The organism is Thetidibacter halocola, assembly GCF_018224955.1.
In the GTDB taxonomy this organism is placed as follows: Bacteria; Pseudomonadota; Alphaproteobacteria; order Rhodobacterales; family Rhodobacteraceae; genus Thetidibacter; species Thetidibacter halocola.
This window is the reverse complement of the sequence record NZ_JAGTUU010000004.1, coordinates 1-57,671: the sequence shown is the minus strand read 5'-3', so window position 1 is coordinate 57,671 and position 57,671 is coordinate 1. Positions and strand designations below refer to the sequence as shown.

44 protein-coding genes (1 of these 44 running past the window's edge) are annotated in these 57,671 nt (G+C 67.1%); 28 read left to right on the top strand and 16 right to left on the bottom strand.

Annotation, left to right across the window (positions count from 1 at the left end):
- On the top strand, window positions 1-762 hold the 3' portion of the coding sequence (locus KB874_RS10145; RefSeq protein ID WP_212536470.1) for an ATP-binding protein. 585 nt of this gene lie to the left of the window's left edge; only the last 762 of its 1,347 coding nucleotides appear in the window; its start codon lies beyond the left edge, outside the window; its stop codon occupies window positions 760-762.
- A gap of 92 nt (window positions 763-854) precedes the next feature.
- On the opposite strand, the gene KB874_RS10140 is transcribed toward KB874_RS10145, so the two are convergent.
- Window positions 855-1,520, bottom strand: coding sequence for a HEPN domain-containing protein (locus tag KB874_RS10140; protein ID WP_212536469.1), 666 nt, complete (start codon window positions 1,518-1,520; stop codon window positions 855-857).
- Window positions 1,521-1,812: 292 nt separating this feature from the next.
- Here KB874_RS10140 and KB874_RS10135 point away from each other — a divergent pair, with 292 nt between their 5' ends.
- Entirely contained in the window at window positions 1,813-5,094 is a 3,282-nt protein-coding gene (locus tag KB874_RS10135) for a TM0106 family RecB-like putative nuclease (protein WP_212536468.1), read from the top strand.
- A 10-nt stretch (window positions 5,095-5,104) separates the two neighbouring features.
- Here KB874_RS10135 and KB874_RS10130 read toward each other — a convergent pair whose 3' ends face one another.
- Window positions 5,105-5,575 (bottom strand): hypothetical protein, encoded by a 471-nt coding sequence (locus KB874_RS10130; RefSeq protein ID WP_212536467.1) that lies wholly within the window; start codon window positions 5,573-5,575, stop codon window positions 5,105-5,107.
- Window positions 5,576-5,781: 206 nt separating this feature from the next.
- On the opposite strand from KB874_RS10130, the gene KB874_RS10125 reads away from it, so the two are divergent.
- From KB874_RS10125 to KB874_RS10090, 8 genes are all read left to right on the top strand, one after another.
- The gene (locus KB874_RS10125) at window positions 5,782-7,179 is read left to right on the top strand and encodes an alginate export family protein (RefSeq protein ID WP_249200404.1); all 1,398 of its coding nucleotides are present in this window, start codon (window positions 5,782-5,784) and stop codon (window positions 7,177-7,179) included.
- Window positions 7,160-8,503: a serine hydrolase domain-containing protein gene (locus KB874_RS10120; RefSeq protein ID WP_212536466.1), complete on the top strand. Its 1,344-nt coding sequence runs from the start codon at window positions 7,160-7,162 to the stop codon at window positions 8,501-8,503. Before KB874_RS10125 ends, KB874_RS10120 begins: the two co-directional genes overlap by 20 nt.
- Window positions 8,504-8,663: 160 nt before the next feature.
- Window positions 8,664-9,194, top strand: a complete 531-nt coding sequence (locus KB874_RS10115; RefSeq protein WP_212536465.1) for a hypothetical protein — start codon at window positions 8,664-8,666, stop codon at window positions 9,192-9,194.
- Complete coding sequence (locus KB874_RS10110; protein ID WP_212536464.1) at window positions 9,191-9,688, top strand: hypothetical protein; 498 nt, start codon at window positions 9,191-9,193, stop codon at window positions 9,686-9,688. The genes KB874_RS10115 and KB874_RS10110 overlap by 4 nt, the downstream gene beginning before the upstream one ends.
- A gap of 175 nt (window positions 9,689-9,863) precedes the next feature.
- The gene (locus KB874_RS10105; RefSeq protein ID WP_212536463.1) at window positions 9,864-15,830 is read left to right on the top strand and encodes a Hint domain-containing protein; all 5,967 of its coding nucleotides are present in this window, start codon (window positions 9,864-9,866) and stop codon (window positions 15,828-15,830) included.
- 132 nt (window positions 15,831-15,962) lie between these two features.
- Window positions 15,963-16,769 (top strand): type II CAAX endopeptidase family protein, encoded by an 807-nt coding sequence (locus KB874_RS10100; protein WP_249200402.1) that lies wholly within the window; start codon window positions 15,963-15,965, stop codon window positions 16,767-16,769.
- An 83-nt stretch (window positions 16,770-16,852) separates the two neighbouring features.
- Window positions 16,853-17,857: an Acg family FMN-binding oxidoreductase gene (locus tag KB874_RS10095; RefSeq protein WP_249200401.1), complete on the top strand. Its 1,005-nt coding sequence runs from the start codon at window positions 16,853-16,855 to the stop codon at window positions 17,855-17,857.
- A gap of 10 nt (window positions 17,858-17,867) precedes the next feature.
- A complete protein-coding gene (locus KB874_RS10090) occupies window positions 17,868-18,824 on the top strand; it encodes an alpha/beta fold hydrolase (protein WP_212536460.1) in 957 nt (318 codons plus the stop codon).
- A gap of 8 nt (window positions 18,825-18,832) precedes the next feature.
- On the opposite strand, the gene KB874_RS10085 is transcribed toward KB874_RS10090, so the two are convergent.
- Window positions 18,833-19,678 (bottom strand): DUF6544 family protein, encoded by an 846-nt coding sequence (locus tag KB874_RS10085; RefSeq protein ID WP_212536459.1) that lies wholly within the window; start codon window positions 19,676-19,678, stop codon window positions 18,833-18,835.
- A gap of 121 nt (window positions 19,679-19,799) precedes the next feature.
- Here KB874_RS10085 and KB874_RS10080 point away from each other — a divergent pair, with 121 nt between their 5' ends.
- Both KB874_RS10080 and KB874_RS10075 read left to right on the top strand, forming a co-directional pair.
- Window positions 19,800-20,579 (top strand): CPBP family glutamic-type intramembrane protease, encoded by a 780-nt coding sequence (locus KB874_RS10080; protein ID WP_212536458.1) that lies wholly within the window; start codon window positions 19,800-19,802, stop codon window positions 20,577-20,579.
- The gene (locus tag KB874_RS10075) at window positions 20,576-21,814 is read left to right on the top strand and encodes a serine hydrolase domain-containing protein (RefSeq protein ID WP_212536457.1); all 1,239 of its coding nucleotides are present in this window, start codon (window positions 20,576-20,578) and stop codon (window positions 21,812-21,814) included. Before KB874_RS10080 ends, KB874_RS10075 begins: the two co-directional genes overlap by 4 nt.
- Before the next feature lie 56 nt (window positions 21,815-21,870).
- Here the strand turns inward: KB874_RS10075 and KB874_RS10070 are convergent, their stop codons facing one another.
- The 5 genes from KB874_RS10070 to KB874_RS10050 form a co-directional block, all read right to left on the bottom strand.
- Window positions 21,871-22,605: an META domain-containing protein gene (locus KB874_RS10070; protein WP_212536456.1), complete on the bottom strand. Its 735-nt coding sequence runs from the start codon at window positions 22,603-22,605 to the stop codon at window positions 21,871-21,873.
- 133 nt (window positions 22,606-22,738) lie between these two features.
- Window positions 22,739-23,764, bottom strand: coding sequence for an alpha/beta hydrolase (locus KB874_RS10065; protein ID WP_212536455.1), 1,026 nt, complete (start codon window positions 23,762-23,764; stop codon window positions 22,739-22,741).
- A 68-nt stretch (window positions 23,765-23,832) separates the two neighbouring features.
- The gene (locus KB874_RS10060) at window positions 23,833-25,473 is read right to left on the bottom strand and encodes an alpha/beta hydrolase (protein ID WP_212536454.1); all 1,641 of its coding nucleotides are present in this window, start codon (window positions 25,471-25,473) and stop codon (window positions 23,833-23,835) included.
- A gap of 201 nt (window positions 25,474-25,674) precedes the next feature.
- Window positions 25,675-27,069 (bottom strand): glutamine synthetase family protein, encoded by a 1,395-nt coding sequence (locus KB874_RS10055; protein WP_212536453.1) that lies wholly within the window; start codon window positions 27,067-27,069, stop codon window positions 25,675-25,677.
- Window positions 27,062-28,462 (bottom strand): aspartate aminotransferase family protein, encoded by a 1,401-nt coding sequence (locus KB874_RS10050; protein WP_212536452.1) that lies wholly within the window; start codon window positions 28,460-28,462, stop codon window positions 27,062-27,064. Before KB874_RS10050 ends, KB874_RS10055 begins: the two co-directional genes overlap by 8 nt.
- 142 nt (window positions 28,463-28,604) lie before the next feature.
- Between KB874_RS10050 and KB874_RS10045 the strand changes: the two genes are divergently transcribed.
- The gene (locus KB874_RS10045; RefSeq protein WP_212536451.1) at window positions 28,605-29,066 is read left to right on the top strand and encodes a RidA family protein; all 462 of its coding nucleotides are present in this window, start codon (window positions 28,605-28,607) and stop codon (window positions 29,064-29,066) included.
- Window positions 29,067-29,117: 51 nt separating this feature from the next.
- Here the strand turns inward: KB874_RS10045 and KB874_RS10040 are convergent, their stop codons facing one another.
- From KB874_RS10040 to KB874_RS10025, 4 genes are all read right to left on the bottom strand, one after another.
- Window positions 29,118-30,143: a uroporphyrinogen decarboxylase family protein gene (locus KB874_RS10040; protein WP_212536450.1), complete on the bottom strand. Its 1,026-nt coding sequence runs from the start codon at window positions 30,141-30,143 to the stop codon at window positions 29,118-29,120.
- Between the two features lie 75 nt (window positions 30,144-30,218).
- The gene (locus KB874_RS10035; RefSeq protein WP_249200400.1) at window positions 30,219-31,721 is read right to left on the bottom strand and encodes an amidohydrolase family protein; all 1,503 of its coding nucleotides are present in this window, start codon (window positions 31,719-31,721) and stop codon (window positions 30,219-30,221) included.
- A gap of 31 nt (window positions 31,722-31,752) precedes the next feature.
- Entirely contained in the window at window positions 31,753-32,556 is an 804-nt protein-coding gene (locus KB874_RS10030) for an IclR family transcriptional regulator domain-containing protein (protein WP_249200399.1), read from the bottom strand.
- Window positions 32,557-32,562: 6 nt separating this feature from the next.
- Window positions 32,563-33,426, bottom strand: a complete 864-nt coding sequence (locus KB874_RS10025; RefSeq protein WP_212536449.1) for a dioxygenase family protein — start codon at window positions 33,424-33,426, stop codon at window positions 32,563-32,565.
- A 112-nt stretch (window positions 33,427-33,538) separates the two neighbouring features.
- Here KB874_RS10025 and KB874_RS10020 point away from each other — a divergent pair, with 112 nt between their 5' ends.
- From KB874_RS10020 to KB874_RS09995, 6 genes are read left to right on the top strand one after another with little or no spacing between them, the layout of a single operon-like run.
- A complete protein-coding gene (locus tag KB874_RS10020) occupies window positions 33,539-34,339 on the top strand; it encodes a citryl-CoA lyase (RefSeq protein WP_212536448.1) in 801 nt (266 codons plus the stop codon).
- A gap of 4 nt (window positions 34,340-34,343) precedes the next feature.
- The gene (locus KB874_RS10015) at window positions 34,344-35,489 is read left to right on the top strand and encodes a CaiB/BaiF CoA transferase family protein (RefSeq protein WP_212536447.1); all 1,146 of its coding nucleotides are present in this window, start codon (window positions 34,344-34,346) and stop codon (window positions 35,487-35,489) included.
- Window positions 35,490-35,542: 53 nt separating this feature from the next.
- Window positions 35,543-36,610 (top strand): C4-dicarboxylate TRAP transporter substrate-binding protein, encoded by a 1,068-nt coding sequence (locus KB874_RS10010; protein WP_212536446.1) that lies wholly within the window; start codon window positions 35,543-35,545, stop codon window positions 36,608-36,610.
- 9 nt (window positions 36,611-36,619) lie between these two features.
- Window positions 36,620-37,159, top strand: coding sequence for a TRAP transporter small permease subunit (locus KB874_RS10005; protein WP_212536445.1), 540 nt, complete (start codon window positions 36,620-36,622; stop codon window positions 37,157-37,159).
- Entirely contained in the window at window positions 37,156-38,469 is a 1,314-nt protein-coding gene (locus KB874_RS10000; RefSeq protein WP_212536444.1) for a TRAP transporter large permease, read from the top strand. Before KB874_RS10005 ends, KB874_RS10000 begins: the two co-directional genes overlap by 4 nt.
- An 18-nt stretch (window positions 38,470-38,487) precedes the next feature.
- A complete protein-coding gene (locus KB874_RS09995; RefSeq protein WP_212536443.1) occupies window positions 38,488-39,015 on the top strand; it encodes an NADPH-dependent FMN reductase in 528 nt (175 codons plus the stop codon).
- Between the two features lie 11 nt (window positions 39,016-39,026).
- Here the strand turns inward: KB874_RS09995 and KB874_RS09990 are convergent, their stop codons facing one another.
- Window positions 39,027-39,944, bottom strand: coding sequence for a LysR family transcriptional regulator (locus KB874_RS09990; RefSeq protein ID WP_212536442.1), 918 nt, complete (start codon window positions 39,942-39,944; stop codon window positions 39,027-39,029).
- Between the two features lie 94 nt (window positions 39,945-40,038).
- Here KB874_RS09990 and KB874_RS09985 point away from each other — a divergent pair, with 94 nt between their 5' ends.
- Genes KB874_RS09985 through KB874_RS09945 form a run of 8 tightly spaced genes read left to right on the top strand, consistent with a single transcriptional unit; the run spans window position 40,039 to window position 51,280 of the window.
- Window positions 40,039-41,109 (top strand): maleylacetate reductase, encoded by a 1,071-nt coding sequence (locus tag KB874_RS09985; protein WP_346346537.1) that lies wholly within the window; start codon window positions 40,039-40,041, stop codon window positions 41,107-41,109.
- A 43-nt stretch (window positions 41,110-41,152) separates the two neighbouring features.
- The gene (locus tag KB874_RS09980) at window positions 41,153-42,457 is read left to right on the top strand and encodes an ABC transporter substrate-binding protein (RefSeq protein WP_212536441.1); all 1,305 of its coding nucleotides are present in this window, start codon (window positions 41,153-41,155) and stop codon (window positions 42,455-42,457) included.
- A 54-nt stretch (window positions 42,458-42,511) separates the two neighbouring features.
- The gene (locus tag KB874_RS09975) at window positions 42,512-43,228 is read left to right on the top strand and encodes an ABC transporter ATP-binding protein (protein ID WP_346346536.1); all 717 of its coding nucleotides are present in this window, start codon (window positions 42,512-42,514) and stop codon (window positions 43,226-43,228) included.
- On the top strand, window positions 43,225-43,932 hold the full coding sequence (locus KB874_RS09970) for an ABC transporter ATP-binding protein (RefSeq protein WP_212536440.1): 708 nt from the start codon (window positions 43,225-43,227) through the stop codon (window positions 43,930-43,932). Before KB874_RS09975 ends, KB874_RS09970 begins: the two co-directional genes overlap by 4 nt.
- On the top strand, window positions 43,929-44,795 hold the full coding sequence (locus KB874_RS09965) for a branched-chain amino acid ABC transporter permease (RefSeq protein ID WP_212536439.1): 867 nt from the start codon (window positions 43,929-43,931) through the stop codon (window positions 44,793-44,795). Before KB874_RS09970 ends, KB874_RS09965 begins: the two co-directional genes overlap by 4 nt.
- Window positions 44,795-47,680, top strand: a complete 2,886-nt coding sequence (locus KB874_RS22865; protein WP_249200398.1) for an FAD-dependent monooxygenase — start codon at window positions 44,795-44,797, stop codon at window positions 47,678-47,680. Before KB874_RS09965 ends, KB874_RS22865 begins: the two co-directional genes overlap by 1 nt.
- Complete coding sequence (locus tag KB874_RS09950) at window positions 47,680-49,596, top strand: dioxygenase family protein (protein WP_212536438.1); 1,917 nt, start codon at window positions 47,680-47,682, stop codon at window positions 49,594-49,596. The genes KB874_RS22865 and KB874_RS09950 overlap by 1 nt, the downstream gene beginning before the upstream one ends.
- 37 nt (window positions 49,597-49,633) lie before the next feature.
- Window positions 49,634-51,280: a flotillin family protein gene (locus KB874_RS09945; RefSeq protein WP_212536437.1), complete on the top strand. Its 1,647-nt coding sequence runs from the start codon at window positions 49,634-49,636 to the stop codon at window positions 51,278-51,280.
- A gap of 533 nt (window positions 51,281-51,813) precedes the next feature.
- Here the strand turns inward: KB874_RS09945 and KB874_RS09940 are convergent.
- The 3 genes from KB874_RS09940 to KB874_RS09930 are packed head-to-tail and all read right to left on the bottom strand — an operon-like array spanning window position 51,814 to window position 55,954.
- Window positions 51,814-52,896, bottom strand: a complete 1,083-nt coding sequence (locus tag KB874_RS09940; RefSeq protein ID WP_212536436.1) for a peroxidase, FMP-type — start codon at window positions 52,894-52,896, stop codon at window positions 51,814-51,816.
- Window positions 52,897-52,911: 15 nt separating this feature from the next.
- Window positions 52,912-54,741, bottom strand: coding sequence for a flavin monoamine oxidase family protein (locus KB874_RS09935; protein WP_212536435.1), 1,830 nt, complete (start codon window positions 54,739-54,741; stop codon window positions 52,912-52,914).
- Window positions 54,742-54,757: 16 nt separating this feature from the next.
- Window positions 54,758-55,954, bottom strand: coding sequence for an FAD-dependent oxidoreductase (locus KB874_RS09930; RefSeq protein WP_212536434.1), 1,197 nt, complete (start codon window positions 55,952-55,954; stop codon window positions 54,758-54,760).
- A gap of 1,160 nt (window positions 55,955-57,114) precedes the next feature.
- Here KB874_RS09930 and KB874_RS09925 point away from each other — a divergent pair.
- A complete protein-coding gene (locus KB874_RS09925; RefSeq protein ID WP_212536433.1) occupies window positions 57,115-57,459 on the top strand; it encodes a hypothetical protein in 345 nt (114 codons plus the stop codon).
- Window positions 57,460-57,671 lie beyond the last annotated feature (212 nt).

Here is a 57,671-nt window from a genome sequence, read left to right as displayed (position 1 = left end):
TCGCCGGTGTCGGTGGCGGGCCTGCCGTCGGAAATCGCGCCGGTGGCCGAGACGCTGAACGGGCTGCTGGCCCGGCTGAACGCCGCCTTCGAGGCCGAGCGCAGCTTTGCCGCCAATGCCGCGCATGAATTGCGCACGCCACTGGCCGGCGCTATCGCGCAGGCGCAGCGGCTGAAGGCCGAGACGGGGGATGCGGCGGCGCGGGCGCGGGCGGCAGAGATCGAGACCACGCTTAAACGCCTCACCCGGCTGTCGGAACGGCTGCTGCAACTGGCACGGGTCGAGGGCGGTCGGCTGCGCCTCGACCGGGCCTCGGACCTGCGCATTCCCGCGCGGCTGGTGATCGACGACCTTGCCCGGGCCGCCGATGCCGACCGCATCGCCCTGACGCTGCCGGAAACGCCGGTCCTGTCCGATCTAGACCCGGACGCCTTCGGCATCCTTTGCCGCAACCTCGTCGAGAACGCCCTGCGACACGGCGCCGGGGACCTGCCCGTTACGGTGTCCCTGGCGGCGGATGGCGCGCTGGTCGTTGCCAATGACGGGCCGGTGGTGCCGCCCGAGGCATTGGCGCGGCTGACCGGGCGGTTCGAGCGTGCCGGTAGCGGGGCCGAGGGCAGCGGCCTGGGTCTGGCCATCGCTGCCGCCATCGCCGAACGGATCGGCAGCAAGCTGGTGCTGGCCTCGCCCCGCCCGGGACACCAGACTGGCTTCGAGGCGCGGGTGGTCCTGCCGGTCGCCGCGCCCAAGCCTCAGGGCTGACGCCGATCTCTCGATGTCGAACGGGTGATCCGCGAATTTCGTGTCGGGGCGCGGCCTCGACATCCTGTTCTTCGGCGCGCCGCGACGAGCGGTCAGGACACCACCGGGTAAAAGGGCTGGCCCCAATCCTCCTGCGGGTGGTCCATCATCAGGTCGACGAAGATCGGCATCAGGAAACCCAGGATCGCCGCCCCGTCGCGCACCTGGGCACGGTTGACGGCGCTGTTCCAGGTGGCACCGCCATGCACCAGCTGGTTGCGCAGCACGTAAAGCCGGTCAAAGACCAGGCTGAGCACGCGCACGCTGTCGCCGTCCTGGAAGGCGCGGGCAAAGGTCCGCGCCGATAGGCGAAAGCGGTCCTCCCAATCCTCGCAGCCGGCGATTCCGTTGTGATGCTGCCAGAACGGGTTGAAGACATATCGGTTCTCCAGCAGCAGCCGCACCGGGCCGGAAAAGCGCTGCCAGACCGCCTTGTAGATGCGCCGCTCGGCGTCCAGCGCCGTCAGCCGCCCGAAGAAGTCGCGGAACGCGTCGCGTTCCGGCACCGGGGCGGAGAGGAACTCGCGCTCGTCGGCATAGGCGGCGTTGAAGGCGATCCAGAGGAAGATGAACCGCGCGTCATGGTCCTCGCCGCAGGCCTCGGCCCTGCCGATCCAGCTGATGGCGCGGTGCACGCGCAGGCCCATTGTCTGGGGAAAGCCGGCGCGGATGGCGCGCTGCTTTTCCTTGAGGGTGACGAAGGTCGTCTGCCCAGTCATGGCCTTGTCCTGTCCCGTGTCCTTGCCGCCTGTCCCGCACCCTGTCAGGGTTTGTCACCCAGAGAGGCTAGGTATGGTCCTGCGTCCTGTCGAGCCGATTCCTTGTGAGTTCTGATGGTCATCAGTTGCTGGGCCCGGCAGGGCGCACCGCCTTGGTTCCGCCTGGCAGGAAACCCTGCCAAGGGCCCGCAGGGCAAGCGAAATCTTGACACCGTCGTGGTGTCGAACCAGGCTGCGATCCGGCCGGGCACAAGGGCGTCCGGCATCGTGGCGTGACGAGTGTGAGGAACCCATGAGGACGCTTGGCGACAGGATCCTGTTCTCTGCGACCGACCTGATGCGCTTCATGGGTTGCGTCCATGCGACAGGGCTCGACTTGCTGCGCCTGCGGGGCGAGGGGCCGGAGCCGGGCGAGGACAGCGAGGATGCGGCGCTGTTGCAGAAACAGGGCGACGCCCACGAGGCGGCGCATCTTTCGCGGCTCAAGGACGCGGGCAAGGCGGTGGTCGAGATCCGGCGCGGCGATCTCGCAAGAGACGCCGCCGCGACCCGCACCGCGCTGGCGCAGGGCGCCGAGGTGGTGTTCCAGGGCGCCTTCCTGTCCGGGAACTGGGGCGGCTGGTCTGACTTCCTCGAACGGGTCGAGCGGCCCTCGGCGCTTGGGGAATTCAGCTATGAGGTCGCCGACACCAAGTTGAAGCGCAAGCCGCATCCCAAGCACGTCCTGCAACTGGTGCTCTACTCCGACCTGCTGGCCGAGGTGCAGGGCACGGCGCCCGAATTCGCCCATGTCGAACTGGGCACCGGCGAACGCGGCACGCTGCGCTTGGCCGAGTATGCCCATTACGCGCGCGGCGCGCGGACGCGGCTGGAGGCCTTCGTGGCCGATCCGCCGGAAACCCGCCCGATCCCCTGCGCCGATTGCGCGCTGTGCCGCTGGTCGGCGCATTGCGACAGTGTCTGGCTGGCCGAGGACAGCCTGTTCACCGTGGCCAACATCACCCGCGTCCAGGTCAAGAAGTTGGAGGCGGCGGGTATCACGACAATGCAGGCGCTGGTCGGTCTGGAACACCCGGTCAGCGGCATGGCAGAGGCCACGCGCCTGCGCCTGTCCACCCAGGCCCGCCTCCAACATGCGCGCAAGACCGGCGACCCGGCGTTCGAGTTGCGTCCGCCCGAGCCCGGCAAGGGCTTTGACCTCCTGCCGCAGCCGCGCCCCGGCGACCTGTTCTACGACATCGAGGGCGATCCGCATTTCGAGGGTGGGCTGGAATACCTGCACGGGGTCTGGTTCGACGGTCAATTCCGTGCCTTCTGGGCGCATGACCACGTGGCCGAGGCGCGGGCGCTGGACGACCTGCTGCACTTCTTCCGTGCCCGGTTGGAGGCCTATCCCGACGCCCGTATCTATCACTATGCCCCGTACGAGATCACCGCGCTGCGGCGGTTGACCACGAAATACGGGATCGGCGAGGCTTTCCTTGACCGTCTCATGCGCGAACGGCGGTTCGTCGACCTTTTCGCCGTCGTCCGGGGCGGGCTGATCGGGTCAGAGGCGAATTACTCGATCAAGTCGATGGAGGCGTTCTATGGCCGCACGCGCGAAGGTGAGGTCAAGACGGCGGGCGGCTCTGTCGTGGCCTACGAGGCATGGCGCGAGACGGGTCAGCAGCAGATCCTCGACGACATCGAGGATTACAACCGCATCGACTGCATCTCGACCGAGGAATTGCGCGACTGGCTGGTGTCGATCCGCCCCGAGGGGCCCTGGCCCGTGCTGGAGATCGATGCCAGCGACAAGGAGGAAACGGAGGACCAGGAGGCGCAGGCGCTGCGCGCGATGCTCGCGGCCTCCGACCTGCCCGAGGACAGGCAGGCGATGCTGTTCGACCTAGGGCTGTTCCACCGGCGCGAGGCCAAGCCCGCGCAATGGGCGGTGTTCGACAGTGTGGGCAAGGACGAACAGGACCTGATCGACGATCTCGACGCGCTGGCGGGGCTCGAGGCGAAAGGCCCGCTGGAGCCGGTCAAGCAATCCGTTGCACGCCGCTATCGCTTTCCCCAGCAGGATACCAAGCTGCGCGAAGGAAAGCGCGCCACGGTGCCGGTGTTGGACGGCATCCCGACCAGTGTCGGCATCGAGGCGCTCGACCTGCGCGCCCGCGAAATCATGGTCAAGGTCGGCAAGGCGCGGGCGGATTTGCTGGCCGAGCGGCTGACCCTGCACCCGGACTGGCCGATCAAAACGGGCGTGATCGCCGAGGCGATGCGCGGCGTGATCGCCGACCAGTGCGGGCCGCGCGCTTTCATGGCAGTTGACGACCTGCTGTCACGCCGCGCCCCACGCCTGGCGGGTGGCCCGCATGCGGATATCCTGGGTGGTGCCGACCCGGTCGCGGGCACCATCGCCGCGGTGCAGGCGATGCAGGGCACCGTGTTGCCGATCCAGGGGCCGCCCGGCACCGGCAAGACCCATGTCACGGCGCGGGCGATCCTGTCTCTCGTCCGCTCGGGTGCGCGCGTCGGCGTCAGTTCGAACAGCCACGAGGCGATCCGCAATGTGCTGATGGGCTGCGTCGCCGCGCTGCGCGAGGACGATCCCGACATGAGCTTCGAGATGATGCACAAGGTCTCGGGCGAGGCGGATTTCTATCCGGGCGATTGCCCCGTCGCCGCAACGGACGACAATGCCGAGGCGGCTGCCTGCCGCCACGTGGTGGGCGGCACCGCATGGTTCTTTGCCCGACCCGAGAACGTGCAGGCCTTTGACTGGCTGTTCGTGGACGAGGCCGGGCAGGTGGGCCTTGCCAACATGGCCGCGATGGGGCTGGCGGCGCGCAACATCGTGCTGGTCGGCGATCCGCGCCAGCTGCCGCAGGTGATCCAGGGCGCGCATCCCGCGCCTGCCAACCTGTCCTGCCTCGACTGGATGCTGGACGATCACGCCACGGTGCCCCCCGACCGGGGCATCTTTCTGCCGCTCTCGCGCCGGATGCATCCCGAGGTCTGCCGCTTTGTCTCGGACCAAGTATACGAGGGGCGGCTCTCCAGCCATCCCGACACCGCGCGGCAATCCGTGGCCGGCACGCGCTTTCCGCGGGCCGGGGCCTTCTGGGTGCCGGTCGCGCATGAGGGCAACGCGCAGATCAGCGCCGAGGAGGTGGCCGCCATCAAGGCCGCCGCGACCGACCTGCTGGCAGGCAGCTGGACCGACAGGGACGGAACGACCCGCCCGATGCGGCAGACCGACATCATCGTGGTCGCGCCTTACAACGCGCAGGTGAACGCGCTGCGCGCCGCCCTGCCCGACGACATCCGTGTCGGGACCGTGGACAAGTTCCAGGGGCAGGAGGCGCCGGTCTGCCTTGTCTCGATGACCGCCAGTTCGGCCGAGGAAACGCCGCGCGGGATGGATTTCCTGTTCTCGCTCAACCGGATCAACGTCGCGGTGTCGCGCGCCAAGGGGCTGGCGCTGGTCTTTGGCAGCCCGCGCCTGCGCGAGGCGAAATGCGACACGATCGAGCAGATGCGGCTGGTCAACACGCTGTGCTCGCTGCCCCTTGCGGACGGGTGACACACCGGGTTCAGTCGCCCGGTTTCCGGGCTTCCTCAAAGGCGATCAGAATGCGGGCGAGATAGGCGATGCTGTCGCCCGTCGCTTCGGCCAGGTCGGGCGCGGCGCTGGCCGATATGGCGAGATGCCCCTGGGCATCCCGCGTGATCCAGCCCTTTTCCTCCAGCACGCGGATCTTGCGCCGCACGGTCTCGCGTGGGATGCCCGAGTAATCGGCCACAGACTGGATGTTGATCGGGTGCTGGTGGTGCGGTTCGTCGCTGTCCCGCGTCAACTGTCGATAGGTGGACAGTTCGGGGCTCCAGCGATCGGGCCTGGTCCGATCACCGATCACCGCCATGATCAGCAGCATGTCGAGGTCACCGTCCAGGTGGCGCCGCAACTGGGCCAGCAGGCGCGTGAACCCCGCCAGATGCACCGGCCAGATCGAGGCGAAGTTCGCCTTGATGAAGTCACCCTCTTTCGTGTTGCGTGTCGGCATCCGTGCCCCCTTCGCGATGGTCCGCCCATTTTGGGCGCAGGCTGTCTTGCGGATCAAGCCATATGGGCTAGTCTGAAAAAACTCAATTAGACAGGGGTTTTGACGTGACGCGCAAAAAGACTGCCAGGCAGGACGGCTCTGCCACGGGGGCATCTTCCGCAAGCCACAGGCCTCCGTCCCGAAAGCGCAAGACCCGGGCAATCGCGATGTTCGGCGGGATGCTGGCGGCTTCCGCCGCCTTGGCGCAGGAACGCGACCCGATGCTGTTCCACGACGCCAACGGCACGAAGATCCGCGGTCACCTGCAATTCGGCCTGAACGCTGTCGCCGAGCGCAACCTGTTCTGGGACCTGGCAGGAACGACAAACCCGGGCAGCGGCTTTGACCCCGACACGAACTGGCTGGAAGGCTATATAAAGCCCGGGGTCAGCTTTGAACATCAGCTCGACACGGGCGCAGTGGTCTACGGCAAGCTTTCGGCGGTGTCGTCCTACACCTGGGGAACTGATGCCTTCGACACCGGCGATACCGGCGCGAACACGCTCGAGGAGGCCTATCTTGCCATCCGCGGAGAGCTTGGCTCCGACCTGTCCTATGATCTGTCACTGGGTCCGCGCGAGCTGACGCTTGGGACCGGTATGCTGATCGCCAACGGCGCGACCAGCGGGTTCGAACGCGGGGCGCTGAAGCTTGGCCCTCGCAAGGCCTGGGAAATGGCGGCGATCGGGTGGCTCTCCTACGGGAATGTCACGGGAACGGCCTTTTACCTCGATCCGAACGAACTGCCGTCAACGGATGGGCACAACGAACTGGCGGGCTTCGATCTGCGCTACGACGACCCGCGGGGCGGCTATCTGGGTGGGACGTTCGTCAACGTGCTCAATTCCGACTCGCCCTATCCGCAAGCCGCCCCTGGCGGGGTCGGCGCCCCGACCGTGACACCGGGCGCGCGCGAGGGGACCCGCACGCTTGGTCTTTATGCCAAGACGAACCCGTTCGAGGGTGCCCTTGCGAATTGGACCTTCACGGGCGACTTCGCCTATCAGTGGAACGACCGGATCGACCTGGAGGCCTGGGCCGGGCGGGTGACGGCCGGATACACGTTTGCGAATGTGCCATGGTCGCCGAACGTGACGTTGGGCTACCAGACTTTTTCCGGTGACGATCCGAACACTGGCAAACTCGAACGGTTCGATCCGCTTTACTATCAGGGCAGCCCAAGCGCCTGGGCGACCGGATCGAAATCCGCCTCGACCTTCATCAATTCGAACGTGAACGCGTTGACGCTGGCGGTGCGGGTTCAGCCGACGCCGCAGGACACCTGGACGCTTCGCTATGCGCATATCCGGGCGAACGAGTTGAACAGCCCCGTCCAGTTCGGTCAGGCAACCCGTGTCGATGTGAACGGCAACGTGGTTTCCGGCGTCACCAAAGCCCATCTCGCCGACGACCTGTTCCTCGAATACAGCCGCATCATCAATCGCAACACGTTCCTGACAGCCGGTGTCTCGATCTCTTTCCCGGGTGCCGCGATCGACAATGTCGTCGGCGGGAGCGCAGCCCCCTGGACCGGAGGATTCATCAATGTCGTCGTCAACTTCTGATCTCGTGACCCTTGCCGCGGGCGTGGCCCTTGCGCTGGGGGCCGCCAGTGGCGTCGCGGCCCAGCAGGCACCGCTGTCGGCGCAAGATTCGGACCCCCGCGTCATGGGCTGGATGCAGGGCTTTCCACCGCCCGCGGACAAGATGATCACGCAACCCGACAGTGTCTATTTCAGCTTCCCTCGGCTGCGCTGGTCGGTCTGCCATCTGCGTGAATTCCTGCCCACGGAGGAAATCAGCCGCGGCGTCGGCGCGCCGGTGCCACTGGACTACCCGTCGCCAGCCAAGTTTGCCGAGCTTCGGGCGCAGATCGACGCGGTCACCTTTCTGCCGCAGAACAGCGACCAGCCGATGACATGGGAAGAGTCGCTTTTCGCCAACTATACCGACGGCATGCTGATCCTGCACAAGGGGCAGGTGGTCTACGAGCGCTATTTCGGCTGCCTCGAAGAGGATGGCAAGCACGCCATCATGTCGATGACCAAGTCCTTCACCGGCCTTCTGGCCGAGATCATGGTGGTCGAAGGCACGCTCGACGACACGCTTCTGGTCCGCGACGTGATCCCGGAAATCGGCGACAGCGCCTTTGCCAGCGCCACTGTCCGCCAGGTCATGGACATGACCACGGGGGTGAAATACTCCGAGAACTACTCTGATCCCAACGCCGATATCTGGCTTTATTCCGCTGCCGCCAGCCCCCTGCCCAAGCCCGAAGGATATGACGGGCCGGATGGCTACTGGGAATACCTCCAGCAGGTCCAGCCGGAGGGAAATCACGGCGACGAGTTCCACTACAAGACGATCAACTCGGACATGCTGGGCTGGATCATCAGCCGGGTCTCCGGCAAGCCGGTGACCGATCTCGCCTCCGAGCGGCTCTGGCGCCGGATGGGCGTGGAACAGGACGCCTATCAGACCGTCGACGGCAAGGGCGTGCCATTTGCAGGCGGCGGCATCACCGCCGGCCTTCGCGACCTTGGACGGTTGGGTCAACTGATGCTGGACCGAGGTGAGCTGAATGGTGAACGGCTGTTCCCGGCGGAAGTCGTCGAGAAGATCAGCGCAGGCGGCGACCGGTCCAAGTTCGGCGATGGCTTTCCGACCTTCGGTGCGGGCAGCTATACCAGCCAGTGGTGGGTCCTGCACAACGACCACGGTGCCTTTGCGGCGCGCGGGGTCCACGGCCAGACGATCTATGTCGATCCCACGGCGGAGATGGTCCTGGTGCGCCTGGCCTCTTTCCCGCAGGCGCAGAACGGGTTCATCGACCCGACCTCGTTGCCCGCCTACCAGGCCGTCGCGGAATTCCTGATGGCGAACAACTGAGGGCGAAAGGCGGCCTGGTTCCGCCGGGTAGGGCGTGCCTCGGAGTCGTGGACAGAAACCGCGTTGCATATCGGCCCGGCGCGTAGCTGACCGCCTCGCCCGCGCCCAGGATCAAGACGATCCGCCCGATGTCCTGGCGGGTCTTTCCGGGAGGAGAAGCGTGAAGCTGGTCAAGGCACTGTGTGCGGGTTTCCTTTTCTCGCTGTCGCTCGCGGTTTCGGCCGCAGACGCGCAGGATGCGCGCGTGGTGGTCCCGGACGCACCCAAGGGCGCCCTGATTTCCGGCTGCTACCGTGCGGACCGTCCGCTCTACGGTCCCTACCAGCTGACCTTCTGTGTCAACCGCGGTCGCCGAGGCACCTATTCGGTGCGGGGACCGCAACTGGCCTGCGAAGGGCGGCTGGGCTGGGCCCTTGCGAATGGCATGATCGTTCTCGAGCTGCGCCGCCAGTCCTGCAACAACAACCGCGCCTGGGCGGCGGCCGAAATCCGGTGCAAACCGCGCGGGCTTCTGAGCGTGATCCTCGACGATCTGATCCGGGACCTGACGCGCGGAGGCGGTGACAGGGGGCGGGTCGTGGTGCCGGACCGCCCGACCATTGGCCGCCTGACCTGCACCTACTACCCAACGGTGCCGGGCATCGGCAACCGCCAGTTCCTCGCCAACCGGTCCCTGGTGGAACCGAGATGAGCGCGCAGGGAGTCAGCGGCTGGCAAAGGATCGACAAGGCCGCCTTCGGCCTGATCTACGGCGCGATCATGGTGCTCAGCATCCTGATGGCGGCGGGCGACCATCCCGATGCACCGTTCAAGACCGCCGTCGTCCTGTTCGGCTCGGTCCTCGCGATCACGCTGGCCAAGGCCTTTGCCGAGTTCTTGGCCCATGCGCTGGACCATGGCACACGGCTGAGTGGCGGCGGATGGAGCGATGCATGGCACCACAGCTATCCGACGCTGGCCGTCGCCAACCTGCCGACGCTGTTCTTCGTGGCGGCGGCGATGGGCTGGATCACGGTGGAACTGGCGGTTCTGCTGTCGCAGGGGCTTTGCATCGCGCTGCTGATGGTTCTGGGCGCGCGCGTGGGCTGGGTCGCCGATGGCGGGATGGTCCGCGCCATCCTCGGCTCGCTCATTGCCGGCGGCATCGGCGTCGCGCTGGCGGCCCTCAAGGTGCTCATCCACTAGCTAGCGCTTGGCGATCCGGTTCCGGGCCGGACTTGAGCCGTCGCACGCATTCGCGGCCGCGCCGTGGCCTCGCGGGCCGTGCATATTGCTGCAAATTATTGATAGTCCTGCAATCTTAACGTTTTTCACGGAAAGTCACCCGCACTGATCGCTGGCTGCGCAAGAGGTGTCTTCCGTGACTGTCCATGTCGTCACCGTCTCGAACTGGTCCGATCCGGCCTTCTGGTCGGCGATATCCGAGTCGACGGCAGGCCATGAACTCGACCTGTCCGCCCTGCCTGCCGGGTTCTCCGTCTCGTTCAACGGTTCGGCGCGTACGCTGACGATATCGAACGGCTCGACCAGCGTCGTCGTCGGCGAGGCGGGGGATGCCGGGCCGATGGATGCCACGCTGGGTGCGGGCACGGCGTTTTCCTTCTTCACCACGCTTGCGTCCGGGCAGGGCGGCGATGCCTTGCTTGCCGGTTCCGGGGGCGGCGAGCTTCTGGCAGGGGGCGGCAACGACACGATCACGGGCGGCATGGGACAGGACTGGCTGTTCGGCGAGGACGGCAACGACACCCTTTCGGGCGGCGCCGGGGCGGATACGCTGGACGGCGGTGCCGGGGCGGACACGCTGTTCGGGGGCGACGGCGCCGATGTGCTGCGCGGCGGGGCGGGCAACGACCGGATGGAGGGCGGCTCTGATGCCGATACCTTCGTGCTGGCGGCCGGGTTCGGCAGCGACACCATCCTCGGGGGCGAGACGGCGGTTGCGGGCAGCGATCTGGACACGATCGACCTGTCCGGCATCGCGGGCACGGTGCGGGTCACCTTCAACGGCACCGGATCGGGCACGATCACGTCGGGCACCGACTCGGCCAGCTTCACCGGGATCGAGCGGATCGTGCTGGGTGACGGCGCCGACATCGTCTCGCTGTCGGCAGATACCGGCGGGGTCGAGATCATCGCGGGCGGCGGCAAGGACTCGGTGGTCGGGGGCAGCGGCGCGGACACGCTGCGCGGCGATGACGGTGCGGATACGCTGCTGGGCGGCTCGGGTTCGGACCTGGTCCTGGGCGGGGCCGGCAACGACAGCCTGGACGGCCAGGCCGGCGACGATACGGTCGACGGTGGCGATGGCGACGACACCCTTTACGGCAACAGCGGCAATGACACGCTGATCGGCGGTGCGGGCGACGACGTCTTCCTGGTCTACGGCTCTGGCGGTGGGCTGGACCAGGTCGATGGCGGGGATGGCCACGACATGCTGCTGGGCAGCTGGACCAACGATTACTTCTTTGTCTCCAGCGGGCTGTCGAACCTGACCGGGATCGAGGAAATTCATGGCGGCAGCGGCGGCTACGATTACATCTACGGCACCTCGGGCGATGACGTCCTCGACCTGTCCGGCCTGACCCTCACCAGTATCGAGGAGATCGATGGCGGCGCGGGCAATGACCGGATCATCGGCACCGATTTCGCCGACACGATCGATGGCAACAGCGGCAATGACACGCTGATCGGCGGTGCGGGCGACGATGCTTTCCTGGTGTACGGCTCTGGCGGTGGACTGGACCAGGTCGATGGCGGGGATGGTCACGACATGCTGCTGGGCAGCTGGACCAATGATTACTTCTTTGTTTCCAGCGGGCTGTCGAACCTGACCGGGATCGAGGAAATTCATGGCGGCAGCGGTGGCTACGATTACATCTACGGCACCTCGGGCGATGACGTCCTCGACCTGTCCGGCCTGACCCTCACCAGTATCGAGGAGATCGATGGCGGCGCGGGCAATGACCAGATCATCGGCACCGATTTCGCCGACACGATCGATGGCAACAGCGGCAATGACACGCTGATCGGCGGTGCGGGCGACGATGCTTTCCTGGTGTACGGCTCTGGCGGTGGACTGGACCAGGTCGATGGCGGGGACGGTCACGACATGCTGCTGGGCAGCTGGACCAATGATTACTTCTTTGTTTCCAGCGGGCTGTCGAACCTGACCGGGATCGAGGAGATCCACGGCGGCAGCGGCGGCTACGACATGATCTACGGGACCTCCGGCAACGATACGCTGGATTTCTCGCACTATACCCTGACGCAGATCGACGAGGTCGATGGCGGCCTGGGCAACGACCTGATCATCGGGTCCACCGGCGCGGATACCCTGCATGGACATCTCGGCGACGACACGCTGCAAGGCGGGGGTGGCGCTGACAGTCTGCGCGGCGAGGACGGTGCCGACCTCTTGTCGGGGGGCGCGGGGGCGGACACGCTGCATGGGGTCACGGGAAACGACACGCTGATCGGCGGCGATGGCGACGACCTCGCGGTGTTTTCGGGTGCCGTCTGGAGCTACGGCTATGGCCGCCTTGCGGATGACAGCCTTGAGGTGCGCGATCTCACGGCCTCGCGCGACGGGGCCGACACGCTGGACACGGTCGAATACGGCTCGTTCCAGGGCGTCACGTACCGCATCGTGCAGGGCACCGGCGGAGACGACACGCTGCAGCATGCCGACATGGGCGAGCGCGCCCTGATCGTCGGGCACGAGGGCAACGATTCCGGTATCGGTCACGGCACCGACGATGCGATGTTCGGCGGGTCTGGGGACGACACGTTCGACGGTGGCAGCGGTGCCGACCATCTCGACGGCGAGCAAGGTGACGACACCCTGCTGGGGGGTGCCGGGGCCGACACGCTCGTCATGGGCGCGGGCGATGACCGGCTTGACGGTGGCGACGACGGCGACACGTTCCTCGCCCGCGATGGGTTCGGCGCGGACACGATCCTCGGGGGCGAGGGCGGGGCCGACGTCGACTGGATCGACGCCAGCGCTCTGGGGTCGCAGGTTGCGGTCAGCTACTCCGGGGACGGGGCCGGCACGATGGCGGGAGTGGGCGGTTCCGCAGCCTTCTCGCAACTTGAGGCGTGGCGGCTGTCGAACCACGGCGACACGCTCGACGCCTCGGCTGATGGCCTGGGCGTCCGGATCGAGGCGCTCGGCGGGGCGGATACGCTCATTGGCGGCAGCGGTGGCGACACCGTGGATGCCGGCAGCGGCAACGATTCGGTTGTGGGCGCGGCCGGCGGCGACCTGCTGGACGGGCGCAGCGGCAACGACACCCTGTTCGGCGATGCCGATGCAGACACGATCCGTTTTTCCAGCGACGAGGGAGGCGATGTCCTTTACGGCGGCGAGTCGGGGCTCGACTCCGACCTGCTGGAACTGGGCAACGCGGGCGCCGCCAGCGGCGCGCAGGTGGTGTTCACCGGCGACGAGGCAGGCACCGTCACCTTCACCGCCGCCTCGGGCTCTGCCCTTTTTGCCGAGATCGAAATCGTGCAGGGCACCGTTCATGCCGACCTGATGGACGGATCGGCCAGCAATGCCGCGATGACCCTCAGCGGCGGTTCCGGCGACGACACGCTTCGGGGCGGGGGCGGCGCCGACCGGCTGGATGGCGGCGCGGGGGCCGACCGGATCGAGATCCGCGACGGGTTCGACGGCGACACCGTTCTGGGGGGCGAGGGGCAGGACACACTCGACTTCACCACCCTGTCGGCCCCGGTCACGCTCGCCTTCACTGGCGATGCGGCCGGAACCGCCACCGACGGCGTCTCTACCCTCGACCTGTCGGGGATCGAGACCTTCTTCCTGTCCCGGCATGCCGACCTGGCTGACGCCTCGGCCGATACGCTTGGCACGCGGATCCATGCGCAGGGCGGCGACGACACGGTGACCGGCGGCAGCGGCGCCGACACGCTCGACGGTGGCGACGGGGCTGACATCCTGCGCGGCGGCGATGGCGCCGACCTCATCGAACTGGGCGAGGAGGGCGCGACGGGCAAGGCCGACCTCGCCGAGGGCGGTGCCGGAAACGACACGATCACCAGCCTCGAAACCGACGCCCTCTCGCAGGACACCGTGCAGGGAGGCGACGGCGACGACGTGATCGTGATGGCGGGCGGCACCAACCTGCTGTCCGGCGATGCCGGTGCCGATACCCTTGTCGGAGGCATCGGGAGCGATACGATCTCGGGCGGCACGGGCAATGACGTCCTCGCGGGGCGCGACGGCGCCGACAGCCTGCTGGGCAATGCCGGGGCCGACATGCTGTTGGGTGGCACTGGCGACGACACGCTGTCCGGTGGCGCCGATGCCGATACCCTTTATGGCGAGGATGGTGCCGACAGCCTGATGGGCGATGCGGGGGCCGACACGCTGGATGGCGGTGGCGGCGCGGATACGCTCGATGGCGGCGACGGGGCCGACCGCGTTCTCGGGGGGGCGGGCGACGACCTGATGCGGGGCGGCGCCGATGCGGATGTCTTCGTGCTGACCGACGGCTTCGGGGCGGACACGATCCTCGGGGGCGAGAGCGTGACGACGGGCTCCGATCTCGACACGATCGATCTGTCGGCGGTCACGCGTCCCGTCACCGTGACCTTCTCCGGCGATGGCGCGGGCACGATCACCGACGGGACGCATGTCATCGTCTTTTCCCAGGTCGAGCGGATCGTCCTTGGTGACAGTGCCGACCTGGCCGATCTGACAGCGGACGGGTCGGGGATCGAGGTGATCGCAGCCGGGGGCGCCGACAGCCTGGCCGGCGGCTCCGGGAATGACACGCTGCATGGCGGTGCCGGCGACGATACGCTTTCCGGCGGCGCCGGGTCCGACCTGATCGACGGGGGCGATGGCGACGACAGCCTGCTGTCAGGCAGCGGTGACGACACTCTGCTGGGCGGTGCGGGCAACGACACGCTGCGCAATTCCGAGGGTGACGACAGCCTGATGGGCGGCACCGGCGACGACAGCATCGTGGCGACGCTGGGCAAAGACACGCTCGAGGGCGGCGAGGGCGACGACACGCTGATCGGCGGCGAGGACAATGACAGCCTTTCGGGCGGGGCAGGCAATGACTGGCTGGACGGGGGAACCGGCGCCGACTTTGTCGATGGCGGGGCCGATGCCGACCGCGTCGTGCTGGGCGACGGGTTCGGCAACGACACGCTGCGCGGCGGCGATGACGCGACGACCGGCCAGGACGATGACACGCTCGACGCCTCTGCCGTCACCGGCCCGCTGGTCGTCGGGTTCACTGGCGACGGTGCCGGCACGATCGGCGATGGCATCGACACGGCCGGGTTCGACGGGTTCGAGCGGATCCTCCTCGGCGCGGGGAACGATGCGCTCGAAGCCTCCGCCGATGGTGGCGGCCTTGTCATCGACGCGGGGGCGGGCGACGACACGATCGCCGGCGGCAGCGGCGCCGACCTCGTCACCGGCGGAGAGGGCGACGATTTCTTTGCCGTGTCAGCCGGGAACGACACGATCACCGATTTCGGCGCCGGGCAAAGCGGCGCCATCGGTGACGGCGACAGCGGCAACAACGATGTCCTCGGGCTTGGCGCCTATTACGACAGCCTCGACGAGTTGCGCGCCGACCAGGCGGATGACGGTATCCTGAACCAGTCGAACACGCTCGACGACGAGGGCAAGACCGTCGACTATTCCGACAACGCGCAATTCGGTGCGGGCGGCATGACGGTTCAGGGCGCCGATGCGAACAGCTACGCCTATGACAATACCGGGGTCGTCTGCTTTGCCGCGGGCACGCTGATCGACACGCCGGGCGGGCTTGTCCCGGTCGAGACGCTGCGCCGCGGCGACCGCGTCGTGACGCTGGACAACGGGCCGCAGCCGGTGGTCTGGATCGGGTGCCGCCGCATCGGGCCGCTGGAGTTGCGCGCCAACCCCAAGCTCAGGCCCGTCGTCTTGCGCCGTGGCGTTCTTGGGGCCTCGCGCGACCTGCTGGTGTCGCGGCAGCACGGCATCCTCGTCGGGCAGGACCGGTTCCGCCGCGCCATCCACCTGCTCGATTCGCGCCGGGGCGTGCGGATCGCCCATGGCAAGCGCGAGGTGGTCTATGTCCACCTCATGTTCGAGCGGCACGAGGTCGTCTTTGCCAATGGCGTCCCCAGCGAAAGCTTCTATCCCGGTCCGACATCCCTGCGCATGCTGGCGCCGCAGCAGGCGGCCGCGCTTTTCGAGGTCTTTCCGGATCTGTCCGGCGACCTGCCGGGCGACCGGGTGAGGACGGTCTATGGCGCACAGGCGCGCCGCTTTGCGATGCCGCGCGGGGGGCGCGGCTAGAGTCCTGTCCAGATCCCGCGCAGCTTGATCCCGGACAAGGCAGCCCGCGCGGGCCAGGTGTTACGGTCCAGCCAGATTCGCAACGGATAGGCACCGGTCATGGCGACTCCCGGAACGCGCGCGGTTCCAGAAATGGACAGCCGCAGTCTTGCGGCCTTCTTGGCGATTACCTTCGCCATCACCTGGGGAATTCTCGGCGGTTACATCTTCTGGTCTGCACCGATGATCACGCTTTTCGGAGCGTTGCATGGCGGGCATCCGCTGTTCTTTCTCGCCACGTGGGCACCAGCCATCGCCGCCTTTGCGGTGGTGTCGTGGCATGGCGGCGGGGACGGGCTGCGGGCTTTCCTGTCGCGGCTGACATTCTGGCGGTGCCCAGCCTGGGGCTGGGCGCTGATTTTGGTCGTGATCCCGCTGGTCTACATGGCCGGGTCGCGGATCAAGGGAGGGCCGCTGCTGGCGCCCTTGCCCCCCGAGGGCGCGGGGCCGGTGGTATCGCTGCTGTTGATGATGCTGTTCCTCGGCCCGGTCGAGGAATTCGGCTGGCGCGGCGTCGCGCAGCCGCTGCTGCAACGCAGGGTCGCGCCGCTCTGGGCGGGCGCCATCATCGGCACGATCTGGGGCCTGTGGCACCTGCCCGCCTTCTTCCTCTCGGGCGTGGTCTTTGCAGAGTGGCAGTTCCTGCCCTTCTTCGTCGGCAACGTCACGCTGGCCATCCTGGTCACGCCGATCTTCAACGCAGCGCGGGGCAGCCTGCTGTTGCCGATGCTGTTCCATTGGCAGCTGATCAACCCGTTCTGGCCCGATGCGCAGCCCTGGGACAGCTGGATCCTCGTCGCCGTGACCGCCGGCGTGGTCTGGCTCTTGCGGGACCGGATGCTGACGCGGGAGGGCGTCGTGACCGATGTCATTCCCCCCGGCTTGGAGCACCTCAAATGATCCTTCTCTCTCGCAGAACCCTTGTCGGCGCAGGTTTGGTCGCCGCTGGGGCCGGGGCCGTCGGCTATGCCGCCTGGCCGCGCATGGACGGATATTTGGAGGCCGTTGAGCGCCAGCGCCGCGCGCTTGCCGCCGATCCGGAGCTTGCCGAATTCGTCCGCATGGCCACGCTGGCCGCCAACGGGCACAACACCCAGCCCTGGACCTTCCGGCTGGACGGCTCGGGACTCGCGATCCTGCCGGACACGGCCCGGCGGACACCGGTGGCCGACCCGGACGACCACCACCTTTTCGTCAGCCTAGGCTGCGCGGCGGAAAACCTGGTGATCGCCGCCGCCGCGCATGGTCGCGCGGCAGAGGTCGCGATCGGCGACGGCGCCGCCCCCGGGATCGACATCGCGCTGCGCCAGGCCGCCCCCGCGCCCGGTGCGCTTCATGACGCGATCCCGTTGCGCCAGTCGACCCGGTCGGTCTATGACGGCGCCCCGGTCTCGGCCAGCGAGCTTGCCCTGCTGACAGAGGCCGCGCGAGAGGCGGGCGTCTCGGTCCAGGTATTCACCGAGTCCGCCGACCGCGACGCCATCCTCGACCTGGTGATCGCGGGAAACGAGGCGCAGATGGACGATCCCGACTGGGTGCAGGAATTGCTGGATTGGCTCCGCTTCAGCCCGGCGCGCGCGCTTGCGACGGGGGATGGGTTGTTCTCGGCCTGCTCGGGCAATCCGGTGCTGCCGGAATGGCTCGGGCCGCGACTGTTCAAGGCGGTGTTCAGCAAGGCGTCGGAAACCGACAAGTATCGCGACCATGTCCGGTCGTCTGCCGGGATTGCCGTCTTCGTGGCTGACAGGCCCGATCCCGCGCACTGGATCGCGGTGGGGCGCAGTTTCGAACGCTTCGCGCTTCAGGCGACGGCGCTGGGCATCCGCACCGCCCATCTCAACCAGCCGGTCGAGGTGCCGCCGATCCGCGAGGAGTTCGCCCGCTGGCTGGGCATTCCGGGCGCGCGGCCCGACCTGGTGATCCGCTTTGGCCGGGCGCCTGCGCTGCCCATGTCGGCTCGCCGCCCCGTCGCCGCCGTGCTGGCATGAGCGCGCCGGGATGACTGCCCGGCGGACCCTGCTTCTGGGACTGGGTGCGCTGGCGCTGCTGGGCGCGGGCCATGCGCATGGTGCGTTCCGAGAGGCCCGGCGCCAGTCCGACAGCCGGTTGTTCGGACAGGGATCGGTGATCGAGACGCGCGCCGGGGCGTTGGAATATGCTGTTGCGGGCGAGGGCCCGGCGCTGATGATGATCCACGGCACTGGGGGCGGTTTCGACCAAGGGCTGCTGTTCGCAGCGGCCTTGCGGCGGCGTGGCTTTCGCATCGTCGCGCCCTCGCGCTTCGGCTATCTCGGCAGCGCCTTTCCGGATGACGCCTCGCCGGCGCGCCAGGCCGATGCGCTGGTCGACCTGCTGGACCATCTCGGCATCGATAGCCTGCCGGTGGTTGGCGGATCGGCGGGGGCGCTGACGGCGGCGGAATTCGCGCTGCGGCACCCCGAGCGATGCACGCATCTCGGCCTGCTGGTGCCCGCTGCGAACCTGACCGACCGCGACCCGGTGGAATTCGGCCCGGTGCAGCGGATGCTCGTGGGGGCTGTCCTGGGATCGGATGGCGCTTTCTGGGCGATGACGCGGCTGGCGCCGGGGCAGATGACGCGGACGCTGCTGGCCACCGACCCGACGCTCCTGTCTCGCGTCTCAGCGGAGGAACGTCTGCGGGCGCGGACGATCCTCGACCAGATCTTTCCCATCACCCGCAAGATCGACGGGCTGCGCAATGACGGGTTCTGGGCCGGGTCCCCCTCGCGTACCGATTACCCGCACATCGCGGTGCCGACGCTGATCCTGTCCTGCGAGGACGATCTGTTCGGCACGGCGGAAACGGCACGCCTGTTGGCGTCGCGCATCCCGGGCGCGGAATTGACGGTCTTTCCCGATGGCGGGCATATCTGGCTGAGTCATGATGTCGAGATCGCCGACCGCATCGCCGGTTTCGTCCGGGGCGCCGGTTGAGGCAACGGTCAGCCTGGCGGGGCAGGAAACGCGATATCGGTCACATCCACGACGAAGAAGGGGAAATAGTCGTCCGTTCCGAACTGGTTGCCCGCCTCGACATGGGTGGGCAGGCGAAATCCGCCAATGTCGCGGAACGCGGACAGGAACCCGCCGAAGGGTTGCAGGCGGTGCACCTTGTCGGGGTTGGCGTTGCTCCACCGGGAAAACGCAACCTGCACCGGCTGGCCGTCCGGGGCCACGGTCAGGTCCACCACCTGCTCCAGCGCGCCCTGGCGCATCGTCATCCGCGCCACATTCGCGGAGACCGCCTCCCAGGTCACGCCGGGCCCGGGCAGGACGGCGGCGGGCGTCCAGAACACCGCCTCGGCGACATAGCGGCCGAAGGCCGAGCGGGTGTGATCGGGATCGCCGCCGAGATGCGCTACCGGCAGCAATCCCGCCACCCAGAAGCGCGTCCAGAGGCCGCTGTCCGACCCCGACATCCGCATCGCGCCCGAGCCCGCGCGCATCGCCCAGACAAAGCCGTGGGGCGCGGCCAGAACCTGCGTGGCGCGCATCGGCAGGTAACCGGGATCGGCCTTGTCGCCCATGCCGAAGCTCCCCTGCATCTCGATCCGCGCCACGGTATGCAGCGGCGTCCCTTCGGCGATCGCGTTGGTGAAGAAGCGCCGCACGGGCTCCGGCAGGTCGGCGACCATGGCCGCGTCGAAGCGCGGCGGATCGGCCGGTTGCAGGGCGATCAGGCGGGCCATTTCGGCCCGGTCCGCACGGTGGTCCAGCCAGCGCCAAAGCGCGAGGCCCGTCAGCGCCACCAGAACCAGCCCCAGGATCGCCAGAATCGTCATCCGCATTGCCCACCCCCTCCTTTCAGGCCCTGTCCCGAGTCATGCAGTTCAAGGATAAGCGCGTCGTGCGGGACCTTCCTTGATCCGAATCAGCGTTTCGCCATGGGCGATGCGGCACAGTCCCGGCATGGGCGACCCTCTGGACGACATGCGGCGGCTGGGCCGTTTCTGCCTGCTGGCCTTCGGAGTTTCCTGGCTGTGCTGGGGCGGTGCCGTGTTGGCGCCCGGCGCCGCGCCGGTGCTGAAGGGGCTGGGCGGCTTCGGCCCGGCCGTCGCCGCGCTCGTGCTCGTCCGGCGCCGGCCGGCAGAGCGGCGCGCGCTGCTGCGCCGCCTCGTCCAGTGGCGCATTCCCCTGCGGGTGTATCTGCTTGCCCTCGTCCTGCCGGTCGCGGGAATCGTGCTGGCGCTGGTCCTTACACGGGCGCTGACCGGCGCCGGGGCCATTCTGCCCCAGCATATGCCGCCCTGGGTGCCGCTGCTGGTCTTCGGCTATGTCCTGGTCTTCAGCGTCGCAGGAGAGGAACTGGGCTGGCGCGGCCTCGCCCTGCCGCTGCTGCTGGCGCGGCTGGGCCCCGTTGCGGCAAGCCTGTCGCTCGGCGTCGTCTGGGCGGCGTGGCATGCGCCGCTGTTCCTGCTGCCGGGGGATTTTCACGGCGCCATCCCGCCCCTGCTGTTCGGCGCGCAGGTCGTCGCCTCGAGTCTGGTCTACACGCATCTGCATCGGACGGCGGGCGGCTCGTTGATCCCGGCGCACCTGTTCCACGCGGTGTTCAACAGCGCGGTTGGCCTGTTTCCCCTGCTGCCGCAGGTGCGGGGCGGCGACGTCACGGCGCTGGCCGTCGCGGTGGGGTTGCTGTGCCTTTTGGCGTTCTGGCTGGCACTAGTGATGCGGAGGCGGGCGGCATGAGACGCGCTGCCGCCGTGCTTGTCGCCGTCCTGCTGTGGAGCGCGGCACTGGCCCTGACCGTGCAACATGGGTTCTGGCGTGCGCCTCTGACCCGCGATACCGGTGCCACGGAGTTCGCCAAGGCAGTGCGGGCCCGCATCCCTGCCGGTTTCGGCGGCGCTCTTGTCGCGGTTGTCCTGCGAGAGGGAGAGCCGGCCGCGACCTTTGCAACAGGTCCGATGGGCGCGGTGCCGGATGGTGCAATGGTGTTCCAGCTGGCCTCGCTCAGCAAGTGGTTGACGGCGGCGGCGGTGCTGACGCTGGTGGATGCCGGGCGGATCGGGCTCGATGACCCGGTTGAGGACCACCTGACGCGCTGGCGCTTTGCCGACGGCCCTTTTGACAGCCGGGCGGTGACCGTGCGGCGGCTGCTGTCGCATACCGCCGGGCTGACTGACGGGTTGGGATACAACGGCTTTGCCGATCCGGGCGCGATGCAATCGCTGGAGGAGTCTCTGGCCGGGGCGGCCGACGCGATGCCGGGCGCTTCGGGCCGGGTCGAGATCGGCGCGCCGCCGGGCGGGCGGTTTGCCTATTCCGGCGGCAGCTATGCGGTGCTTCAACTGATGATCGAGGAGGTTACGGGGCAGGATTTCGGCACCGCGATGCGCGAGCTTGTCTTTGCGCCGCTGGACATGCGCGGCGCGGCGGCATCGATCGGCGATATCGAGGGACGGCTGGCGCCGAACCTCGACCTGGCCGGGAAGCGTATGCCGCTGCGCCAGTACAGCGCCCCGGCTGCGGCCTCGCTGTTCGCCGGGGCAGAGGACCTGGCGCTGTTCCTGCGTGGCCTTCACCTGCCGAAGGCGCGCGGCGGGCTGTTGTCTGACGCTGCTCTGGCGGCCATGGCGCAGCCCGAGGCGCGGGTGTTCGGCCTGCCGGTCTGGGGGCTTGGCGCGACGCTCTATGTCCGCGGGCGGCCGGGCGAGTTGGTGATCGGCCATGATGGCCGCAACATGCCGGCGATCAACACCGCCGCGCGGCTGCACCGTCCGTCGGGGGACGGGATCGTGGTGCTGGCCACGGGCACGCAGGGCCTGGCGACGGACCTGGCGAATGACTGGGTGTTCTGGCGCACCGGGCGCGTTCCGGTCACGGCCTTGCCCGCAATCCTGCCCGTGGCGGGGCTCCTCTGGGCGGCGGGCCTTGCCGCGATCGCGCTTGTCGTGGTGCGGGCTGGCCGGAGGCGGCGCTGAGCGCGGCCTCCTGTCGGCGGAGGCCGAGGCCGCCGGTGCCGACCCCGGTTGTCCGGTTACTCGGGCCGTTCAGCGAACCGCAGCACGGTCGCGCCCGCGGCATCGGTCAGTTCCAGCGTCGAGCCGTCGCGCGCATATCCGGCGACCAGCCGCAGCGCGGACAGGAACCGCCGCTCTGCCGCCTCGACCGTGTCGGGACAGGCCATCAGAGTGCCGGCGAAATTCTCGGGAAAGGCGATCCCCGTATCGGTCACATCCAGCCGTCCGACAAAGCGGTTGCAGCCGCCGAATATCGAGAAGGCCAGCCCGTCATCGACGATGAGGGTGGCGGGATCGTCATTGGGCCAGGCCTCGCCCGCGATCTCCGTCACCGCCCACTGGATGCCCGCAAAGGGCAGGGTCGGAGCCTTGTCATCGACCATGCGCAGCATGATACCGAGGGGCGTGGCCAGGTCCGGCGCGGGCTCCATGCCCTTGAAGATGGGCGCATCGCCGGCGAGGATCGTCGCCGAAACCGCAAGGTTGGACGGCTGGCGGACAACACGCGGGTCAAAGGCCAGCATGACCTTCATCGGCACGCCGGTCATGGCAAAGCGCTGCGACGCGATCCGCTGCGTTCCGGCCTGCCGGGACAGGTCGATCAGTTGCAGGTCAAGCTCGGCATCGGGGGGCAGGGCGATCCGCTCGCGATAGCTGACCGAGACGGTGATCGTCCCGGTTCCGTCCTGGGCCCGGGCCGTGACCGGCAGCAGCGCCATCAAGGTCACGAGGGTCAGAAGGATACGTCTCATGGTCAACACTGTCCCCTCATGAATGGGCTGGTCTGACGCCACGTCGGCACGCGGTCGCGTTCCAATTGCTACCGGCGTGGGCCGGGCAATGCAATCCGGGCCAAGGCAGGTCCGCCAGTGCGCGCGCGGGCCATCAGTTGGCGGAGGGCCGTGGCTGAAGCGTCCAGTGGTTCTCGCCGATCCGTCGGAGGTTGTCCCGGTCGGCGGCACCCTTGCCCTCGTTCAGAAGCTGGCCCAGGTCGGCGCCGAGATCGGGGCTGTAGATGTGATAGAGATGCCCCGTCGGGCTCTGCGCCGGAACATCGCTCAGGTCGATCACCTCGACACCAGTCAGTTGCGAAACGTCGTTTCCCGCCTCGCCCAGCCGGGGATAGCCGTGCAACTGCGCCGACAGTGCCAGCGGCCTGTCGCCTTCGGTCACGTAGACGGTAATCCGTCCGACCACCGACTGGATGCGGGGCAGAAATCGCTGGAAGATCTCGAAATCCATGTCCGGCGCCAGCAAGACGACCTCGCGGATGCGGGTCTCGGGGCGCCGGTTGGCAACCTCGTACAGCGCCAGCACGACGCCACGCGCGCCCAGGCTGTGGCCCGTCACGTCGACCTGTCCAGGGCCGAACCGCGCCTCGAGCGCGATGATGGCCTCGGCAAGGTCCGGCACGCTCCAGTAGAGATCGGCCTCGTCGCGGGTGTAGTTGGTCAGTGCGCCGTCCGACGGCCAGCTGAACCACAGGAAGCGTCCGGCAAGCCCGGCATTCTCCTGCAACAGCACGGCGCGGCGGCAGCCCTTTTCGAAGCCGATGTTGAACCCGTGCGTGTAAAGAACCGCAGGACGCCCGTTTGCGGTCTCCTCGATCGAGGCGATCACGGCCGCTGGCGAGGCCAGCCGCAGGGCGGCGACGCGCAGCAGTTCCTCGCGGACAAAGGCCGGTACGGCCTCGGCCAGGGGGGTGAACACGTCGAGATCGACCTCCCGCACACCGCACCACCCTGCCTTGAGGTCGCTGCGCTCGTCGCCGAAGGCCTCGCCGGGGTCTTCGGAGTCGGTCCGGTCGCGCAGGGTCAGAAAGGGCACTTCGCGCAGGGCTGTCCGTTCTTGCGCGGCAAGGGGTGCGGGCAGGGCGGTGCCGACTGTTCCCAGAAGCAGAGCTGCGACCATGCAACGGGCCAGCCGCCGCCAGACTCTTGCACGGCAGTTGATGCCCGGGCCTGACGCCAGCGCCGCCATCATCGTGACGGCCTGTCGCGGAACAGCACCTGAAGCGCCTGCTGCCGGTCCGCGGTCCAGCCTTCCGGGTCGGTGGTTTCCGCCCAGGCCGGAATGTAGTGTTCGGCCACGTAGTCGTGGCCATAGCCCGGGACGCCCAGCGACACCGCCATGTCCAGCCCGACCTGAAGCATGGTGATGACGGGGAACCAGCGCATGTCGGGCGACACGTCCGGCCCGCGCCCGTCACCCAGCCAGTCCGGCCTGCGAAACGCCAGCGAGGTATCGAAGAACACGATCGGGTCCGAGGCGTATTGCAGGAAGACCAGGCGGATCGGCCCCCAAGCTGCGCGGCCCTCTGTCAGTCCGCCCTGTTGGTTGCCCGCCCGGATCAGCGAGTCGTTGCCGAACCGCGGCCGCCAGGCGGGGCTGTCCGCCTCGCGGCGCTGCACGACAAAGCGCCAGAACTCGCTGAGAAACGGCGACCCGGCCCACATCGCCCCTTCGAACGGATCTCCCAGGACGTCCAGCAGTGGCACCGTGCTTTGCGACAGGAAGGCGCCAAGGCTGAGCCCGTGCAGGTAAAGCCGGGGTCGCGCGTCCCTGGGCAGGGTGATCCAGTGACCATAGACCAGGTCGAACAGCGCCTGCGCCTCGTCCAGCCCATGACTGGGATCGACCAGGACCGAGACCCAGCTGGACAGATAGGAATACTGCACCGCCACCGTCGCCACGTCGCCGCGATGCATGAATTCGAGGCTGTCCTGAGATCCGGGGTCCAGCCAGCCAGAGCCGGTCGGAACTGCGATGACCAGGATCTCGCGCTCGAACCCGCCCGCGCGTTTCAGTTCCTCGAAGGCCAGCCGGGCGCGGTCGCGCGCATCGCCCGCCGCCGTCAGCCCGACATAGACGCGGACTGGATCACGCGCTGGCGCATCCCAGAATGCCGCGATCTCGTCCGCCGTCGGGGCCGAGGCGACAAAGCGGCGGCCCCAATAGCCCAGATCCTCCCACGCGACCAGCGAGGCGGCGCTGCCGGTCCGTTCCGGGCCATCGGGCGGCGCCAGTTCCGGCGCGACCAGCGCGTCGGCGGCGCGCGACGACACGTCAACCAGCCGAAGAACGCCCTTGAACAGAACGCCGTTGAACAGCGTCGCAAAGACCGCCACCGCAAAGAAGAAGCCCAGCAGGTTCGCGACCCTCCGGGGCACGAACCGGGCCGAGCGCGCCGAGGCCTTGCGCAGCAGCCAGACAAACAACCGTCCCAGCAGGATCAGCGTTGCAAACACCGCAATCGCGATGCCCGCCACCCGCAGCGGAGCACTGTTGCCGGCTGGCGGAGCCTGCCACAACGCGCGGATGGCCTCCTGCCAGATGGCGGCCTGCCAGACCAGAACAGGGAAAACCACCAGCGCCAACAGCATCAGCCCGCCGCGCAGGACGCGGCGGATGCGCGGCGCGGCGACGGGCAATTCCAGCCAGAGCCACAGCCATTGCACCGCACGCCATGCGCCGTAGCCCAGCGCGCCGACGGCGCCGCCGAGGGCGCCCTGAAGCTCGGGGCTGCGTGGCACCAGCGAGGGCGTCAGCGACGCGCCGAGCAGGATGACGGCCAGCAGCGCCCCCTCGGGCGAGATGTGCAAGGCGCGCGGCAGGGTCATTGGCGCCGCTCCGGGCGATCGCCCGCAGCTGACGGCACCGGGCCGCGGTTCCGGCTCGCGCGTCGCGAAGCGTCTTTACCTGGCATGCGGCCGACTCCGGCATGGGGTCTGGCGGCGGACCGGGCGATCCGTCGCGCCGCAAGGTTACACAGGGCACGCAGGCTGCCTCAAGCGCGATGTTCGTCCGCCCGCCGCAGGTGCTCAGACCCGGTGCAGGTAGAGGTCGTAATCGACGTCCGGGATGGTGCGCGCCACGCGCGCGGCCTCGGCGGCCTTCACCGCGGTGAAGGTGCGGTGCATTTCCTCTCCCAGCGCGTCCTTCAGAAAGGCCGAGCCCTGAGCCGCCGCGATGGCCGCGTTCCAGTCGCGCGGGATGCCTGCGCCGGTCTCGGCATCTGCCTTGTACGCGTTTCCGGTCGTCTCGGGGCCGGGGTCGATACGTTCGGCGATGCCCTTGCGCATGGCGGCCAGCACGGTTGCGGCCACGAGATAGGGGTTGGCATCGACGCCTGCCGGGCGATGCTCGAGCCGGCGCGCCCGCAAGTCGCCCTCGGGCACGCGCACCGCGACGGAGCGGTTGTTCGCACCCCAGGTGGGCGAGACGGGCGCATAGCTCTGGTTGGCAAAGCGGCGCCAGCTGTTGGCATGCGGGGCAAAGACCAGCATCGATTCACCCATCGTGGCCAGCGTGCCGCCGATGGCGTGGCGCAGCGTGTCGGTCCAGTCCGCGCCCGGTTCCTCGGCCAGCACGTTGCGGCCCGCCTCGTCGCGCAGGCTGACATGCAGGTGCATCCCCGAGCCTGCGTAGTCGGGCAGCGGCTTGGCCATGAAACAGGCGACGACGCCATGCCGCCGCGCCTGCGCCCGCACGATCCGCTTCAACCGCACAAGGTCGTCCGCCGCCTGCATGATGTCGTCGCGGTAATGCAGCGTCAGCTCATACTGGCCGGGCGCGTATTCGGAAATCAACGTCTCGGCCTTGATCCCGGCGAGGCCCGCGCCGGCATAGATGTCGTCGAACAGCGGTTGCATGCCGATCAGGTGGTCGACCGAATAGACCTCTGTCTTGGCCGAGCGGCGCCCGTCCAGCACGTCGCGGGCGGGCTGGACCCGGCCCTGGCTGTCGCGCTCGGGGTCGAGCAGGAAGAATTCCAGCTCGAACGCCGCCGAGGGGTGCAGGCCAAGCTCTGCCATCGCGGCGACCTGCCGGGTCAGCGCGTGACGCGGATCGGACAGCATCGGCGTGCCGTCGAGGTGGTATTGCGACAGGAACAGTTCTGCCCGGGCCGGGTCTGTGCCCTGCTGCGCCACCAGCGTTCCCGGCACCGGCCAGGCGCGCAGGTCGCCGTCGCCCGCGTCCCAGATCAGCCCGGTCTCGTGCACGTCCTCGCCGACGATATCGAGGCCGAGGATCGAGATCGGCATATGCCGCCCGCCCTTGTAGAGCGCCTCGAGTTCGTGCCGACGGATGATCTTGCCGCGTCCGATGCCGTTGGAATCGTGCAGCAGGATGTCGACGGCGACGATATTGGGATGTGTGTCGAGAAAGGCCCGGGCCTCGGCCAGCGTGGCGCCCGTGGGGCAGGATTCAGTCACTCTCGGGTTCCTTCAGTTCGGCCAGGACGTCGGCAAAAGCGCCCACCAGCCGGTCGATCTGGCGCCGGGTCGTGATCGGGCTGACCAGCATCATGTTGTGAAACGGTGCGATCAGGCAGCCGCGGTTGAGCAGGCCGAGGTGCACGGCGGCTTCGACGGGCGGCTGATGCGCGGCGGCGGCCTCGGTGCCGTTTCGCAGGGGGCCGGGGGCGCAGATGAACTCTACCCGCGCGCCGACCCGGACGACGTGCCAGGGCAGGCCCGCCGCCTCGATCACCTTCGACAGCCCCTTGGCCAGACGGGCTGCGCCCTTGTCCATGCGGGCAAAGGCCTTGTCCGTGGCGACCTTGGTCAGCGTCGCCTCGAGGCAGGCGAACTGCATCGGGTTGCCGGCCAGCGTCGTGCCCATGCCGGAATGGCCCGGGTCGCGTGCCGCGTCATGGGCGCGGAACCGGTCTGCCACGGCCTCTGTCATGCCCCACAGCGCGGTGGGCATGCCGCCCGCCACGCATTTGCCGATCACGAAGATATCGGGTTTCAGCCCGTGCACGCGGGTATAGCCGCCCGCCCCTGAGGATTGCGTGTGCGTCTCGTCGATGATCAGCAGCGCGCCATGCCCGTCTGCCAGGCGCCGCAGCCCGTCGAGAAAGCCCGGCTCGGGCAGGACCATGCAGGAATTGGTCATCACCGGTTCGGTCAGGATCGCCGCCACGTCGCCGCGCGCCAGGGCGGCCTCGACGCCGGCGAGGTCGTTGAACTCGACACAGACCGCGCCCTCGGTCAGGTCGAATCCTTGGCCGACAAGGCCCGCGCGCGCGGTCGTCCGTCCGTCGCGCAGCTCGACCATCGTGTCCTGAAGTGTGCCGTGATAACAGCCGTTGAACACCAGAACCTTGCGCCGCCCGGTGATGGCGCGGGCGACGCGCAGGGCGTGACGGTTGGCGTCGCTGGCGCTGAGCGTCACCTGCCACAGGAACGGCCCGAACCGGTCGCACAGCAATGCACCCGCGCGCAACGCGGCCTTCGACGGCAGCATGTAGGTCAGGCCCCGCGTCGCCTGCCGCCGGATCGCCCGGGCGACCGGCTCGGGGGAATGGCCGAACATCGACCCGGTATCGCCAAGGCAGAAATCATCCAGCCTGTGCCCGTCCACATCGGTCAGGCGCGCGCCTTCGGCCTTTTTCACCACCAGCGGAAAGGGTGAGGGCCAGTCGCGCATCCAGTGCATCGGCACGCCGTTCAGCCACGGGGCCGCGCCATCCTCGAGCGCGGCCTTGCTGCGCGGGCGGGCGGTGACAAAGCGGGCCTCTTCGCGGGCGCGAAAGGCCTCCAGACGGGCAGGGTCGATCCCGGCGATGGTGGGGCGGGTCTGAAGGGCGGGTTGGGCGGTCATGGTGGTTTCCGGTCAGGCTGTCGCGCGACACTAGTTTCTCCCGATTGCCGTGCCAAGGGCCAGCCGGCGGGTTGCCTTTGGCGCCCGTACGGGCAAGCTGTCGCGGCATGCGGGCCACAGGCCAGCCAGGGAAAGGACAGACATGAGCGAGATCGAGAAACGCCTGGCCGACATGGGGCTGGAGTTGCCGCCAGACTGTCCGCCGCGCGCCAGTTTCGTGAAGTTTCGGCTGTGGAACGGGTTGCTGGTGCTGTCCGGCCAGATCTGCGAGTGGAACGGAGAGCCGCGCTGGTTCGGGCCCGTCACCGAGGCGACGGACCTGGCCGAGATGCAGCAGGCCGCCCGGCTGTGTGCGCTGAACCTGCTGTTCTGCGCGCGCGAGGCGCTGGGCTCGCTCGACCGGGTCGAGCAAGTGTTGCGGCTGGGTGGCTTCGTGAACGCGGAGCAGGGATATGCCCGGGGTCCCGCGATCATCGACGCCGCCTCTCAGCTGTTCATCGACCTCTATGGCGAGGCGGGGCGCCATGCCCGCACGGCGGTCTGCGTCAGCAGCCTGCCCGCCAATGCGGCGGTCGAGGTCGACGCCCTGCTGGCCGTCCGCTGATGCCCTTGACGGGCGGCCGGGACAGGCCCCGGACCGCCCTTGGCGCGAAGCTCAGCCGCCGATCTCGGCGCGCATGATCGCCGCGCCGTCGGCCATCGCCTTCATCTTGCCGAAGGCCACGTCGCGCGGCAGGTATTTCAGGCCGCAATCCGGGGCCACCACGACCTTGTCGGCATCCACATGCGGCAGGGCACGGCGGATGCGGTGGGCGATCAGGTCCGGCGTCTCGACCGTCATGTCGGCCAGGTTCAGCACGCCGAGGATGATCGTCTTGCCGCGCACCGTCTCGAGCACCGAGGTATCCAGATCGGCCTGCGCCGTCTCGATGCTGATCTGGTCGCAGAGGCAATCCTTCATCTGCGGCAGAAAGGAATAGCCCTCGGGGCGGTCCTTGGTCAGGGCGGCATAACCGAAGCAGATATGCACGGCGGTGGTGCCCGTGGCGCCCTCGAGCGCGGCGTTCAGCGCCTTGAGGCCGTAAGCCTCGGCCAGATCCGGCTTGGCCTGCATCCAGGGCTCGTCCAGCTGCACCACGTCAGCGCCGGCGGCAAACAGGTCTGCCATCTCCTCGCGCACGGCACGGGCATAGTCCATCGCGGCCTCTTCGATGGAGGCGTAGTGCTCGTTCAGCGCCTGCTGCGACATGGTGAAGGGGCCGGGCAGGGTGATCTTGATCTGCCGGTCGGTGTTGGCGCGCAGGAATTTCAGGTCGTCCAGTTCGATCGGGCTGACGCGGCGGATCGGGCCGGTGATGCGCGGCACCGGAACGGGCTTGCCCGAGCGGGTCATCACCTCGCCGTAATTGTCGATGTCCAGCCCCTCCAGCGCGGTGGCGAAGCGGTTGGAATAGCTTTCGCGGCGGATCTCGCCATCGGTCAGGATATCCAGCCCGGCGCGTTCCTGGTCGCGGATGGCGATCAGCGTGGCGTCGTCCTGCGCCTGCTTCAGCAGCGGCTCGGGGATGCGCCACAGTTCCTTGGCGCGGGTGCGGGGCGGGAACTGCCCCTTCAGCTTTTCACGGTCGATCAGCCAGTCGGGCTGGCAGTAGGAACCGACGAGAGAGGTTGGAAACAGCATGGGTAGCCTCATGGCTTGGGGGCGGGCGGCAGGCCCGCCCCGGGACAGGTCAGGCGAAAAGGTCGTGCACGGGTTTCATGCGAACAGGTCGTGTGCGACCCCGGCCTTGTCGAAGATGTAGTCGCGGCTTTCCTCCAACTCGCGGCGCAGCTTGTCCAGGTCGTGGCCCAGCAGCTTGCCCTGCCACTTGCGGATCTGTCCCGCGACCATGACGGTATCGACATTGGTGCGGTCCATCAGCGTCACCACCGCGCCCGGCGCGTGGTTCAGCGGCGCCACGTTGATCGCCTCGGCATCCAGCAGGATGATGTCGGCCTCCTTGCCGGGCGTCAGGCTGCCGGTCTTGTGGTCCAGCCGCAGGCCCTTGGCCCCTTCCAGCGTGGCGTGGCGGATCGCCTGCGCGCTGGTCATCAGGGTGGGAAAGCCTTCCTCGCCCGACAGCGCGCGCTCGTTGGCGCGCATCCGCTGAAGCGTCACCAGCCCGCGCATCTGGGTGAAGAAATCTGCCGACATGGTGCATTCCACGTCCGAGGACAGCGACACCGACATGCCGAGGTCCAGCGCCTTCTGGATCGGCGGTTCGCCGTGGCGCATGTGCATCTCGATCGGCACCGAGAGCGAGACATGCGCGCCCGCGTCGGCGGCGATCTTCCACGCCTCGTCGGTCATGCCGGTCATATGGATGAAGATGTTGTCCGGGCCGAAGACGCCGGATTTCGCCAGCGCGTCGAAGGTCGGCGTCATGCCGAAGGTGGTCACGACGTGCAGGGCGATCTGCAGGTCCAGATCACGCCCGATCTTCCACGCTTCTTCATAGCCGTCGATGTAGATCTCGCCGCCCATGACCATCGTCAGCAGCTGGTCATCGGACGAGAAATACCGCTCGCGGATGCGGCGCGCGCCCGAGGGATATTCCTTACCTTCCCACCAGCCCTCGAAATAGCCGAAGACGCTGCGGCGACCGGCATCGCGCAGGCCCTCGATGGCGGCGTCGGAATGCTCGGCCGAATGGTGGATCTGGCTGACGTCCATCACCGTCGTCACGCCTGCGTCGAGTTGTGCGAGGCCGCCGTAGAGTTCGTTGATGTAGACGTCCTGCGGGCGGTAGTGCTGCGAAAAGCCCAGCAGCATCGCCTCGTAGTAGTTGCGCGCGTTCTCGGGACGGCCATCATTGACCACGATCGCGTCGGCCAGGGTCGAACGCAGGCCGGTCTCGAACTGGTGATGATGCGTGTCGATGAAGCCGGGCATCACGATCTTGCCGCTGGCGTCGATCACACGGGCGTCGGCGGCGGACAGATCGGCCCCCACGGCGACGATCTTCGAGCCTTCGATCAGCACGTCACCCTTGGCAAAGTTGCCGACCTCGGGATCGACGGACATGACGACGCCACCCTTGAGCAGGACACGTGCGCCGGGCTTGCCGGCCACCTGCGTCACGCTTTCGGCGCTGACATTGGTGCGTGCGGCATCGGCGGCGCGCGCTCCGCTGGCGGTCTCGCCGGACGGTGCCCAGAGCGGCATCCGCGCCTGCGGGCAGGCGGCAATCGGTGTCTTTGGGGTGCAGAGCTTGCACATGGTCGGTTTCCTCCCTCGCGGTGTTCTTGGATCAGCCGCCCAGCACCGATTGCAGCACCGGGAAGCGTTGGATTTCATGGGCGATATGCGACGCGGTCTCGCGCAATGCCGGCAGGCGGTCGCGCACCAGGTCCTGGGGCGTCACCATGCCGGTATAGCCAGAGCTGTTCAGCGCGGCGATGGTGCGCCCGGACGTGTCGCGGATCGGCACGGCGAGCGCGGTGATGCCGTAATCCAGTTGATCGACGGTGGTAGCGTAGCCTTCGGTCCGCACCTCGTTCAGGATCGTGGCCAGCGCGGCCTTGTCGGTCACGGTCTTCTGCGTCAGGGGGTGCAGATCGGCCCCGTCCAGCCAGGCGCGGCGGCGGTCGTCGGGCAGGGCGGCCAGCAGGACGCGGCCGATGGCGGTGCAATGGGCGGGATAGCGCGCACCCGCCACCGCCGCCGCGCGCCGCGCCCGCTGGACCGAGACATGCGCCACGTAGATCACATCATCGCCGTCCAGCGTCCCGACCGAGGCGGCATCGCCGAACCGGTCGACCAGCGCACGCAGGTCGGGTTGCAGCACCTCGTCAAAGCGAGCCGAGAAATGGAACGCCGAGCCCAGCGTCATGATCCGAGGCCGCAGGAAGAACTGCTTTTCGGCCTTGCCGACATAGCCCATCGCCTCGAGCGTGATCAGCGACCGGCGCGCGGCGGCGGGCGACAGGCCCACGCGCCGCGCCACCTCGGACAGGGTCATGGCCGGGTGTTCCGCGTCAAAGGCCTCGAGGATGCCGATGCCCTTGGCGAGGGCCTCGACGAACTCGGGCGGGCGCTGGTCGTGCGGGCGCAAGGCGGATCAGCCTTCGGGCGCCAGGATGAAGTCGAAGTCGACCACCGCCTCGGGTTTCTTGTCGGTGGTCACGCCCAGGTCCTCGCCCTTCTTGACAGGGCGCAGCTTGGCGATCAGTGACTTGCGCACACCGAACACGGCGTCGTTGTCGATGTATTCCATGTTCTCGAAGAAGACTTCGGTCGTGATCGAGGCCATGCGGGGCGCGCGCACGATGTAATGCAGGTGCGCCGGCCGCCAGGCGTGGCGGTTGCCCGCGCGCAGCAGCTCGCCCACCGGGCCGTCATAGGGGACGGTGTAGGGCTTGGGCAGGACGGTCGTATACCAGTAGCGCCCGGTCTCGTCGGCCTCGAACACGCCGCGCAGGTCCATCTTGTCCTGGCCCTGCGCCTGTTCCTGGATCGGGTAGGTGCCGCTGGCGTCGGCCTGCCAGGTGTCCACGATGGCGCCCGGCAGCGGGTTGTGCAGGTTGTCCGTGACCTTGCCGCGCACCAGCACCGTGACGCCGTCGCGCCCGTCCGACAGGTCGGCGCCCAGGGCCTTGCGCGGCGCGTCGTCGAGGTAGAACGGCCCGAGGTTCGAACCCTCGGTCGCGCCGCCCTTGGAGTTGATCATGTCGACCAGCGCCGAGAAGCCCAGCACGTCCGACAGCAGGATGAATTCGTGCCGTTCCGGCGTCGAGATCTTGCCGCAGTCGTAGAGGAACATCAGCACGCGCATCCACTCTTCGTGGGTCAGTTGATGCTCGCGGGTATAGTCGTGCAGATGCTCGATCAGGCCATGCAGAAGCTGCTCGAATCGGCTGCCCTCCTCGGTCCTGAAAGAATCCTTCACCGCCTGCGTGATGGTGAACTGGTTGATATCCTTCATGGTCGCCTCCCTGACGTGCTGTCCACAAATTCGGACTTGACGCGACGGTAGTCCCGCCCATTATCTTCGGCAAGGGAAAATATTTTCGCTAGTCGAAATAACGGGAGTCGCCATGCGGATCGGGAAACAGGACCAGGCCTTCACGGCCATCGCGACATCGGATGCCACCAGCATCACGGTGCGCGGTCACGACCTCTGCGGGGATCTGATCGGAAAGATCGGCTTCAGCGACTATTTCTGGCTTCTGGTAATTGGCGAGAAGCCGACCGAGGCGCAGCGCCGGATGCTGGATGCCTGCCTTGTCGCCATCGCGGAACACGGGCTGGTGCCGTCGGTGCAGGCCGCGCGGATGACGCTTGCGGCCGGGCCGGACGCATGGCAGGGCGCCATGGCGGCGGGCCTGTTGGGCATGGGCAGCGTGGTTGCGGGCAGCTCGGAACAGGCGGGCCGCTACCTGGCCGAGATCGTGTCCCGCGCCGATGGTGGCGATCTGGAGGCCGTCGCCATCGAAAGCCTGAAGGAGCACAAGGCCGCCCGCCGCAAGGTCGCGGGGCTGGGCCATCCGCAGCATTCTGGGGGTGATCCGCGCGCCGACCGGTTGCTGGAACTGGCCGACGAACTGGGCATCAGCGGCACCTATATCGGTGCGCTGCGGGCCCTCGGGCAACATGCGTCGCGCATCGTCGAACGCCCCCTGCCGATCAACGTCTCGGGCGCGATCCCGGCCTGCATGCTGGATGCTGGATGGCCGCTGGAGGCGCTCAAGGCGGTGCCGCTGCTGGCGCGCACCGCCGGCCTCTCGGCCCACCTTTATGAAGAGTCGCTGCGCTCGATCGGGTTCATCCTGTCGCACAAGGCGGACCTAGCCATTGAATATGACGGCAAGCCCGCCAAGCAGCAGGCGGCGGAGTAAGATCATGGTGAAGATCCTCAAGGATATCCGCGTTGTCGAACTGGGCACCTACATCACCGGTCCGGCCGCCGGCATGCACCTGGCCGACCTGGGCGCCGATGTGATCAAGGTGGAACGCCCGGGAACGGGCGACCCGTTCCGCGCCTTCAAGGGCGGACTCTACAGCCCGCATTACCAAACCTACAACCGCAACAAGCGGTCCATCGCGCTGGACACGTCCAAGCCCGAGGACCGCGCCGTGCTGCATGACCTCGTGTCCACGGCCGATGTGTTCATCCAGAACTTCCGCCCCGGCGTGGCGGAGAAACTGGGCGCCGGCGAGGACGACCTGCGCAAGTTTCGCCCCGACCTGATCTATTGTGCGATCTCGGGTTTCGGCACGTCCGGCCCGTCGCGCGACCGGCCGACCTATGACACCGTGGCGCAGGCCGCCAGCGGCTATCTTCGGCTGCTGACACCGCCCACCGATCCGCGGGTGATCGGCCCGGCCATCGCCGACGCGGTGACCGGCCAGTATGCCGCCATGGGCATCCTCGCCGCGCTGATGGAGCGGTCCAAGACCGGCAAGGGACGCCGCCTCGACATCTCGATGCTCGAGGCGATGTGCCATTTCAACCTTGACAGCTTCACGCATTACTACAGCGTGGGCGAGGTGATGGGACCGCTGTCGCGCCCGGTGGTGTCGCAGTCCTACACGTTCGAATGCGCCGACGGGAAATGGGTGGCGATCCACATGTCGAGCCCGACGAAATTCTGGCAGGGCTTCCTTTCCGCCACCGGGCAGGAGCACCTGGCAGAGGATCCCCGCTTTGCGGACCGGATGGAACGGATCAAGCACCAGGACGACATGATCGCCCATTTCACGCCGATATTCGCCACGAAGACCCGCGACGCTTGGTGCGCGGCGCTGGAGGCCAACGAGGTGCCGCACAGCCCGGCCTATGACAGCGACGAGGCGCTGGAGGACAGCCAGGCGCAGCATCTGAAGATCAAGGTGTCCGCGCCGTCTTCGGAACTGGGCACCTTCACCACGGTGCGGCCGCCCTACAATTTCGACGGGGTGCCGGAACTCGACGTCTTGCCGCCGCCCGTCCTGGACGAGCACGGCGCAGAAATCCGCGCGGAAATGGCACGGCGCAAAGCCGGCTGACCGCAGGGACCGGACCGGGCATGTCGCCCGGTCCATTGAGGGGAGGAAAGAGAATGAAAGTGATGTATGGCGCGCTTCTGGCGAGCATGTTGGCGCTGCCGCTGCAGGCGCAGGAGTCGATCAGCCTGACCGTGGCCTCCAGCCATCCGACGGTGGTGCCCTGGGTCGGGATGATCCAGACGCATTTCATGGCCCGGACGGACGAGATCCTGGCCCAGACCGGCACCTACAAGATCGAGTGGAACGAGGCGTTTGGCGGCCAGCTTTACAAGGCGAACGCGACGCTGACCTCGGTCGAAGAGGGCATCACGGATGTCGGCTGGGTGTTCTCCTTCCTCGAACAGGCCAAGCTGCCGCTGAGTCAGGCGTCGTCCAACGCGCCGTTCTCCAGCGCGAACCCGCCTGCTATCCTCGCCGTGATGGAAGAGCTGTATGAGACCAACGAGGCGTTCCGCAACGAGTGGGAACAGCACAACCTCAAGGTGCTGGGCTTTACCGCGACCGACCTCTACGACATCTACACCAAGACTCCGATGACCGGCATCGACGATATCGCCGGCATGAAGATCTCTGCCCCCGGCGTTCTGGGCAACTGGCTGCGTGGCACCGACGCCAACGCGGTCGACGGTGCGTTGACCACCTATTATACCGACGTGCAGACCGGCGTGTCGGATGGCGTGCTGACGCTGGCGCTGGGCGCGCTGCCGATCAAGCTGTATGAGGTCGCGCCGATCATCAACCGCTTCGATGCGGGCGGCTCCTTCTCCGGCGCCATTGCCATCAACCGCGACAGTTGGGACGGCCTGCCGGAAGAGGTGCAGAACGCCATGATCGAGGCCGGAAAGTATTACACCGTCAGCCACGGCGAGGACCTCGTGGCCAAGCACGAGTTCGCGTTGAACAAGATGGTCGAGCTTGGCGCGGGCCAGTCGGTGCCGGTGCAGATCGTCGACATGCCGGAGGGCGAATTGGCGAAGTGGGCCAACAAGCTGCCGAACATCGCAAAGGAATGGGCCGAACCGCTGGATGCGCGTGGCATCCCCGCGTCTGAATTCCTGTCGGCCTATCTCGAAGGCCTGCGCGCCCGGGGCGAAGTGCCCGTCCGCGACTGGGACAAGTAAGCCCGGGCCATGACCGCGGACAATCAGGACAGGGAAGGGGGCGCGGTCTCGCGCCTCTGGGGTGCGGTCGTCGATGGCGTGGCCGCGGTCGGAACCCTGATGATCGGCGTGCTGATGGTCATCATCTGCGCCGACATCGTCGCCCGGAACGCCATGGGCGCCTCGCTGCCCCTGGTGTCCGAGGCGGGCGCGCTGCTGGTGGTGACGCTGGTGGCGCTGCAACTCGGGGCAACGATCCGGGCGCGCCGGCTGGCACGCGCGGAGTTCCTGCTGCTGGCGCTTCAGGCGCGGTCGCCCCGCGCGGCAGCCCTGCTGCGCGCGGCGTTCAACGCGCTGGGCGCGGTGATCCTGGGCATCATCGCCTTTGCCACGCTGCGGGTCTTTGAAAAGGACTGGAACGCGGCCGAATTCATCGGCGTGCCGGGCATCGCCACGCTGCCCACTTGGCCCTTTCGCCTGCTGGTGTTGGCGGGCTTCACCATCGCGGCGATCGAATTCGCCTTCGCCACGCTCTCGGCGCTGCGCCGTGCGGTCAGGGGGCAGGCATGACTCCGCTCGAAATCGGGATCTACGCGATCTTCGCGCTGCTGGTGCTGATCGCCATCGGTCTGCCCATCGGCATCGGCATGCTGTCGGTCAGCTTTGCCGGCGTCGCGCTGATCCGCAACGACACGGTGGCCACGCGCATGATGGCGCAGGTCGCCAATGACAGCCTCGAGGAATATCTCTTTGCCGTCGTGCCGCTGTTCGTGCTGATGGGGCTGCTGGTGACTGTCTCGGGGGTCGGGCGCGATACGTTCGACGTATTCCAGCGGCTGATGCGGCGGGTTTCGGCGGGGCTGGGCATGGCAACGGTGTTCGCCAACGCGGTCTTCGCCTCGATCACCGGAATCTCCATCGCCTCGGCCACCGTATTCAGCCGCATCGCGGTGCCCGAGATGCGGCGCCACGGCTATACCAGCCGCTTTGCCACGGGTGTCGTGGCGGGGTCGTCCGTGCTGGGCATGCTGATCCCGCCCTCGCTGCTGATGATCGTCTATGCCGTGCTGGCCGAGCAGTCGGTGGGGCGGATGTTCCTGGCGGGGATCGGGCCCGGCCTGCTGCTGTCGGCTGTGTTCTGCGTCACCATCCTGCTGCTGGCCTATGCGCGCCCCTCCTTTGTCTTCGAGGCCGAGGACAAGGCGGGCGAGGATGCGCCCATCGGCCTGTCCGAACTGCTGCGCAAGGCACTGCCGATCCTGTCGCTGATGGTGCTGGTCCTCGGCGGTCTCTACGGCGGCTTCCTGAACCCGACCGAGGCCGGTGCCGCCGGGGCCTTTGGCGCGCTGGTGATTGCGCTGATGCGCCGCTCGCTGGATCGCAAGACCTTCTGGGGTTTGCTGGTGGAAACCGGGCAGATCACCGTCTCGGTGCTGTTCCTGATCCTCGCCGCCACCTTCTTCAGCCGGATGCTGGCGCTGTCCGGTGTGCCGCGCGAATTGTCCGAGTTGTTCCTGGCGGGCGGCATCGGGCCCTATGGCTTCCTGTTGCTTTACCTGCTGCTCATCATCGCGCTCGGCTGCCTGATCGACTCGATCTCGATCATGCTGATCGTGTTGCCCATCGCCCTGCCGATCGCGCAGGCCGCCGGGTTCGACATGATCTGGTTCGGCGTGCTGACCGTGATCGCGGTCGAGGTCGGGCTGCTGACGCCGCCCTTCGGGCTTTCGGTCTACACGATCAAGTCGGCGATGAACGATCCCGACCTCGGGATCGGCGAGATCTTTCGCGGGGCGGTGCCCTTCATCCTCGCGATGCTGGTCTGCATCGCGCTCATTATCCTGTTCCCGCCGATCGCGACCTGGCTCGCGCGGCTCTGACCCAAGACAAGGAAACCCATGCCCAAGATTCTGTTCGTTCCCGGATCGCTCCGCGCAGCCTCCTCCGCCCGTGCCACGACCCGTACCCTGATCGCCCGGATCGGCGATGTCGCCACCTGCGAGACCGCAGATATCGGCGCGCTGCCGCATTACAATGCCGATGTCACCGACGACCCGGCGGTCGCCGGTTTCGTTGCGCAGGTCAAGGGGGCTGACGGGCTGATCTTCGTCACGCCGGAATACAACTACTCTGTCCCCGGCGTGTTGAAGAACGCGATTGACTGGGCCTCGCGCCCGGCCTTCGCCTCGGTCTTTGCGGGCAAACCCTGCGCGGTCGTCTCGGTCTCTGGCGGGGCGCTGGGCGGCGTTCGGGCGCAGGCGCATCTGAAATACATCCTGAACGGGATGCTGGCCGAAGTGCATCCCTGCAAGGAGATCGTCGTGCCCATGGCCAATGACAAGGTCACGGACGGGGTGCTTGCGGATGAGGCCGTGCTGGGCTTTGCAATGGAGCAACTCTCTGGGTTCCTGGCGCGGCTGTCCTGAGACCCTGGCCGCTAGCGTCGCTCGAACAGGCGGCTAAACCCGGTTTGCAGATGCTCGATGAAGGCGCGCGCGGCATGGCCCAGTTCGGCGGTCGGGCGTGACAGCACGCCGAGTGGCCGGCTGGGCGTGCGCGTCTCAATGGGCACCTGGCGCAGGCCGTGGACCGGACCCACCGTCAGCGCCACCGCCTCGGGCAGGACGGTCAGCGTGTCCGAGCGCGCGACATAACCCAGCACCCCGGCCAGCGAGCCGCCATGCAGCACGATTTCCGCCTCGTGCATCTGAAGGTCGGACAGGATCGCCGCCATGTCGGCGGCCAGCGGGCTGCCCTCGGGCGGCATGATCCAGCCGTAATCCAGCAGCGCGAGGGGGCGCGGGTAGGCCAGACGCAGGATCGGGTGGCGCTCGCGGCAGACGATGACATTGCGCCCGTCGATCAGCCGGGTGAACGTCAGGTCCTCGAGCATCTCGCCGATGCCCAGCGGATAGACCGCCAGATCGGCCCGGCCGGAACGGACCGCCTCGCGCAGGTCTTCGGCATAGCCATAGGTCAGTTCGAAGGCGACTTCGGGAAATCGCTCGTGAAAGTCCGGCAGCATGTGCGACACCGCCCCGTCGGTAAAGAAGGGCGGTCCCGCGATGCGCAACCGCCCGCGCGCGCCGCTGCGGAAGGCGTCGAATTCCTGCGCCGCGCGAGCCTGCGCCCGTAGCACGGTCGCGCCCTGCCGCGCCAGAACCTCGCCCAGCCGGGTCAGCGCCCAGGGCCGGCTGCCACGGTCGAACACCGGCGCGCCAAGGCGGATTTCCAGGTCGCTGACCGTGCGCGACAAGGCGGGTTGCGACGTGCCGAGGATCTCGGCCGCGCGGGTCAGGCTGGCCTCGGTGCGGATGACCTCGATCACGGCGAGGTGCTTTGGGTCGATCTTCATCGGGCAACCATATCGTTTCGATATGATCTTTGACCAAATTGATATGACGAAATCAACTGTCACACCCTAAAATGCCGCTTGGGGAGGAGTTCGCGTGCTGGATGCAGTGTCATTCGACGTGACCGGTAGCCCCGCGCGCATCGTCTTTGGACGGGGCGCACGGGGGCAGACACCGGACATCCTGCGCGATCTGGGGATCACGCGGGCGCTGGTCCTGTCCACCGAGGCGCAGAAGGAGACGGCCGACGCCTTTGCCTGCACGCTGGGCAAGTCCTGCCTGGGCGTGTTCGCCGGCGCGGTCATGCACACGCCCGTCCATGCCACCGAGGCCGCGCTGGAGATCGTGCGCGAGCAGCGGGTCGACGGCCTGGTGGCTTTCGGAGGCGGTTCGACCATCGGCTTGTCCAAGGCCATCGCGTATCGCACCGACCTGCCTCAGGTGGCGCTGCCCACGACCTATGCGGGGTCCGAGGTGACGAACATCCTTGGCCAGACGGCGGATGGCGCCAAGACCACGCTGAAAAGCCCCCGGCTGATCCCCGAAGTGGTGATCTACGACGCCGAACTGACCCTGTCCCTGCCCGTGGGGATGAGCGTGACCAGCGGGATCAACGCCATGGCCCACGCGGTCGAAGGGCTCTATGCCCGCGACCGCAACCCGGTGTCCGCCATGATCGCCGCCGAAGGCTGCCGCGCGATGATCGAGGCGCTGCCGCGCATCGCGCAGGCGCCCGCCGACATCGCGGCGCGCGAACGCGCCTTCGTGGGGTCTTGGCTGTGCGGGACAGTGCTGGGCCAGGCGGGCATGGCCCTGCATCACAAGCTCTGCCATGTGCTGGGCGGCCTCTATGATTTGCCGCATGCCGAGACGCATACGGTCATCCTGCCCCATGCCACCGCCTTCAACGCCCGCGCCGTGCCGCAGTTGCTGGTCCCCGTGGCCGAGGCGCTGGGGGCGCAAATGCCGGGCGCGGGCCTGTGGGATTTCGCGCAGGCCCTGGGCGCGCCGCACAGCTTGCGCGACCTCGGCATGCCCGAGGACGGTATCGATCGCGCTGCCGACGCCGCCGTGGCGCAGCCCTACTGGAATCCCGCGCCGATCGGGCGCGACGCCATCGCGGCGCTGATCCGCGCCGCCTGGGCCGGGCAGAGGCCCGACGCATGACCACCAACGAGACGCCCGGTGCACGGGCAAGGGAGGAAAGACCATGACGCTCTACAGACCAACCCGCCGCCGGTTCCTCGGAACCTCTGCGGCCTCACTGGCCGCCACTGGGCTTTTCGCGCCGGCGGTGCACGCGCAGGCTCGCGCGATCAGGGTGGGCTACGTGACGCCGCAGACCGGCCCGCTGGCCGCCTTCGCCGAGGTCGACGATTTCATCATCGAGGGCGTGTTGCAGGCGGTCGCGGGCGGCATCCAGTCCGGTTCGGCCAGCTACACGATCGAGGTCATCAAGAAGGACAGCCAGTCGAACCCGAACCGTGCCGCCGAGGTCGCGCGCGAGTTGATCATCGACGACGAGATCGACATCATGCTGGTGGGCAACACGCCCGAGACGACGAACCCCGTCTCGACCATCTGCGAGATCGAGGAAATCCCCTGCATCTCGTCGCTCGCGCCCTGGCAACCCTGGTTCATCGGGCGGCAGGGCAACCCGGGCGACCCGGCCAGCTGGACCGAGTTCGACTATACCTACCATGCCTTCTGGGGGCTGGAAGACGTGATCGCCGTCTTCACCAACATGTGGAACCAGTTGGAAACCAACCGCTCCGTGGGCGGGCTGTTCCCGAACGACGCCGACGGCAACGCCTGGGGTGATGCCAATGTCGGCTTCCCGCCGCCGCTTGCCGCCGGCAATTTCACGCTGGTCGATCCGGGCCGCTACGAGAACCTTCAGGACGATTTCAGTGCGCAGATCTCGGCCTTCAAGGATGCCGACTGCGAGATCGTCACCGGCGTGGTCCTGCCGCCCGATTTCGCCACCTTCTGGACGCAGGCCGCGCAGCAGGGCTACCGGCCCAAAGTCGCCTCGATCGGCAAGGCGATCCTGTTCCCCTCGGCGGTCAACGCCATCGGCGATGCGGCGCAGAACCTGTCGTCCGAGGTCTGGTGGTCGAACGTGCACCCGTTCGCCTCGTCGATCACCGGCCAGTCGGCAGGCGATGTCTGCACCGGGTTCGAGCAGGCGACAGGCCGCCAGTGGACCCAGCCGCTGGGCTTTGTCCACGCGCTGTTCGAGGTGCTGGTCGACGTGCTGAAACGCACCGACGACATCCGCGATGCGCAGGGCGTGGCCGCGACCATCGCCGCGACCGACCTTCAGACCATTGTCGGGCCGATCAAGTGGGACGGCGCGGGCCTGCCGCCCTTCGCGCAGAAGAACGTGACCAAGACGCCGCTGGTCGGCGGCCAGTGGCGCAAGGGTGATGACGGCAACTTCCGCCTGGTGATCGTCGACAACCAGACCTATCCGGACATCCCGGTGACCGGCGACATGGAAGCCATTGCATAAGGCAAGTCGGCGGGCCGGGGATACATCCGGCCCGCCCTTCAAGGGGCAGGAACCGTGCTGCTGGAAATCCGCAATCTCAGGCGCGCCTTCGGGGCGGTCGTCGTGGCCGACGACATCATGCTCGACGTGGCCGAGGGCGAGGCGCTGGGCATCATCGGGCCAAATGGCGCGGGCAAGTCCTCGCTGTTCAACCTGATCGCGGGGCGGCTCGCCCCGGATGCGGGGACGATCCGGCTGGACAGCACCGACATCACTCGGATGCCCGCGCGCAAGCGGGTGCATGCGGGCATCGGGCGCAGTTTCCAGATCCCGCAGCCCTTCGAGCACATGACGACTTACGAGAACGTCTCGGTCGCGGCCTGTTTCGGCGCGGGCGGCTCGGAGCGGGCGGAACAGGCCCATGTCGTCGACGTGCTGTACCGCACCGGCCTGCTGTCCAAGGCGAACCTGCCCGCGGGCGCGTTGTCGCTGCTGGAACGCAAGCGGCTGGAGATGGCGCGGGCGCTGGCGACGAAACCGCGCCTGCTGCTGCTGGACGAGATCGCGGGCGGGCTGACGGACGCGGAATGCGCGTCCCTGATTGCCACGATCCGCGAAGTGAACGCCTCGGGCACCACCATCGTCTGGATCGAGCATGTGACCCACGCGCTGCTGGCCGTGGTGACGCGGCTGGTCGCCATCGACTTCGGCAAGGTGATCGGCGAGGGCGACCCGCAGGCGGTGATGGAAAGCGACGCGGTGCGCCGGGTCTACCTGGGGATCGAGGCATGAAGCTGCTCGAAACCCATGGCCTGACCGCCTTCTACGGCGATTTCCAGGCGCTTTTCGGCATCGACCTGCACGTGGACGAGGGCGAGACCATCGCCATCGTCGGCGCCAATGGCGCGGGCAAGTCGACGCTGATGGGGGCGATCACCGGCCGCCGGAGCGCGCAGCGCGAGGCCATCACCTTCGACGGCAAGCCCATCGGCGGGATGAAACCGGCCGAGATCATGGCGCGCGGCATCGCCCTGGTGCCCGAGGGGCGGCAGCTGTTCCCGTCGCTCGACGTCGAGGAAAACCTGCTCATCGGGAATTACGGGCGCAAGGTGCGCGGGGCCTGGAGCCTCGACGCCGTCTATCGCCTGTTTCCCATTCTCAAGGAGCGGCGCAAACAGGCGGCGACCTCGCTTTCGGGCGGGCAGCAGCAGATGGTGGCGCTGGGCCGGGCGCTGATGTCGAACCCGCGCCTGCTGCTGTGTGACGAGATCAGCCTCGGCCTCGCCCCGGCGATCATCAAGGACATCTACGCCGCGTTGGACGCGATCCGCGCCGAGGGAGCCAGCGTGATGGTGGTGGAACAGAATATCGGCCAGGCGCTGGCGGTGTCGGACCGGGTCTATTGCCTGCTGGAAGGCCGCGTCACCCTGACCGGGCGGCCCGAGGCGCTGAGCCGCGACCAGATCAGCGCGGCCTATTTCGGAGGCGGGCGATGATCGTTCTCGACACGATCCTGCAAGGCGTGCTGCTGGGCGGGCTTTACGCGCTGTTCGCCACGGGCCTCAGCCTGATCTTCGGGGTCATGCGGCTGGTGAACCTTGCCCATGGCGATTTCATGGTGGTCGGCGCCTTCGCCGTGCTGATCGGCGTCGATGCGCTGGGCCTGCCGATCCTGCTGGCCGCCGTGGTGGCGGGGGTCGTCATGTTTGGCCTGGGTTACCTGCTGCAAAGCCTTCTGCTGAACCGCACGCTGGGCAAGGACATCCTGCCGCCCCTGCTGGTCACGTTCGGCCTGTCGATCATCCTTCAGAACGGGATGCTCGAGGCCTTCTCGGCGGATACCCAGCGGCTCGACTTCGGGGCGCTGTCTAGTGCCTCCGTGCCGCTGGGCGGCGGGCTGGCGGTCGGGGTGATCCCGCTGATGACCTTCGCCTCGGCGGTGCTGGTGATCCTGTTCCTAAACTGGCTGTTCTACCGGACCGAGCTGGGCCGCGCCTTTCGCGCCACGTCGGACAAGCCCGAGATCGCGCAACTGATGGGCATCGACAACAACCGCATCTTTGCCCTCGCCATGGCGCTGGCGCTGGTCGTGGTGGCGATTGCGGGCCTCTACCTGGGTGCCCGCGCCACCTTTGACCCGCTGATCGGCCCGTCGCGCCTGATCTTCGCCTTCGAGGCGGTCATCATCGGCGGCTTGGGCAGCTTCTGGGGGACGCTGGCGGGCGGCGTGATCCTGGGCCTGGCGCAGACCGTGGGTGCGCAGATTTCGCCGGAGTGGCAGACGCTGGCGGGACACGTCGTGTTCCTGGTCGTTCTGGTGCTGCGCCCGCGCGGCCTGTTCCCGAGGCATGTCGACTGATGGTGGACGCGTCGAAATACACCGTGGCGAAATCCACCCGCGCCTCGACCGTGGCGCTGTGGGTGATGGCGGTCGTGGTGGTCGCGCTGGCGCTCGCGCCGGCCTTTGTCTCACGCTCGGTCCTGCAGGACCTGTTCTTCCTGCTGACGATGATCGCGCTGGCGCAGTGCTGGAATCTGCTGGCGGGCTACGGCGGATTGGTCAGCATCGGCCAGCAGGCTTATGTCGGCCTTGGCGCCTACGCGGGCTACGGGCTGGCGATCCTGGGCGGGCTGAACCCGATGCTGGCCATCCTGCTGGCGGGCGTGGTGGGCGCGGTCCTGAGTATCCCCACCGCCTTCATCGTCTTTCGCCTGCAAGGCGCCTATTTCGCCATCGGCACCTGGGTCGCGGCCGAGGTCTATCGCCTGCTGTTTGCCCAGTGGAAGGCACTGGGCGGGGGCACTGGCACGTCGCTGCCCTCGGAGGTGGCGCGGTCCATCGCCGGGCTGGAGTGGGTGGCCGAGGTGTTCGACGTGCGCTCCAGCGCGGCGCGCGACATCGTCGCCTACTGGATGGCGCTGATTCTGGCGGTGGTGGTGATCGGGGCGATGTACCTGTTCCTGCGCACCCGCAATGGCCTCGCCCTGTCGGCCATCCGCGACAACCCGGACGCCGCCGAAAGCGTCGGCGTGGATACAACCCGCGCGAAATTCGCGGTCTACGTCTTTGCCGCCACGGGCGCGGCGCTGGCGGGCGGGCTGATCTTTTTCCAGTCGGCCTCGATCACGCCGCAATCGGCCTTTTCCGTGATCGACTGGACGGCCTTCGTCCTGTTCATCGTGGTCATCGGCGGCATCGGCACGATCGAGGGGCCGATCCTGGGTGCACTTATCCTGCTCGCCCTGCAAAGCTGGCTGTCGCAATACGGCACCTGGTACCTGATGGTGCTGGGCGCGCTGGCGATCCTGGTGATGCTGGTCGCGCCAAAGGGACTGTGGGGCTGGGTCGTGGCGCGCTACGACTTTTCGCTGTTCCCGACGCGGCGGCGGCTGATCGGGCCGGATACGCCGGTGCCTGACTACACGCGACCCGTGCAGGAGATGAAGACCCCCGCGCCCCCGGGCGTCAGCGGGGCGGACCTGCCCAATGAGGTGACGACGATGTTCGATATCGAAACCGACGTTCTGATCGTGGGCTCGGGCCCGGCGGGGCTAAGCTCCGCCGCGCTGCTGTCCTCCTACGGCATCCCGAACGTGATGATCGAGAAATACAGCTGGCTCGCCAACATGCCGCGCGCCCACATCACCAACCAGCGAACGATGGAGGTGCTTCGCGAACTGGGGGTCGAGGACGAGGTCTACCAGGACGCCGTTCCGCAGGACCTGATGGGCAACAACGTCTTCTGCACTTCGCTTGCGGGCGAGGAGGTGGGCCGCCTGCTGACCTGGGGCAACCATCCCAACCGCCGCGCCGATTACGAACTGGCCAGCCCGTCGCGCATCGTCGACATTCCACAAACCATGCTGGAGCCGATCATCTTCGGCAAGGCGATGCGCGAGGGCTGTCTTGCCCGGTTCAAGACGGAATACCTGAGCCATACGCAGGACGAAAACGGTGTCGTCGCCACGGTGCGCGACCGGGTCGCCAACCAGACCTATCGCATCCGGGCGAAATACATGATCGGCGCGGATGGCGGGCGCAGCCAGATCGTCAAGGATCTGGGCCTGCCGCTGGACGGCAAGGAGGGGCTGGCGGGCTCGATGAACATCGAGTTTGACGCCGACCTGACGCATCTTGTCGCGCACCGCCCCTCGGTCCTTTACTGGGTATTCCAGCCGGGCGCGGCGGGCGGCATCGGCGCGGGCGTGCTGCGGATGATCCGGCCCTGGCACAAGTGGCTGGGCATGTGGAACTACGACGTCAGCGCGGGCCGTCCGGATTACTCCGAAGAGGAAATCCGCCAGATCCTGTTCCGCCTGATCGGCGAGGAAGTGCCGCTGAAGGTCACGCGCGTCAGCTACTGGACGGTGAACAACATCGTCGCGCGGCAATACTCGAAGGGGCGCGTCTTCTGCATGGGCGACGCGGTGCACCGGCACCCGCCGACCAACGGGCTGGGGTCCAACACGTCGATTCAGGATGCCTACAACCTCGCGTGGAAGCTGGCCCATGTGCTGAAGGCCAAGGCCGACCCGTCTCTGCTGGACAGCTACAACGACGAACGTCAGCCGGTCGGCAAGCAGATCGTTACCCGCGCCAACAAGTCCATCGAGGACACGCTGCCGATCTTCGAGACGCTGGGCATCACCGGCGTCTCGACCGACGAGGAAATGAAACGCCGCCTCGACAAGCGCAAGATGTCCACGGTCGAGGCCGAGGCACAGCGCAAGGCGCTGAACAAGCAGATCCGCAACAAGTCCTACGAGTTCAACTGCCACGGCGTCGAGATGGGCCAACGCTATCGCAGCGGTGCGGTGGTGTCCGACGGGACGCCGGAACCTGAATACACCCGTGACCGGGAACTGTATTACCACGCCACCACTTGGCCTGGCGCGCGCCTGCCGCATGTCTGGCTGGAACACGAGGGGCGCAAGGTCTCGACGCTGGATCTGGTGGGGCGGGGGCGCTTCGTGCTGCTGACGGGTGTTTCGGGGGCAAGCTGGGTCGAGGCGGCGGCGCGCGCCGGGGCCGAGCTTGGCCTTGACCTGCCCGCGCTCCAGATCGGGCCGGGCTGCGCCGTGGCCGACACGTTCGGGGACTGGGCAATGGTCTCGGAAGTGTCGGATTCGGGCTGCGTGCTGGTGCGGCCCGACGCCCATGTGGGATGGCGGGCGCAGATGCTGTCCGCAGAGCCCACGGTGGAACTGACGCGCGTGATGCGCCGCATCCTTGGGAGGGCGTAATGGCAGACCGGACGATCAGGGATTACGTCACCGCCGCCGATGCGGCCATTGCCGACCCGCTTCGCATGCGCGCGGTCGGCGGGGGCAGCCCGCGCTTCGTGCTTTATGGCAGCGCCTTTTCCATCTGCACGCAAAAGCTGCGCATGGTGCTGCTGGAAAAGGGCGCAGGGTTCGCCGTGCGCGACATGGAGATCCTGCCGCCCCGGATGGAAAACACCCATCCCGATTACGTCCGTCTGCGCCTGCAAGGGGTGCAGGGGCGCGAGATGGTGCACGGGTTCACCGGGCGGTCCTCGGTCGCTACCGAAGGGGTCGACCCGGTGGCGGTGCCGACGCTCGTCGATCTGGACGAGGGCCGCGTGCATGTCGACGCACTGGCCATCGCCGGTTTCCTTGACCGGACCTGCGCCGGGCCCGAACTGATCCCTGCGAGGCTGAAACGTGAGGTGGACCGCGCCTGCGCCACCGCCGATTCCCTGCCGCAGATCGCCATCATGTATGGCGCCCATCCCGACGGCGATTTCCGCCCCAAGGCGCTGCGCGAGGCGCTGGCGGGCGCCCATGACACCAAGATCCTCAAGCTGATGGAGGGGCGTTCCCTGTCGGTCGGTCATCCGAAACTGATCGCCGCCTACGACGCCAAGATCCGCAAGGAGGCGGCCGGGCGCCATTACGTGCGCGACGGCACCCTGATGCGCGACGCGGTGGCCGAGATGGTGGCGGGCGTGGCGGCGCTGGACGGGCAGCTGAAGGATGGGCAGGACTGGCTGTTCGATGCCTTCACGCTGGCCGATATCTGGTGGGCGGCGACGCTTTACCGGATGCAGTGGCTGGGCATGGGTTTCGCCTGGGAGGGCGGCCATCCGCTGAACGAAACGCCCCGACCCCGCGTCGCGGCCTATCTCGCGCGGCTGACGGCGCGGCCTTCGTTCCGCGAGGGGGTGACGGGCTGGCCGGGTTTTCCCGTATCGGAATACGTCGCCGCGCCGCAGGCGAAAAAGCCCGAGGCGCCGCAGCGCGCGACGAAACGCACCGTGGCGGCGGTCGAAGGACATGGCCGCGATATCCGCGAGGAAAGCCTGACCGGCGCGGTGCTGGCGACCATGAAAGGCACGCAGAACCCGCGTGCCCGCGCGGTGCTGAACGCCTTTACCCGCCATCTGCACGCCTTCCTCGAAGAAGTGCAGCCGACCGAGGCGGAATGGGAATGGGGGATCGAGTTCCTGACGAAAACCGGCCACCTGTCCAAGGGCGGGCGGCAGGAATTCATCCTTCTGTCGGACGTGATGGGCGCCACGGCGCGGGTCGACCTGATCAACAACCGTTTTCCGTCGGGGGCCACGGAAAACTCGGTTCTCGGGCCGTTCTATGTCGATCCGCGCCCGACCTTCGAGAACGGTGCCGACATTTCGGCGGGCATCAAGGGCGCGCCGATGTTCTTCAACGCCCGTGTGCTGGACACCGAGGGGCGGCCCATCGCGGGCGCCAGGGTGGACATCTGGCATGCCGATGGCGATGGCGGATACGATATCCTGATGGACGGGGTCGAGGCGGCGATGCGCGGGCTGTTCCGGTCGGACTCGCAGGGGCGGGTCTGGTTCACCTCGATCCTCGCCGAAAGCTACCCGATCCCGGACGATGGCACCGTGGGTCAACTGCTGCACACCGCGCGGCGCAACATCATGCGGCCCGCCCATGTCCATGTGCGGATCGAGGCGCCGGGATACCGGCGGCTGACCACCATGCTGTTCGTCGATGGCGACCCCTACCTGGACGCCGACCCGGTCTTTGGCGTGAAACAGTCGCTGGTCGTGCCCTTCGAGAAGCGCGACGGCCAGCGCGCGCCCGACGGCAAGCCGGTGCCGCAAGGCGCCTGGTGCGTCGATTACGATTTCGTCCTGGCGCGGTCCTCGTGATGCGCGCGCCCGTCACATCTGGAGAGAGGAAGCTGCCATGTCCGGCCTGTTGACCACCCTCGTCGTTCTTGTCGTCCTGGCCATCGTCGTCGTGGTGATCCTTGCGCGGCTGTACCGCAAGGCCACGCGCGAGGTCAGCCTGATCCGCACCGGCCTGGGCGGGCAGCGCATCATCATGGCGGGCGGCGCCATCGCCTTGCCGTATTTCCACGAGGTGACAGAGGTGAACATGCGCACCCTGCGCCTCGAAGTGAAACGCTCGGGCGAGGACAGCCTCATCACCAAGGACCGCCTGCGGGTCGACATCGCGGCCAGCTTTTCCGTCGCGGTCGAGGCGGCAGAGGCCGCCATCGCCAAGGCTGCGCAAACGCTGGGCGACCGCACCTTCAACGCCGACCGGTTGCGCGACGTGGTCGAGGGCAAGCTGGTCGATGCGCTGCGCGCCGTCGCCGCCAAGATGACGCTGGACGAGCTGCACGAGGGCCGCGCCGAGTTCGTCCGCGAGGTGCGCGGGCTGATCGCCGACGACCTGGGCGAGAACGGCCTGCGGCTGCAATCGGTCTCGCTGACGGCACTCGACCAGACGCCGTTTGCCGCGCTGGACGAGAACAACGTCTTCAACGCGGTGGGCATGCGCAAGCTGGCCGAGGTCATCGCCAAGTCGAAGAAGGAGCGCGCCCAGATCGACGCCGAGACCAGCGTCGCGGTCAGCCTCGCCGCGATGGAGGCGACGCGCCGCACGCTGGAAATCGAGCGTGACGAACAGCAGGCCCGCATCGCCCAGCACCAGGAAATCGAAACGCTGAAGGCCGCGCAGACGGCGGAAATCGCCCGCCGCCGCGCCGACGCCGAGCGCGAGGCCGAGGCCGCGCGCATCGGCAAGGAAAAGGCGGTCAAGGAGGCCGAGGTCGCCCGCGACCGCGCCGTGCGCGCCGCCGAGATCGCCCGCGACCTCGAGGTGCAGGCGTCCCAGATCGCCAAGGAGATGGACCTGCAACTGAAGGAACAGGACCGCCAGATCAAGATCGCCGAAAAGGCCCGCGCCGAAAGCGCCGCGCGCGCCGCCGCTGACGTGGCCCGCGCCGAGGCGGCCAAGGCCGAGGCCTCGATCGCCACGGCACACCGCCTGGCCGAGGCCGAACGCGCCAAGATGCTGGCGCTGCTGTCCGCACAGGAAAAGGCCGAGGCCGAAAGCGCGCGCCTGCTGACGTTGGCCAAGGCCGAGCGCGCCGCTTCCGTCGACCATGCCGCCGCGCGGATGGAGGCGGCCAAGGCCGACGCCGATGCCGACCGCCAGCGCTCTGCCGCCCGCAGGGAATCGCTGCTGGCCGAGGCAGAGGGGACGCGCGCGCTGCACGAGGCGGAAAACGTGCTGGGCGACCGGCTGATCCAGATGAAGGAGGAGCTCGCCCGGATCGAGACCCTGCCCAAGGCGCTGGCCGAGATGGTCAAGCCGGCCGAAAAGATCGAGTCGATCCGCATTCACAACGTGACCGGTCTTGGTGGCACGGGTGCTGGCGGGTCAGGGAGCGGCGAAGGCAAGACGCCGGTCAACCAGGCGCTGGACTCGATCCTGGGCATGGCGGTGCAACTGCCCGCCCTCAAGACTCTGGGGGATGAGCTGGGCCTGTCCATGGGCGGCGCGATGAAGGCGGTCAAGAAGGACGAGGACGCCAAGGACTGAGCGCCTGCGGCCTCGGCGCGCCGTCCCCTTGCCCGACCCGAGGGCCAGCTCTTCGGACCGTGAAGCGGCCGTCCTGCCGGACAAGTCGAGAACCGGTCCTGATTGGGGCGGTTCCGGGCGGGACAAGGACCAATGGCCCATTCCCACGGCTAGTGGGCGGCCACATCACCAGAGCCGCTGCCGTATGCAAACCTTTCGCGTGTTGAGAAACGAAGCCGCGGTAGGACTGACGATGGTCGAGAGCCTCGACCAGGAGGCTCAGGTCTCATGGCCAGCAGACAACGGGTGCGGTAGGTGCGATGGCGGACAGAAAGACGTCCGCACACCTGTCATCACGGGTTGCGACGCGTCGCAACCCGTGGACCGGGCCCATGGTCGGCGCCAGCGCCTCGCCCTGCCGGGTCAGCAAGGCCACGGGTCCGGCTGCTGCGGGCAATACCGGCGCGCAAGGATGGATTTCGGGGTCCGCGCAGGTGCACGACGCTCCGGTTGGGGGCCCAGGGTCTGGGCCAGACAGCACTTTCCGAGCCGGTTCAGGCCTTCTTGCGCAAGGTGTTGACCTGGATGTGCGGCCAGCGTGTCACGCCGCCGTCAGTGCCGAAGTGAAACTCGAAATCCACGATCTGTTCGTATTGCAGTTGCAGGACGTCCTTGCCGTCTTCCTCGACGGTTTCGATCCACATGCGTAAGTCCATCTTGACCGCCGGCACGAAACGCCGGACCAGCGGCGTGTTGAGGATGCCGCCTTGCGGACCTGTCAATTCCCGCGTGTCCATTTCGATCAGGGTATATTGCTTGATCTTCTGGCCCTTGATCGCGTCACGCAGGATCAGGTCCGGGCGCACCGAGTAGGGATACAGGTCATGCGCCAGGATACGCTGCGTGTAGGTCTTGTTGCCGCTGGGATCGGTAGCGGGCAGCGCGGTGTCAAAGACCCAGGGCGGCGGTGGCGCGTCAAGGTCTATAGGGGTCGACGGTGTTGTGCCCGCCCCACCCATGCTGGGTGAAATCGCGAGGAAATCGAAGTCCCAGGCCGCCGGGCCGCTGGGAAACTGCGGCGCCCCCTTGTTGCTCGAAGATTTGCCGAACATCTGGACGGTGCTGCCGTGCGGGATGGTTCCGCTGCGCGCGACCGAGTAGCCGGGCACATAGACCGGCCCCTTGGCCCCGTCACCGGAGGCGAGTTCGGGAAAACCGATGTCTATCTCGACCGATGTGTCGCTGGCGGCGTGGTTGTAGATCTGGTCGAGCCAGAGATACATGCCGTTTTCTTCGTGCAGCAGGTTGTTCTCGAGATCGCGGATCGACGTGTCGTACTTTACCGCGCCGCAGAACTGTTCGTTTGCGCCCGCCCGGTTGCGGACACCGCCCTGCACCAGAGTGAAGGTCAATTCCTCGGTGTAGTTCTGACAAAGGAAACGGAACTTGCCGGGGATGGTTTCAGAGTTCGTGCCGGGGGAAGGCAGGCAGGTGGTGTGCACGCCGAGCATCTTGGACTTTGGGTCGGCGGTGACGTTGACCCAAGTGCCTTCGAGTTGTTCGAGCACCCCGTAGTTGGCCTGTTTCTGCTGGTTTTTCAACACTTCGGGTGTGAACTTGGGAGGGATGGCGACCATGTCGTTTGTCCTTTTTCAGCAGGTTGAACAGATCAGCTTGTAGACCGAGGTGTCGATCAAGGGCTTCATGTCGAGGTAGTCGACCAGAACCGACTCGGCGGTGCAGAAAGCGCCCTCGACCCAGGCCTGGTCGTTCGAGAAGGCCGAACCGATCAGGTAGACCGGCGCGCCGGTCTGGCCGGCCAGGTCCGCGGGCGCGCGAAGCCGATGCATGACATCGCAGATGTCGAAATGCGCGGCCCAGGCGTGATACCCGGCACCAAAGGGATTGCGCCCCCAGTCCATGAAGACCGTGCTGCTGGCCTGCGGGATGAGGTGCGCTGCGTCCGGGTCACCGTAGTGGACCTTGGCCAGTTGGAGGCGCAGCATCCGCTCCATCTCGGGTGGGGCTTCCTGGCCGCCTTCGAGCGGTTGCAGGTTGCGATACCCGGCGACCTCGCGTCGGTCATCGACCGAGAGTTCTAGCTGACGCCAGAATTCGACAAAGCGTTCGTCGTCGTAAGAGGCAAGGACGCCGTAGACCGGTGGCCCTTCGTAGTCCTTCAGGGCGTTATTGCCGAAATAATAGATCTGGCGCAGGGGCAGATCGGTGATCGTCGGCCCAAAGACATCGTCACTCTGGCTGCCGGAGGAGGTCAGATCCGGCGGATAGGTCGCTTCCGTCCACCATGGCCGGTCAAAGAACATCGCCACCTTGTAGGAGGGCTGCCGCACGACGGAGTCGAGGTAGTTGGCGACATTCGGTGCATTCAGGAAATCCGTGCCGCCCGCGGGCACACCGGTATAGCGACTGGCCTGGGCGACCAGTTCGACCGCCTCGGGCGGCATGGCAAGGAAGGCGCAGTCGGCGGTGAGCGTGTTCCCATCCGCCGTGTAAGGGTCCTGCGCGGTTGCAAGCCTGTAGGTGACCGCGCCGCCCTGCATCCAGATCGAGTGCAGCCGGGTGCCCTGTTTCAGTTCAAGCGTCACACCCTGTTCTACGGCCGCTTCCTGTGCCTTTTGGTAGAGTTCGACGAAGAGGCGGGAATAGCCGCCGGCGATTGTCTTGAACTTGTCGCCGGGGGCGAATTCGCCGTTGTAGAAAGCCGCGTCGGCGGCGTTCCAGTTGATGACATTCGAACTGTAGCCGCCGGCGTCGGCGGCGTAGTTGAAGCCTTCGTTGCCGGCCTGGTCATAGAAGACATTCCAATAGCCGATGTTGCTGACGATGTTTCCCGGATCGTAGACGAAGGAGTTGAAACTGTCCGGCAGCGTGCCCTTGGCGTAGAAGTGGCACTGGTCGGTCCGGGTCTTCAGGTCGGCCCCGCCGGTGACAAGGTTCGAGATGTTGGTAAAGAGATCCGAGGCCGGTGCCGCGTTGTTGCCCGGGGTGTCGTAGGGCGCCTTGACCTCGTCCTGCCCGGGTCCGATCTGGTTCTGATAGAAATGCTCGCCGCGCAGAAAGAACAGCGGGTTCGTCGTGGTCAGAAAGTCCCTCACGTCGTCGTGCAACCCGAGATTCCAGATCGTCTGGGTCACGAGACGGTGGCCCGCTGAGGGCGTATCGGTGGGCTGGCCGTCCTGGCCGGTCTCGAACTGCGTCAGGTCCCATTCACTGAAGCGCATCCCGCCGATCTCGATGTAGGTGGCGTTCAGATCCTGCCCCTCTCCCGAGGCCGTGCGGACGTGGTGCGAGCAGATGCGGCCGGCGGGCTGCCGGTGCAAGCCGTTGCCCTCGAAATCGTAAGTGCCCCATTCGTATAGCGTAATCGTGTCCCCCGCGACGGCCTTGCCACCGGTCAGGAGCCGCCACACGGTATAGAGCCCGGCGGGGCCCGCTCCGAAGATTGCGTAGGTCTGTGTCATGACATCTCTCCGGGCCTCATGTCGCTTGGTTCCAGTCGATCGAGAATTTGTTCAGAGGGATGCTGTAGTGGCCGTAGACCAGCTCGGTTTTCGGCGCGCTCAGCATCTGGACGATCATGTCCCCCATGATGGGGATGTACTTGCCGGCCCAGCCGGCTGTGTAGGTCACGATGTTGGAATGCGGGCTGCCCCAGGCAGGCGTATAGTCGAGCAGCAATTCGCGCGAGGGGTCCTTGGCCAAGGCGATCAGACAGGTCGAGGTGAAGCGCGGCGACGGGTCGAGGCCGGTCATGTGGTCCCTGACCCATTGCGCATTCAGTTCGAGGCTTTTGGCGTTGGGTGCAAAGCTGCGCTGGGCGGGATCTGCCAGGATCCTGTCGGGGAAGTCGGTGGCGACGCGGGCATAGCCGGGATGTGCCCAGTCGACTTCGGGGAATCCGTAGAACAGGGCACTGTCGCTCGGCGACTGGAAGACAAACCACGTCGGCAGATGCGTGGCAGGCGCGGTCACGGCGAAATAGGCCGAGGACATCTGCCAGATGTCGATGCCCAGCGAGAGACCCAGAGGTTTCAACGTATCGTTGACATAGGCGCCGGCACAGATGGCAAGCCGGGCGCCGTAATAACTGCCGCTTGCCGTCCTGACCGTGACTCCCGCGCCGCTCTCCGTCATGTCGGTCGCGGGTTCCCATTCATGGATTTCCACCAGTCCCGTAGCAAGGGCAGCATCCAGCGCCGCCTCTTCTGTTGCCTTCAGGTCGATGATTCCGCCGCTGGCCTGGAAAAAGCCTTCGTAGTCCTGTGGCAAGGCCTTGAAAGGAAAGCGTGCCTCGATCTGGGCTGCGGTCAGTTTCGTGTAGGGGATGTGCAGGGCATCCATGACCTTTTCGGCCGCCGCGATCCCGCCTTCCTGCGAATCGAGACTGGGGTCCCCGAACCAGAGGCTGCCGTTCTGCCGGATCAGGGTCTTCTGCGTGTGACCCTGAAGCTCTGCCCAGAACGTCTGTGACGCCAGCGACAGTTCAGCCATGTAGCGTTGCGCATATTGCAGGCGGAATTGCCGAGAGGCCCCGGCGGAACTGCCGTCATCGTTCAACACGCCGTATTTTTCCAACACCAGCGTCCGCCACCCGCGCCGGGCGGCGTTCCAGGCTGTTGAAAGTCCGATTGCGCCGCCGCCGATCACGATCAGATCGAAGCTTTCGTCGGGCATATCGATGTCCCCCCTGACGCCCTCTGCCGTTTTTCGGCATTTCGGGCCTGAACCGTTTCGCCGCATATGGGCGGTGGATAATCGCCGCGCCCCTCCTTCAAGAGACCCTGCGCCGAGCTGGAATCATTTCATCCTATTCGTGCGCTCATCGATTGCATGATGTCTTATGTGGGGCGACGAATGAACTATCGGTTACGCTGAATTGAAAGGTCCTTTCTTTCTATCAATGCAGCGATACCATTCGAAAAAACCACAATAAGAACACGTGCGCAGTTTCAATAGTGACCCCCTCAAACGCGAAAGGAAGAGGGATCACCAAAAGGTTGTATTGATTCTCGTCGCACAACCATTCATCACATGGCTGCAGTCTGTCAAGGAAACTGCGCTGCGGCGCGCAATGGGTCCCGAGGCCGTGCAACACGGCGCCCCCGGTTCCTCTCATGTCGCGGACAGACGGGCGTCTTCGTCAACCCTTGAGGGACTGGGTTGCCGAGAGACCGCTTTCTGACCGCTGAAAGCGCCGAACTTCTTGCCGTTGAGAACGGCGCAGCAGGCTTCGGACGAGGTCAGATCGGTTTGGGGAAATGCCTTGTAGACAAAGAAAGTATCGCCACCGCTATCGCCGCGGAGGGGGGATTCAATGTGGGTGAAGCGGTCCCTGTCGATGAGGGTTTCTGAGGAAGCAGCAACTCAGGGTTGACGGTGTCCAGGCTGATGCGGTCATCTGGAACACCTCCTTACGGTCGCCGATGCCGGCCATGGCGTGGTGCCCGGCATGCACGAGGAGTGTGTCACTCGGAGCCAGGGGCCTGGCGTTGAAAAGCGGTTGCGAGTGTCTGCTCCTCGCATGAGAGTTGCTCTGCCGCGATATGCGTATTGGCGGCATGATTGTTGCAAAGGGAGTCATGATTTTTTCTCTCACCCGCCGGTGATGCAATGGAGAAATTCCGCTCTGCGTGAAGGCGGAATGACTTTGGGGAGCAAGTGTTATTTGTGAAGCCTTTTGAGGATTTTGGCAAAGCGCTCGGTATTTTCCGTATTGGGGTGGGCGAATCAAGCATCGACACATGTTGGGTTGAATGGGGTGCCGCCAGCAGTCGAGAATGCCGTTTCTGACCAGACTTTGTTTCCTGTATCGAGATGCACCGGGAGGACGCAGGATGACGACAAACGCTGCCATCGAAGAACTCTGGATTTGTCCGCCGCTGGCACCTGCTCGTTTCGGGCAACTCGATAAGCCGATGGTGAATTTTCACTGGGAACAGAACGACTATTCTTCCCACGGGACAGCGGAAACAGTGATCCGGTCGACCATCGCCTTCAAGGTGGGCGAGGATGGCTGTATATCCGCCTATATGCCCACCGAAATCCGCTTTCGCGACCGGGAGAGCTGCGAGGACCAGTGGAGATGGCTGCCGGTGGCATCATTCTTCGCGTTGCACGGCGGCTGGACAATGGTGCCAAAGGGCCGATCACCACCGACGTACCCGAGGCTTGCCGTCTGACACTTGGCGATCTGACGTGGCGCATCCATGCCGCCAATCGCAAAGCGTTTCGCTAGACCGGGGGCTAGGTGTTTGATCCCACGGTTTGTTGGTGTGATCCTTTCGCAGGAATGGAAGGAAGCACTATGGGACAAGTTCGTCACGGCTGCGCCACGACCACGCACGCCGTCAGAGCTGCAATACAGCGATCGCAAGCTTCGCTCGCGGAACTG

What these genes read in the sequence shown, in the direction of transcription:
- KB874_RS10005 (WP_212536445.1), top strand. Translation starts at nt 36,620, where the DNA reads ATGACCGCGGACAATCAGGACAGGGAAGGGGGCGCGGTCTCGCGCCTC.
- KB874_RS10140 (WP_212536469.1), bottom strand. Translation starts at nt 1,520, where the DNA reads ATGACTGGGCAGACGACCTTCGTCACCCTCAAGGAAAAGCAGCGCGCC.
- KB874_RS09980 (WP_212536441.1), top strand. Translation starts at nt 41,153, where the DNA reads ATGACGCTCTACAGACCAACCCGCCGCCGGTTCCTCGGAACCTCTGCG.
- KB874_RS10135 (WP_212536468.1), top strand. Translation starts at nt 1,813, where the DNA reads ATGAGGACGCTTGGCGACAGGATCCTGTTCTCTGCGACCGACCTGATG.
- KB874_RS10050 (WP_212536452.1), bottom strand. Translation starts at nt 28,462, where the DNA reads ATGACCGCCCAACCCGCCCTTCAGACCCGCCCCACCATCGCCGGGATC.
- KB874_RS10100 (WP_249200402.1), top strand. Translation starts at nt 15,963, where the DNA reads ATGGACAGCCGCAGTCTTGCGGCCTTCTTGGCGATTACCTTCGCCATC.
- KB874_RS09950 (WP_212536438.1), top strand. Translation starts at nt 47,680, where the DNA reads ATGGCAGACCGGACGATCAGGGATTACGTCACCGCCGCCGATGCGGCC.
- KB874_RS10060 (WP_212536454.1), bottom strand. Translation starts at nt 25,473, where the DNA reads ATGACCCTGCCGCGCGCCTTGCACATCTCGCCCGAGGGGGCGCTGCTG.
- KB874_RS10025 (WP_212536449.1), bottom strand. Translation starts at nt 33,426, where the DNA reads ATGAAGGATATCAACCAGTTCACCATCACGCAGGCGGTGAAGGATTCT.
- KB874_RS22865 (WP_249200398.1), top strand. Translation starts at nt 44,795, where the DNA reads ATGGTGGACGCGTCGAAATACACCGTGGCGAAATCCACCCGCGCCTCG.
- KB874_RS10065 (WP_212536455.1), bottom strand. Translation starts at nt 23,764, where the DNA reads ATGGTCGCAGCTCTGCTTCTGGGAACAGTCGGCACCGCCCTGCCCGCA.
- KB874_RS10040 (WP_212536450.1), bottom strand. Translation starts at nt 30,143, where the DNA reads ATGCTGTTTCCAACCTCTCTCGTCGGTTCCTACTGCCAGCCCGACTGG.
- KB874_RS09995 (WP_212536443.1), top strand. Translation starts at nt 38,488, where the DNA reads ATGCCCAAGATTCTGTTCGTTCCCGGATCGCTCCGCGCAGCCTCCTCC.
- KB874_RS10080 (WP_212536458.1), top strand. Translation starts at nt 19,800, where the DNA reads ATGGGCGACCCTCTGGACGACATGCGGCGGCTGGGCCGTTTCTGCCTG.
- KB874_RS10045 (WP_212536451.1), top strand. Translation starts at nt 28,605, where the DNA reads ATGAGCGAGATCGAGAAACGCCTGGCCGACATGGGGCTGGAGTTGCCG.
- KB874_RS10035 (WP_249200400.1), bottom strand. Translation starts at nt 31,721, where the DNA reads ATGTGCAAGCTCTGCACCCCAAAGACACCGATTGCCGCCTGCCCGCAG.
- KB874_RS10090 (WP_212536460.1), top strand. Translation starts at nt 17,868, where the DNA reads ATGACTGCCCGGCGGACCCTGCTTCTGGGACTGGGTGCGCTGGCGCTG.
- KB874_RS10015 (WP_212536447.1), top strand. Translation starts at nt 34,344, where the DNA reads ATGGTGAAGATCCTCAAGGATATCCGCGTTGTCGAACTGGGCACCTAC.
- KB874_RS10130 (WP_212536467.1), bottom strand. Translation starts at nt 5,575, where the DNA reads ATGCCGACACGCAACACGAAAGAGGGTGACTTCATCAAGGCGAACTTC.
- KB874_RS09940 (WP_212536436.1), bottom strand. Translation starts at nt 52,896, where the DNA reads ATGGTCGCCATCCCTCCCAAGTTCACACCCGAAGTGTTGAAAAACCAG.
- KB874_RS10125 (WP_249200404.1), top strand. Translation starts at nt 5,782, where the DNA reads ATGTTCGGCGGGATGCTGGCGGCTTCCGCCGCCTTGGCGCAGGAACGC.
- KB874_RS10095 (WP_249200401.1), top strand. Translation starts at nt 16,853, where the DNA reads ATGGACGGATATTTGGAGGCCGTTGAGCGCCAGCGCCGCGCGCTTGCC.
- KB874_RS10010 (WP_212536446.1), top strand. Translation starts at nt 35,543, where the DNA reads ATGAAAGTGATGTATGGCGCGCTTCTGGCGAGCATGTTGGCGCTGCCG.
- KB874_RS09925 (WP_212536433.1), top strand. Translation starts at nt 57,115, where the DNA reads ATGACGACAAACGCTGCCATCGAAGAACTCTGGATTTGTCCGCCGCTG.
- KB874_RS09990 (WP_212536442.1), bottom strand. Translation starts at nt 39,944, where the DNA reads ATGAAGATCGACCCAAAGCACCTCGCCGTGATCGAGGTCATCCGCACC.
- KB874_RS09945 (WP_212536437.1), top strand. Translation starts at nt 49,634, where the DNA reads ATGTCCGGCCTGTTGACCACCCTCGTCGTTCTTGTCGTCCTGGCCATC.
- KB874_RS10110 (WP_212536464.1), top strand. Translation starts at nt 9,191, where the DNA reads ATGAGCGCGCAGGGAGTCAGCGGCTGGCAAAGGATCGACAAGGCCGCC.
- KB874_RS10085 (WP_212536459.1), bottom strand. Translation starts at nt 19,678, where the DNA reads ATGCGGATGACGATTCTGGCGATCCTGGGGCTGGTTCTGGTGGCGCTG.
- KB874_RS09935 (WP_212536435.1), bottom strand. Translation starts at nt 54,741, where the DNA reads ATGACACAGACCTACGCAATCTTCGGAGCGGGCCCCGCCGGGCTCTAT.
- KB874_RS10075 (WP_212536457.1), top strand. Translation starts at nt 20,576, where the DNA reads ATGAGACGCGCTGCCGCCGTGCTTGTCGCCGTCCTGCTGTGGAGCGCG.
- KB874_RS10070 (WP_212536456.1), bottom strand. Translation starts at nt 22,605, where the DNA reads ATGAGACGTATCCTTCTGACCCTCGTGACCTTGATGGCGCTGCTGCCG.
- KB874_RS10120 (WP_212536466.1), top strand. Translation starts at nt 7,160, where the DNA reads ATGTCGTCGTCAACTTCTGATCTCGTGACCCTTGCCGCGGGCGTGGCC.
- KB874_RS09930 (WP_212536434.1), bottom strand. Translation starts at nt 55,954, where the DNA reads ATGCCCGACGAAAGCTTCGATCTGATCGTGATCGGCGGCGGCGCAATC.
- KB874_RS10020 (WP_212536448.1), top strand. Translation starts at nt 33,539, where the DNA reads ATGCGGATCGGGAAACAGGACCAGGCCTTCACGGCCATCGCGACATCG.
- KB874_RS09970 (WP_212536440.1), top strand. Translation starts at nt 43,225, where the DNA reads ATGAAGCTGCTCGAAACCCATGGCCTGACCGCCTTCTACGGCGATTTC.
- KB874_RS09965 (WP_212536439.1), top strand. Translation starts at nt 43,929, where the DNA reads ATGATCGTTCTCGACACGATCCTGCAAGGCGTGCTGCTGGGCGGGCTT.
- KB874_RS10000 (WP_212536444.1), top strand. Translation starts at nt 37,156, where the DNA reads ATGACTCCGCTCGAAATCGGGATCTACGCGATCTTCGCGCTGCTGGTG.